Below are 56622 nucleotides of genomic sequence, written 5' to 3' on the forward strand. Positions count from 1 at the left end.
CAGCTCTGGACCCGAGGATTCGTTATGCCAAATAAGAACCCGAACGCGCAGACCCACTACGTGGCCGCGCTCGAAGAAACCCCGGTCGAAGTCGTCGACCGCCTCGATGAATCGCAGAAGGCCCGCAGCACCTGGGCGGATGCCTGGGACGCCATGCGCGTGCGGCCCACCTTCTGGATCTCTTCGGCCCTGATCCTCCTGATCGTTATCGTCGCCCTGTTCCCGAGCCTGTTCGCCCAGGTGTCGCCCACCGAGTGCGACCTCGGCGACAGCCACGCTGGTCCGGGAGACGGACATCCGCTCGGCTACACCCGTCAGGGCTGCGACATCTACGCGCGAATCATCTTCGGCACGCAGGCCTCGGTCACCGTCGGCCTGCTCGCCACGATCCTGGTGACCTTCACGGGAATCATCGTCGGCGCGCTCGCCGGTTACTACGGCGGCGTGCTCGACTCAATCGTCTCCCGCATCGGCGACATCTTCTTCGCCGTCCCCACCGTGCTGGGCGCGATCGTGCTCATGTCGGTCCTGCCGGAGCGAACCCCCGTCACCATCGCACTCGTGCTGTCGCTTTTCGCCTGGCCGCAGATCGCGAGAATCATGCGCGGCGCGGTACTCTCCGCCCGCAACTCGGACTACGTCACGGCGTCCGTCGCCCTGGGCGTCAGCAAATTCCGGATTCTGCTGCGCCACGTCGTGCCGAACTCGATCGCCCCCGTGATCGTGATCGCCACCGTCTCGCTGGGCACGTTCATCGTGGCCGAGGCCACCCTGTCGTTCCTCGGCATCGGCCTCCCGCCGGGCATCATGTCCTGGGGTAACGACATCGACGCGGCGAAGAGTTCGCTCCGCACCAACCCGCAGGTGCTGCTCTACCCTGCGGCGGCACTGTCCGTGACCGTTCTCGCGTTCCTCATGCTGGGCGACGTCGTGCGCGACGCCCTCGACCCCGAAGCGAGGGCCCGCCGATGAGCCAGACCGTCATCGAATCCATCGGCGAGAGCGCCGTCGTTTCCACCGAGCCTCTGCTCCAGATCCGCGACCTCGAGGTCGGTTTTCAGACCCAGCACGGCCTCGTCCCCGCCGTGCGGGGGGTCAGCCTCACCCTGTATGCCGGTCAGACGCTGGCGATCGTGGGGGAGTCCGGCTCGGGCAAGACCACGACCGCACAGGCCATCATCAAGCTCCTCGCCGGTACCGGCAAGATTACGGCCGGACAGATCCTGTTCGAGGGCCGCGACCTCGCCGGGCTGTCGGACAAACAGATGCAGGATGTGCGCGGTCGCCTGATCGGCTACGTGCCGCAGGACCCGATGAGCAACCTGAACCCCGTCTGGAACATCGGCTTCCAGGTTGAGGAGGCCATCAGGGCAAACAACGTGGCTCAGGGCAAGGCGGCGCGTCAGCGCACCATCCAGGTGCTGCAGGAGGCGGGCCTCAGCGACGCGGAGGACCGCCTCAAGCAGTTCCCGCACCAGTTCTCCGGCGGCATGCGCCAGCGTGTTCTGATCGGCATCGGCCTGTCCGCCCGGCCGAAGCTCCTGATCGCCGACGAGCCCACCTCGGCGCTCGACGTCACGGTGCAGCGTCAGATCCTGGACCACCTCGGCACCCTCACCCGCGACTACGGCACCTCGGTGCTGTTCATCACCCACGACCTCGGCCTCGCGGCCGAGCGGGCCGAGCAGCTCGTCGTGATGTACAAGGGCAAGGTCGTCGAATCCGGGCCGTCGCTGGAGATCCTCGCCAACCCGCAGCATCCCTATACCCAGCGCCTTGTGGCCGCGGCTCCGAGCCTCGCGTCGCGCCGCATCCAGTCGGCCAAGAGCCAGGATGCGGACGACGTGGAGATCTTCTCCGGTGGATCGCTCGACACGACCCTCGTGGCCCGTGCGGCCGAGCGGGAGCAGGCGGCGGCGACGCAGGACCTGATCAAGGTGCAGAACATCTCCAAGATGTACCGCATCCGCACCAAGGGTCTGAGGTACAACGAGCTGCTGGCCGTCAACGACGTCTCCTTCGCCATCAAGAAGGGCACCACCACGGCGCTCGTCGGCGAATCCGGGTCGGGCAAGTCGACGGTGGCCAAGCTCATCCTGCAGTTGGAGAGCATCACCAGCGGGCAGATCGAATTCGACGGCCAGGATGTCGCCGGGCTCAAGGGTGCGGCGCTGCTCAAGTTCCGGCGTCGCGTTCAGCCGGTCTTCCAGGACCCGTACGGTTCCCTGGACCCGCAGTACAACGTGGGCAACACGATCGCGGAGCCCCTGCTGGCCCACAAGATCGGCAACGCCGAGGAGCGGCAGGCCCGCGTGCGCGAGTTGCTTGACCAGGTCTCCCTTCCCTGGGCCACCCGGTACCGGTACCCGAGCGAACTGTCCGGTGGGCAGCGCCAGCGCATCGCCGTGGCGCGCGCCCTGGCGCTCAAGCCGGACGTGCTCGTGCTCGACGAGGCGGTCTCCGCCCTCGACGTGCTCGTGCAGGGACAGATCCTCAACCTGCTCACCGAGCTGCAGACTGAACTGGGCCTGACCTACCTGTTCATCACGCATGACCTCGCGGTCGTGCGGCTCGTCGCCGACAACGTCTGCGTCATGCAGAAGGGCAAGATCGTCGAGACCGCGTCCACGGACGAGGTCTTCGACAGTCCTCGCGAGGCCTACACCCAGGAGCTGCTCGCGGCCATCCCCGGTGGCAACTTCCAGTTTGGCCGCTGACCGGGTTCCGGGTGCTTCGGCACCAGGTCGTCGTGGTGACCCGATCGGGCGAACGCCTCGTGTGCTGGGGTGCACCGTCCGCTGTCCGGTCGTCGGTGGCGACTTCGCCGGAGACCTCTCGGGCGGCCGGGCAGGTGCGGGAGGCCAGCGGGCGGATCACCGGGTCGTCCGCGCACCGGGCCATCCGCGGCTTCTGGGACCGGCACGAGGCTCCGCAGCGCGCCGGGGAGCGAGTGGTGCGCCGCTGGCATCGACGGTCGTTCCTGGTCGGCGCCGTGCTCGTCCTCGGGCCGGCCGTTCAGCTGGCGTGGTCGTCGCTGGCCTGAATTTTCTGGTTGCGCCTGAGCTTTGCTCCAGGACAGATCGTGTTCTTGCGCATTGTGCCCTCAAAGTTTCAAAACTGTTACATTTTCCGTCTTAGAGTGCCCCAGACTGGCATCTGGGGCAGAGTCGCTTCACGCAGGCATAGGCTCTCCCCTCAAGCACACGAGAGCAGTTCCTTCCCCCGGTATCCCGGCGGGGGGAACGATGGAGGAGTCTTCATGGTTTCGCATCGTTGTACGCAGATCGTCGCCGTTCCCGGCACACTGGTCTGATCCGAGCTCAACCCGGCCGCGGTCTGGGAAGAGCGCACTCCGATCACGTACAAGGACTACGTGGCCACCTGACGGCCATGAACGGCACCAACGAGAAGTATTCCCCAGCCTCCACGGCCATCTTCGACCAGATCAGCGCGATCGAATCCACCGGAACCGAATTCGATTTCACGGTCACGTTCGACTCGATCAACGCCGACTGGGCGTCGATCTTCACGAGCGTGCTGCCGGCCAGCGGCGCATCGGCAGCCACGTCGTTCGGCAACTCCGAAACCGACCTGCTCCACATCTCGTCGAACGCCGATGCCGACCAGAGGGCTGAGAAGCGCGCGGATGCCGAGATCCAGGCATCCGGTGGCCTCACCTGGACCCACGTCACCATGAACGGCTCGAAGGGCCCGCTCGCGGACGTCGAACTGCGGCGCGCCATCGGCCACGCCGTCAACCGCGGTCTCATCTCCGAGTCGGTCAACACGCCGGTAGGCGTCGACGCCACCACCCAGGGCAGCTTCATCTTTATGCCGGGTCAAAAGGGATATGAAGACAACGTGGGCGACGCAATCGGCTACGACGTGGCCAACACGGAGCTCGACACCGACAAGCGCATCGTCATCGCCAACGAGATCAACACGGTCCTCGCCGCGTACGTGCCCATCATCCCGATCGCGCCGCTGCCGAACGTGTACGCCGTGAAGTCCGGCCTCGTCAACCACAGGGCCACCCAGTGGCGGACACACCCGCAACACAGCACGGAGGACGGGACGGGGACTTGAGCCCTCCGCCCCGTTTTTCGTGCTCCGAGTCGGGATCCGAGGGACTCTCAGCCCCCGGACGGGGAGAGTGCGGTAGGATTGTCCGTTGGGTCGGACTTTGACCACACACATCCACTCTTCGTCGCATGCGGTACTTTGCGGCATCCATTCTTCGTAAGGATTTACTTCATGGCGATTGCCACGCGCAATAACCTCCGAAATGTCGCGATCGTAGCCCACGTTGACCACGGCAAGACCACGCTGGTCGACGCGATGCTCCAGCAGACCAACTCGTTCGCCGAGCACTCACACACCGAAGAGCGCGCCATGGACTCGAACGAACTCGAGCGCGAAAAAGGCATCACCATCCTCGCCAAGAACACGGCGATCTCCTACAAGGGCATCCACGCCAAGGATGGCCCCATCACCATCAACGTGATCGACACCCCCGGCCACGCCGACTTCGGCGGTGAGGTCGAGCGCGGCCTCTCCATGGTCGACGGTGTTGTGCTTCTCGTCGACGCCAGTGAGGGTCCGCTGCCGCAGACCCGCTTCGTGCTGCGCAAGGCGCTCGAGGCCCACCTGCCCGTCATTCTCCTGGTGAACAAGACTGACCGTCCCGATGCTCGCATCGACGAGGTCGTCGAGGAAAGCCAGGACCTGCTCCTCGGCCTCGCCAGCGACATGGCCGACGATGTGCCCGACCTCGACCTCGACCTGGTTCTCAACGTGCCCGTCGTCTACGCGTCCGGCCGTAACGGGTCCGCCAGCCTCAACCGTCCCGAGAACGGCCAGCTGCCCGACAACGAAGACCTCGAGCCGCTCTTCGCAGCGATCCTCGAGCACATTCCAGCGCCGGTCTACGACGACCAGCACCCGCTGCAGGCCTGGGTAACCAACCTCGACTCCTCGCCGTTCCTCGGCCGTCTCGCACTGTTGCGCATCTTCCAGGGCACCATCAAGAAGGGTCAGACGGTCGCCTGGATCAAGCACGACGGCACCATCGCAAATGTGCGTGTCACCGAGCTCATGATCACCAAGGCGCTCGACCGCTACCCAACCGAGAGCGCCGGCCCCGGCGACATCGTCGCTGTCGCCGGATTCGCCGACATCACCATCGGTGAGACCCTGGCCGACCCGGAGGACCCGCGCCCGCTGCCGACCATCACGGTCGACGACCCGGCCATCTCGATGACGATCGGCACCAACACCTCGCCGCTCATCGGCAAGGTCAAGGGCCACAAGCTCACCGCCCGCATGGTCAAGGACCGTCTCGACAAGGAGCTCGTCGGCAACGTCTCGCTCCGCGTTATCGACATCGGACGCCCGGATGCCTGGGAGGTCCAGGGCCGAGGCGAACTCGCCCTCGCCATCCTGGTGGAGCAGATGCGACGCGAAGGCTTCGAGCTCACCGTCGGCAAGCCGCAGGTCGTCGTCAAGCGCGTCGACGGCAAAATTCACGAGCCGTACGAGCACCTCACTATCGACTCGCCGGAAGAGTACCTCGGCGCGATCACCCAGCTGCTCGCCGCCCGCAAGGGACGCATGGAGAACATGGCGAACCACGGCACCGGCTGGGTCCGGATGGAATTCATCGTTCCGTCGCGTGGCCTGATCGGATTCCGCACCGAGTTCCTCACGGACACCCGCGGCACCGGTATCGCCAACGCCATCTTCCACGGCTACGAGGCCTGGGCCGGCACGATCACCACTCGTACCAACGGCTCGATCGTCGCCGACCGGTCCGGCGTGGTCACGCCGTTCGCGATCATCGCTCTGCAGGAGCGCATGTCGTTCTTTGTCAACCCGACCGAAGAGGTCTATGAGGGCATGGTCATCGGCGAGAACTCGCGCGCCGACGACATGGACGTGAACATCACCAAGGAGAAGAAACTGACCAATATGCGTCAGTCCACCTCCGACACGTTCGAGTCGATGACCCCGTCCAAGCAGCTCACGCTCGAGCAGTGCCTCGAGTTCGCCCGTGAAGACGAATGCGTCGAGGTCACCCCGGCCGTCGTGCGCATCCGCAAGGTCGAGTTGGCCGCCTCGGCACGTCAGCGCAACGTCTCGCGTCTGAAAAAGCAGGACGCGAACTAACCGTCGCCACCGTGCGGCTGAGCGGCCGCGACGAGCGAAACCGTAGGGGTGTGGTTATGGTTTTCCATAGTGCTGCCCCTGCGGTTTCGCGCTTTTAAGCACGTGAACGATCGAACCGAAGGATGGGATCCCTGATGCAGTTGAACCGAGTACGTGTGCTGGCCGTGACCTTGGCCGTCGCGGGCGTGGCCCTGCTGTCCGGATGCTCCGGCGAGGCCGTCGGCTCCGCGGTCGACGGCGCGGTGAACGGGGCAACCGGAGGCGATGTCAGCCTGGGCGGGCAGCTGCCCGAGGGCTGGCCGGAAGAGATCCCCGTGATCGACGGGGATCTCGGTTTCGGGGCAGCGAACACCGCGGACGCCGGCCGGGGCTGGGTCGTCACCGTCACCACCAGCGCCGCGGACCCGCTGGCCGACGCCACGGCGATGCTCGAGGCTGCCGGTTTCAGCGCCGACAACGCCGCCACCGCGAACGTCGGCAATGCCGGCGTCGCGGCCCTGACGAACGAGACCTGGTCGGTGGTCGTCGCCGGCACTCCCGAGGGTGTGCTCTACACGGTGTCCCCGGCCGCCTAGCTGAGAACCAATTCGACGGAGATTCTTTCGAAAAACGACTGTTTTGTCGTGTTTGGGAGTGGTTCGGGCAAAATCTCCGTCGAATTCGTTCGGGCCGGAGTTGCTGCACCGGGTCAGGCCGACCGAAAGGCAGGCTCACTCAGCCGCGGGGGATCAGGCGAAGAGGGGGGCACCCGCGTAGGAGCCGCGGGCGGCCCCAAGCGGCCCCGGGCGGGACGGCGCAGAGGGCTGACCCGACGTGGCGGATGTACTCGTTCGGAGCGTCGTGCCGGGCCAGGCGCACGTGCGCTGTCGCGCCGATCAGCGGCAGGTCTGCCCGGCCGGTGAGGGCGAAGTCCGGAGCGGTGAACTCCGTGCCGCCCGACAACGGGGCACCCTCGCCCTTCTTGCGGCCGAACACGGCCTCCTGCTCGCGCAGGATGGTGCGGTCCCAGGACTCGATGGTCATCCGGACGCGCCGGGCCACCAGATAGGAGCCGCCGGCCAGCCAGGCGGGCCCGTCTCCGCCGCCGACCCAGACATGGTCGGCGGCGGCATCCGGCTCCTCTGCCGTGATAGTGGATGTGCCGTCCTTGAAACCGAAGTGGTTGCGCGGCGTGGCCTGCGCCGTACTCGTCGAGGAAGTGGGTCCGAACCCCAATTGAGACCAGCGGAAGGCCGCGCGCCCGAAGGCGATGCGGGAGAGGTTGCGGCTGGCGTGCACGGCCACCTGCGGGTCGTCCACGCAGGCCTGGATGCCGAGGTCGCCGCCACTCCGTCCCGGCTCGAGCCTGTCCGCGGGGAAGTGCGGCATTCGACCAGCTCGACCGGGCTCCGACTCCCGATGCCGAAACGGTCGGCGCCGTCGATGCTCTCGAACAGGCTCGGGCCGAACCCGAACGTGATCGTCAGCCCGGAGGCCGGCAGGCCGAGCGCCTCGCCGGTGTCCTCCGGGGTGCGTCGTAAGGGCCGCTGACGGCCCGAAATCGCCGATGTCACACCCCATAGCCATGGCGGCGGCGGCATCGGTCCGGTCGCGGAGCAGTCGACCAACCCGGACCTGATGGTGCCCGCGGAAACGTCGAACGCCGAGGCCGAGCAGCCCGCGACGTGACAGGCCGCGCGACTGCTGTTGCCCGGTCACCTAGAGCACCAGGGTTGCGGTCCGCTGGTTGAGCGGTTCGCCGAGGGCGTCCACCTGGTCGGCGAGGGCCTCGATCTCGGCCTCGCTCAGCTCGGTGTACGGGGTGAAGCTGTCGCCGACGCGCTGGGCGTCCAGCAGTGTCTGCAGCGCGGCGAACTCGGTGTCGAGGCTATCGGCGCGGGCGGCATCCTTGTCGCCCAGGATGTCCCGCACGCCGGCGTAGAGCACCGCGGCACCGTCGACGTTGGCCTGGAAGTCCCGGAGGTCGGTGTGCGACCAGAACTCCTCCTCGTCGGTGACCTTGCCGGTGGCGACCTTGCCGGTGGCGACCTCGTCGAAAAGGCCGATCGCGCCGTTGGTCTGCTGCGACAGCGTGAAGGAGAGGGTCTGCACTTCCTCGTTCAGGGTCGCGGTGTCCTGCATCAGGCGGTCGGCGAGGCGTAGGCGCTCCGCGGCCGGATAGGCGAGAAAACCGGCCTCGGCGTCGGCCGGCCAGGGGTCCTTCTCGATTGCGTGCCAGTCGGTGCCGGTGACCAGCTGGGCCACCTGATCGCGCACAGAGGAGGCGTCGTTGACGTTGGCGGTCTCGATCTGCGCCTCGAGGTCGTCGTCGACCGCGACGATCTGGTCGGAGGCGGTGACGATGAAGCCGGCCTTGCCGATCCCGTCACCGGTCATGCCGGGCTTGCAGGCGGTGACGTATTCGCCCGCGGCCAGCTGCATGACCAGGTCGCGGGTGAGTCCCTGACCGATGTTCTCGGCCTCGCCGTCGATGCGCAGGCCGTCATCGGCGAGCAGGTAGAACTCCGTGACCTGGTCGCCCGAGTTGGTGATGCTGAAGCTGAGGTTTCCGACGGGGGCTTCCTTGGCCGAGACGGTGCCGGCATCCGCGCTGCTGTCGACCGTGAGGGACGCCCCGGCGGAACCGGCCGGGGCGTTGGCGACGCAGCCGGTGAGGACGAGCAGGCCGAACGCGGAAACTGCGGTGAGGGGAACGAGGCGGGCGTTCATAGGAGTCCCTAGCACAAGGTTCGGGAAGGGGCTGGGTCAGCGGGGAGCGCCGCGGTCTCGGCGGCGTGCTCGTACGCGGGGCTGGTGCTGGGACCACGAGGCCGAGCCCCGAGCCCACAAGGGACCGGTCGATGCTGCACCGGAGTTGGCCGGACAGGTTGCGGGCTCGCGCCAGCATCCAGAACACCATCCAGATCACGAGGCCCGTCGCCACGATCGACAGCACGCCGCCGATGGCCTCCTGGGACGTGAACGACAGGCCGTAGGTGCCGTTGGTGAGCTGCGCGCCGATGCCGAGCGCCAGCAGCACGGCGAGGCTGCATCCGGTCCGGATACGCCGGAGCACGTCCCGGCGGCCGACCTTCACGACGTAGGCCACGAGGATGGTCACGATGAGGGCGACTTCGAGGCCTTCACGGAGGCCGATCAGGTAATTGCGCGAGCACAAGGCTTCCTGGGTTTGAGGGAGAAGTTTGGTGAGGCTAACCTTAGTATCTTGACTCCAGCTTCGGTTCTGCGATCGTGTCCAGCTATCATTCATGCGCGGGTGTCCGCCCGTCCCAACTCCGTGGAGCTCAGCAATGGTCATGTCCGGCAGCGCAGAACGAGTCGTGTTCGTGCACGACCGGCCCGGTCAGGAATCCCTTTTGACCGGCGGAACCATCGCCCGGCTGCGGTCAGACGACGCCGAGGTCGTCGTTCTGTTCGGCTCCACGGACTCCCACTCCGCGGACGACTCCGACGTGCGCGCAGCCATGGCGGCGCTCGACGTAAGCGACTGGCGGATGCTGCCCGCGGCATCCGGGGCGCAGTCACTGGCCGAGGCCGTCGCCGACGTGCTCGCGGACGTGCACGCCACCGCGGTCGTGATCGGCGCCGACGACGACACCCTCCGCCGGGCGGCCGCCGGGGCCGCCGACAGCCTGAATGTGCCGGTCTTCGAGCACCGCCAGGTGACGGATGCCGTCGGCCAGCGGCTGGTCGCGATCGATGTGAGCGGCCAGGTCGACCAGAAGCTGCGCGCCCTCGCCGCGTATGCGCGCCGCTGGAGCGTCACCGACCACACCGTCGTGCCGGTCGAGTCGGTGGCCGCGGCCGACCCGGCCGACCCGGCCGACCCGGCGGACCGCCCGGTCACGATCGGTGGCACCGAGACCTTCCTGCGGCTGCCCCTGGCGCACGCTCCCGACCCGGACGCGACCCCCGGGCTGCTCAGCCGCGGCCTGGCCGCGGTCGTCGCCCTCCTGACCGGGGCCGCCTTCGGCGTGCTCGGCACGATCGCGCACCAGGCCACCCTCCCAATCGGGCCCGTGACGATCCCGATCGGGCTGATCCTGGCCCTGGCCGGAATCATGACGCTCCTGGCAGGTCTCCGTCTGATGCTGGGGGACCGCCTGGTCGTCTTTTCCTGCGCGATCGGCCTCCTCGGCACGATCTTCATCCTGTCTCTGCGCAGCACCGGCGGCTCTGTCCTGGTCCCCGAGGGGATTCCGGGTTTGCTCTGGACCGTCGTGCCGACCCTGGTGGCCACGATCGTGCTGGCCTGGCCACGAATCCCGGCCCGTCCGCGTTCGGCATAGACTGGATATTCGCTTGTGAAGGGAGCCCTCCAACGTGACATACGTCATTGCTCTGCCGTGCGTCGACGTGAAGGACCGCGCCTGCGTCGACGAGTGCCCGGTCGACTGCATCTACGAGGGTGACCGCTCGCTCTACATCCACCCCGACGAGTGCGTCGACTGCGGTGCCTGCGAACCGGTCTGCCCGGTCGAGGCCATCTACTACGAGGACGATGTGCCCGAGCAGTGGGCCGAGTACTACAAAGCCAACGTCGAGTTCTTCGACGACATCGGCTCGCCCGGCGGGGCGGCCAAGGTCGGCGTGATCCATAAGGACCACCCCATCATCGCCGTGCTGCCTCCCCAGGTCTGATTCAGCCATGCTGAAGCCGCTCCCCGACTACCCGTGGGACCAGATGGTCCCCTTCGCCGCCCGGGCCCGGGCCCATGCGGGCGGCATCGTCGATCTGTCGATCGGTTCGCCGGTGGACCCGACGCCCGAGGTCATCCGCCGAGCGCTGGCCCAGGCCACCGACGCCCACTCTTACCCGCAGACCGCCGGCACGCCGGAGCTGCGGCGGGCGATCATCGACTGGTACGAGCGCCGGCGCGGCGTCACCGGCCTCACCGAGAAGAACGTGCTGCCGACCATCGGGTCGAAGGAGATAGTGGCCCTGCTGCCCTTCATGCTCGGGTTCGGCGAGGGTGACACCATTGTGCATCCGCTTGCCGCGTACCCGACGTACAGCATCGGCGCGGCCATGGCCGGAGCGGACGCCCTCGCCGCCGACGACCCCGCCGACTGGCCCGAGACGACGAAGCTGGTGTGGCTGAACAGCCCGGGCAACCCGGATGGCCGGGTTCTCTCGGTCGACGCGCTGCGCACGGCCGTCGCGCGCGCCCGGGAACTCGGCGCGGTGATCGTCTCCGACGAGTGCTACGCCGAGCTCGGCTGGACCGACGGGTGGGATGCCCGGCCGACCCCGAGCATCCTGGACCCCCGCGTCATCGGGCAGGACCGGCACGATGTGCTCGCGCTCTACTCCTTGAGCAAGCAGTCGAACATGGCCGGCTACCGCGGCGCGTTCGCGGCCGGCTGCGCGGACCTGCTCGCCCGGGTGCTGACCGTGCGCAAGCATGCCGGCCTCATGCTTCCCGCGCCGCTGCAAGCCGCCATGGTGGCCGCGCTCGGCGACGACGAACACGTCATCGTGCAGCGTCGGCGCTACCAGGCGCGACGCGAGGTGCTGCTGCCCGCACTGGTGGCGGCGGGCTTCCGCATCACCCGCAGTGAGGCCGGGCTTTACCTCTGGGCGACCGAGGGGCGCCCCGCCTGGGAATCGATCGGGCGGCTCGCCGAGCGGGGTATCCTCGCCGGACCCGGTCCGTTCTACGGCGACGGCTACCCGAGACACGTGCGCTTCTCCCTCACCGCCACGGACGAACGCATCGCGGCGGCTGCGACTCGGTTGCACGCTGGCTAATGCCCCACTGTCGGGAAATGTCAACTCTCTCCAATGAAGAGTGGACATTCTTGGTGGATGCAACAGTAGGCGGTTGCGGCCATTAGGCTGTATCCGCGTTGACGTCTCCAGACACACCGGTGTGCTGTGGCCCATCGCCACAGACGGTCAGCCACCAGCCGGTTAGGTAGTGATATCCAGTGACACTCAGTCAGACCCAGGGAGCCGCCGTGAGCGACATCGCCGAGCGAACGCCATCCATCGAACCCAAGCAGGCGACACTGTCGTTCCCCGGCGGATCCGCCGAGTTCCCGATCGTGCGCGGCACGGCCGGCGCCTCCGGCATCGATATCTCGACGCTGACCCGCAAATCGGGTCTGATCACCCTCGACTCCGGGTTTGTGAATACCGCGGCCACGCGGTCGGCGATCACGTTCATCGACGGCGAGAAGGGCATCCTGCGCTACCGGGGCTATCCGATCGAGCAGATCGCCCAGAACTCCAACTTCCTCGAGACCGCCTGGCTGTTGATTTACGGTTCCCTTCCTAGCGCGAGCGAACTCGAGGCCTTCGACACGCGCATCCGTCGGCACACCCTGCTGCACGAAGACCTGCGCCGCCTCTTCGACGTGCTGCCGTACAACGCGCACCCGATGGCTGTGCTCTCCGCCGGCACCTCGGCGCTGGCCGCGTACTACCAGGATGCGCTCGAGCCCAACGACCCGGAGCAGGTCGAGCTGGCCACCGTGCACCTGCTCGCCAAGCTGCCCGTGATGGCGGCGTACGCCTACAAGAAGAGCATCGGCCAGGCATTCCTGTATCCCGACAACTCGCTCGGCTACGTGGACAACTTCCTGCGGCTGATCTTCGGCACACTCGCCGAGCCCTACGAGGTGAACCCGGTCGTCAGTAAGGCCCTCGAGCGCCTGCTGATGCTGCACGAGGACCACGAGCAGAACGCGTCGACCTCGACCGTTCGCCTGGTCGGCTCCACTGAGGCGAACCTGTTCGCGTCGGTCTCCGCGGGCATCAACGCGCTTTCCGGGCCTCTGCACGGCGGCGCCAACGAGGCCGTGCTCAAGATGCTGGGCGAGATCAAAGCATCCGGCGAAGGCGTCGAGAAGTTCGTTGAACGAGTCAAGAACAAAGAACAGGGCGTTCGCCTGATGGGCTTCGGCCACCGGGTGTACAAGAACTACGACCCGCGGGCGACCCTGGTCAAGGAGAGCGCCGACGAGGTGCTGGCCGCACTGGGCGTCAAGGACGACCTGCTGGACATCGCCAAGGAACTCGAACACATCGCGCTCAACGACGACTACTTCCGGGAGCGCAAGCTCTACCCGAACGTGGACTTCTACACCGGCGTCATTTACAAGGCGATGGGCTTCCCGACCAGCATGTTCACGGTGCTCTTCGCGATCGGCCGGTTGCCCGGCTGGGTGGCGCACTGGCGCGAGATGAACGAGGACCCCACGACCAAGATCGGTCGCCCGCAACAGCTCTACATCGGGTCGCCGGCCCGCGATTTCCCGCGCCGCTAGCCGCCGCGAGGCACCGCGCGCCCGCTGCCGGGATCGGACCAATTCGACGGAGATTCTGCCGAAAATGCCGGTTTCCGGCCTGTTTAGGGCGATTTCGAGCAGAATCTCCGTCGAATTCGTCAGAGACCTGGGGCTGTAGTCAGGTGGCGCCCCGGCGATGATGGTCGGGTGCGTCGTTCCCACGCCACTCCCTTGCGACTGGCAGCGTACTCAGCGGAGGCGCCGCCGTGCGGGTTGTTTCGGTCGCGCTCGAGCGTCGGACCGGCCGCCCGGCGTCAGGCGTGCAGCTGGGCGTTCAGCACGATGCCGGTGCCGGTGCGCGCCAGCACCTCGACCGCGCCCGAGACCGAGTTGCGGCGGAAAAGCAGGTTCGCGACCCCGGAGAGTTCGACGGCCTTCACCGACGGCGTCGTGCCGTCGGCAGTGCGCGGCTGGCCCGGCAGCAGCACCTTGGTGCCGGCGGTCACATAGAGCCCCGCCTCGACGACGCTGTCGGCGCCGATCGAGATGCCCACCCCGGAATTGGCCCCGAGCAGGGCCCGTTCGCCGATGGACACCCGTTCGGTACCGCCGCCGGAGAGCGTGCCCATGATGGAGGCACCGCCGCCGATGTCGGCGCCGTCACCCACGACGACACCCTGAGAGATCCTGCCCTCGACCATCGAGGTGCCGAGGGTACCGGCGTTGAAGTTGACGAAACCTTCGTGCATCACCGTGGTGCCGGGGGAGAGGTACGCCCCGAGACGCACCCGGGACGCGTCCGCGATCCGCACCCGGTCGGGCGTGACGTAGTTCAGTAGCGGCGGGAACTTGTCGATTCCGGTCGTCTGGATGCCGTGGCGCTGCAGGGCCGGCCGCAGTCGGGTGAAGTCGGCGGGCAGCATCGGGCCGGCATTCGTCCAGACCACGGCGGGCAGGTGGCCGAAGATGCCGTCGAGGTTGAGGGTGTTCGGGCGCACCAGCAGGTGCGACAGCAGGTGCAGGCGCAGGTAGGCATCCGACGTTCCGGTAGGCGCAGCGGTGAGGTCGATCTCGATCGTCACGGCCTCGATTCGCACCATTCGCCTCGGGTCCACCCCGGCGAATTCCTCGAGTTCAGACGGCACGATCCAGCGGTCGCGGCCGGCCGGCAGGGTTCCGAGCCGAGGTTCGGGGAACCAGGTGTCCAGCACCGTGCCGTCGCCGGCGACGGTGGCGAGGCCGTAGCCCCACGCGTTCGAGGGGGAAACGGATGTCGGGGGCACGGCGGAGGTCATGGCTCTAGGTTAGTAGAGTGCCCCAAAACACCGTGAACCTGGACCTGTCCGCGACCTCGATCGAGCTCACCCGGGCGCTCTGCGACCTCGAGTCGGTGTCCGGTAACGAGGCCGCCATCGCAGACGCGGTGGAACGCGCGCTGGCCGGGTACCCGCACCTCGACATCATCCGCGACGGCGACACCGTCGTCGCCCGCACCGACCTGGGTCGGGCCCAGCGCGTGATCATTGCCGGCCATCTCGACACGGTCCCGCTGAACGACAACCTGCCGACCCGGTTCGAGACCATCGATGGCGTCGACTATCTCTGGGGCCGCGGCACCGTCGACATGAAGGCCGGCGTGGCCGTGCAGCTGAAGCTGGCCGCCGAACTGACCGCGTCCAGCGTCGACGTAACGTGGATGTGGTACGACCACGAGGAGGTTTCCGACGACCTCAACGGTCTCGGCCGCCTCGCCCTCAACCGGCCCGACCTCTTCGCGGGGGACTTCGCCATCCTCGGTGAGCCCACAAACAGCCAGATCGAGGGTGGCTGCAACGGAAACGTGCGCGTGGAGATCCGCACCTTCGGGCTGCGCGCCCACTCCGCCCGCAGCTGGGTCGGCGACAATGCCATCCACAAGATCGGGCCCGTCATCGACATCCTGGCGGCCTACGAGCCGCGGCAGGTCGAGGTCGAAGGCCTCGTCTACCGCGAAGGCCTCAACGCCGTCGGCATCGGCGGCGGCATCGCCGGCAACGTCATCCCCGATGAGTGCATGGTGCACATCAATTATCGGTTCGCCCCCAGCCGCACCTCGGCGGAGGCCATCGTGCACCTGGAGGAGCTCTTCGCGGGCTACGAGATCACCGTCGTCGACCGGGCCGAGGGTGCCCGGCCGGGCCTGGATGCCCCGCTGGCCCTGCAGTTCCTGACCGCGGTCGGCGGCGAGGCCAAGCCCAAGTACGGCTGGACGGATGTCGCCCGCTTCTCCGCCCTGGGCATTCCCGCCGTCAACTACGGCCCCGGCGACCCGCTGAAGGCCCACGCCGACGACGAACGCGTCGCCCTGGCGCAGATCACGGACTGCGAGGACGGCCTTCGCGCGTGGCTGACCACAAGCGTCGGGTAGCCGTGGCGTCGTCCGGCTGGAAGGCCGGCTACCGGCTCACGCCGTGGTGGGCCCTGGTCGCCCTGATCTGGGCCGCGTCCCGGCTCGTCACGACCACCCTGGTGCTACTGCTTGCGAATGTGCAGGGTGCCAACCCGTGGACGGGCGTGTCACCCGGCTACGCGGAGTTCGCGAACATGTGGGACGCCCGCTGGTACAACATCGTCGCCGTCGCGGGCTACCCGTCGACACTGCCGCTCACCGCCGGCGGGGAGATCGCGGAGAACGCCTGGGCCTTTATGCCCGGCTACCCGGTGGTCGTGCGCCTGCTGATGGTGCTCCTCGGGCAGCCGTGGGCACCCGTGGCCGTATTCGTGTCCCTGGCCGCCAGCCTCGGCGCCGCCCTGCTGTTCTACCGGCTGATGCGCACTGTACAGGCCTCCGGGACGGCGTTGTTCGCGGTGGTGCTGTTCTGTGTGGCCCCGCTGTCGCCCGTGCTGCAGTTCGGTTATGCCGAGTCGCTGTACCTCTTCCTGCTCACGTTGGCACTTCTCCTGCTGCTCGAGCGGCGGTATGTGCTGCTGTTCCCGGTGATCGCCGTGATGGCGCTGACCCGGCCCAGCGGCCTGGCCTTCGCGCTCGCCCTGGGGCTGCACGTCCTGCACCGCTGGCTTGCCCGGACACAAGACCCGTTTTCGGTGCGCGAACGGTTGCTGGCGTCATCCGTTGCCGTGTTCAGCGGCATTTCCGGCCTGGCCTGGCCGGCCATCGCCTGGATCGCCACGGGGTCGATCACCGCCTACACCGACACCGAGCTGGCCTGGCGGTCGGCCTACATCGGCTACCAGGAACTCGTTCCGTTCACCGCCTGGTTCCAGGGCGGTGTCTGGTGGCTCGGGATGCCGCTGGGCATCATCGTTGTCTCGGGGCTCATCCTGGCGTTCGGCCTGACCCTGTTGCTGCCGGCGGTGCGCCGACTGGGCACTGACCTGCGGTTCTGGCTCGCCAGCTACGGCCTCTACCTGCTAGCGGTGTTTTTCCCGCAGTCGAGCACCTTCCGCCTGCTGATGCCGATGTTTCCGTTGTTGGGTGCCGTGGCGCAGCCGCGGAGCGCCGTCTACCGGGTGGGCATCGTGCTGCTGTTCATCGCCGGACAGTGGGGCTGGCTCCTGCTGTGCTGGGGGGTCGACGGAGCGGACTGGACACCTCCCTAATTACAGTCTCAGCCCGTAATGGCAGATAATAGAAGTTCAGACGAATGAATGGAAGGGGAGTTCATGGCGGCCATGAAGCCAAGGACCGGAGACGGGCCAATGGAGGCTGTAAAAGAGGGGCGCCTTATCATCGTGCGTGTTCCGCTCGAAGGTGGAGGTCGACTTGTCGTCTCTGTGAACGACGCTGAAGCCAAAGAGCTTCACGATGCCCTCGCCGGTGTAGTCCAGCCGACCGTATAGTTCCAGGATCGGCCGCGCAGCTCAGGTTGTGCGGCCGATCTTTTTTGCCGACCTGGAGCGGATGGGTTTCCCGCGGACAGCCGTCGCACCGCCCGTAGGAGGTACCCGTCACCGGGCCCGCCACCCGCATCCGTCGGCACGTAAACGTTGAGAATCTTAGGAAACGCCGGTTTGGGCGCCATCAGTTCCGGCGTGTCGCGTATTTATCCGAGTTGACGTCACGACGGATGCCCCGGGCTGGCTGCGCTCGCCGCCGGTGGTTAAGCGTGCCAAAACCCGGCAGTCCAGCCTGCAAACCCGCGCCGCACCATCCGTGCCCCGCGCCGCCACCCCCTTCTGTCACCAAATCAATTAGAACAGGAAAACGAAACTCAACAGTTATATTCCCTCAGCTATTGACTCCACCTTAGAACGTGTATACGATATATGCATGGCTGGAGGCCCCACTCCGCACCACCCCACCGCCTCACCGCAGGCGGTGCCTTCCCTCGCGCAGGCACCCCGTGCACAGTCATCCCTCGTGCAGCAGTTGCAGCAGGCCCGTGATCTGGCCGTGGCCGTGCTCGACTCGGTGTCTTTCTCGCTCCTGGGCGAGGCGGACGCGATGATGGTGCTGGGCACGGTTGAAGACCTCGGCCGTCGGGTCGATGCGGCCAGGGTTGCCTCTGCCGCCGACATTTCGGTGCGGTCCCGCCGCATCCTGGGCCATGAGTCCCTGGCGTATAAGAACGGGGCTAGCAGCGGCATCGACCTGATCACTCGCCTGACCCGCGTCTCTTCCCGGGAGGCGAACCGGCGGGTGCGCCTGGGCGAGAACGTCACCCCGCGCCGGGCGGGCACCAGCATGTTGCCGCCCTACTACCCGGCCGTGGCCGATTCCCTCACCGCCGGGGACCTCGGCGTGGACGCGGCCGAGAACATCGTCACCGCCCTCGACCAGGTCGCGGCCCGGGTCGCGCCCGACGAGCTCGGCACCGCCGAACGTGCCCTGGTGGCCAGTGCGACCGGCGCCGTCACCGACGACACCCGCGGCCTGCCCGGGGAGGGGTTCGCGTTTCCTGCGGACCTGGTGCGGGGCATGGCGGGGCAGTGGCAGGCCCGCCTCGATCCCGACGGCACCGCCCCCAACGAGCCCGTCGCCGAGGCCCGCAGCACTGTCGGCTTCGGGCTCTTCCGCGACGGCCTCTACCCGCTCCGCGGCGGAGTCACGCCGGAGCTCCGCGGCATCATGAACGCCATCTTCGACACGTATCTCTCCGCCCACGCGGCGCCGGCATTCCCCACGGCCAAGGAACAGGCGCGCATGGCGGCCGGGCAGCTGATCCCGGGGGCGGAGGCCGCGGCCCTCAGCGACGACCGTAACGGTGGTCAGAAACGCGCCGACATCCTCCGTGGTGTGTTCGAAGCCGCCACCCGTGACGCGGGGACCCCGACCATGGGCGGCGCCGCCCCCACCGTCATGATCCACGTCAACCAGGCCGACCTTACCGCCGACCATGGGGTGGGTTGGATCGACGGCGTCGAAGCGCCGATCTCTCTGACAAGTGTGAAGCAGGCGCTCTGCGCCGGCGGATTTCAGGAGATCCGGTTCGGGCCGCACAACGAGGTCCTCAGCCTCAGCACCGAGAATCGTTTCTTCAACCGGGCCCAACGCCGCGCCATCAGCGCCCGCGACGGCGGCTGCATCATTCCGGGGTGCACCGTGCCCGCCGCCTGGTGCGAAGTACACCACGTGATCCCCTGGCACCGCGGCGGAAAAACCGAGATCACCAACGGGGTCCTGCTCTGCTGGTACCACCACCACAGCATCGACACCTCCGGCTGGAACATCCGCATGATCCGGGGCACACCCCAAGTCCGGGCACCCTACTGCTACGACCCCACCCGCACCTGGCGGGCCGCGGAAGGGAACCCGGCCAACCGGGCACGGGCACGGGCACGGTCTCGGCCTCGGCAGGCTCGACCAACGTCAGGGTGAGTCCCCGGGATCGGGTCACCGGTCTCGTCCGGCTCGACCGACGTCAGCTTAAATCCCCGGCCGCGAGCGACCTGAGCCCGGTGGTCGAGGTCGTCGAAACCAGGCGGGCCATCTTCCGAACCCGGCCCGGGGCATCCGTTAGCGCGGGTGGCGACAACGGATGCCGGTGTGGGGGCCTCCGAGGCCGGCGCACCGGGTCTCGACAGGCTCGACCACCGACAGGCTCGACCACCGATCGGCTCGACCACCGGAGGGTGTGCTCGACCGTCTAGGCGCGGAGCTTGGTGATCTGCAGCAGGCCGTCGCCCACAGGGGAGAGGGCACTGATGACTGCGGTAGACGAGGCGATGACGGTCAACAGGGTGCGGAAGCCGGTCGCCACATCGTCGCGCTGGGCCGGGTCGGCCACTCGGCCGCGCCAGAGCGCGTGGGCCACGAGCACGGTTCCGCCCGGACGGGCCAGGCGCAGAGCATGCTCGACATACTCGATCACACACTGCGGATCGGCGTCGACGAACACAATGTCGTAGGAGTTCTCGTTCATGCGCGGCAGTACATCCGCTGCCCGGCCCGTGATCAGGCGTACCCGGTTCACGGGGATGCCGGCTTCGGCGAAGTTGGCTTTGGCGTGCTGCTGGTGGTCGACCTCGGTGTCGATCGAGGTGAGGGTGGCGCCGGGGGCGCCGGTGAGCAGCCAGATGCCGGAGACGCCGGCACCGGTGCCGACCTCGAGAATGCTCCGGGCCCCGGTGGCGGCCGCGATCACGGCCGATTGAGCGCCGACCGCCGGAGAAATCGCGTCGATTCCGAGTTCGAGGGACTGCTGTCTGGCCCGCGCCACAGCGTCGGACTCCACGACTGAGTCGTCGGAGAATTTCCAGTTCAGATCTTTGTCAGACACAGCGCAACTCCAGTAGATGAATGGGTCAAGCCTAAGGGGGGCCGGGCATGGTCCGGGGAGGCCTCGCCGGGGGTTATTCTGGGGGAATGTTCGGTTTGACCTTCGAGAAGATATTACTGATCGGGATTGTCGCCGTCTTCCTGCTCGGACCCGAACGGCTTCCCCACTATGCCGCCCAGCTCGCCCGCCTCGTGAAGCAGCTCCGGAACCTGGCCAACGGGGCCAAAGACCGGATGCGGGACGAGATGGGCCCGGATTTCGACGACGTCGACTGGAAGAAACTCGACCCGCGTCAGTATGACCCGCGCCGCATCATCCGTGAAGCTCTCACCGACGAAGACGAGCTGAAAGGCCAATCGGCGACCGTGTCGCGGGCGGTGCCGAACCCCGACGGCGCCTATCTGCAACGCAAGCGCGCCAGGGAGGCCGCCACACTGCCGGCGCCCTTCGACTCCGAAGCCACGTAGCCACGTAGCCACGCAGCCACGAAGCCACGCGGCCAAACGAACCAGGTGACGAGCACACCGGACGCGGCGTATTCGAGCTGGCGGACGTCGGGAACGGGTACGTTGGGCAGGTTGGTCAGGTTGGGCAGGCCGGGCACGTCGGGCACGTCGGGCACGTCGGGCACGTAGACCCGCGACACGGGCCGAGTGCACTCGGATCGTGTTCCCGACCGCTGCGATGACCTCGCCGGACAGCCCGAATGACGAGAAGTCCTCGTCGACCACGATCAGGCGCCCGGCCGGAAAGAGCGATGCGCGGAAGGTCCCCTGGTTGGCCGCACCCTCGCCGGTGTCCGCCACGGCCGCTCGGTCGTCGCCCAGCCGGGAAAGGGCGACGGCCTGTCCGACGGCGGGCGGTAGATCGTCGGCGATGATTCTCGAGCAGGAGAAATGCGTGCCGGGGTCGAACAGGTGTATGTGCCACTCGAGGCTGAGGCCGAGGGCCGGGCGGTGAGCGGCGCAGTGCGCACCAGAATATGCAGGCCGGGCCATACGGGCGATGCGTGCACGCTACGCTGAACCCACGTATCTGAGGAGTGTGACCGTGTCGAAGCCGTCGAACACCCACGCGAAGCCCAAGCGGGTGCCGCTGCCCGTCTACTCCGCCGAGTTGCGCAATCTGCAGACCGAGTTGGTCGCCATGCAGGAATGGGTCAAGGAGTCCGGGGCCCGCATCGTCGTGATCTTCGAGGGCCGGGACGCGGCCGGCAAGGGGTCCGCGATCAAGCGGGTCAGCGAGTTCCTCAATCCCCGCGTCGCCCGGATCGTCGCCCTGCCGGTGCCGACCGAGCGCGAGCGCGGCCAGTGGTACTTCCAGCGGTACATCGAACACCTGCCCTCCACGGGTGAGATCGTGCTGATGGACCGCTCCTGGTACAACCGCGCCGGCGTCGAACACGTGATGGGGTACTGCACCCCCGACGAGTACCGCCGGTTCCTGCACCAGGCGCCCCTCTTCGAACGGATGCTGGTCGAAGACGGCATTCTGCTCGTCAAGTACTGGTTCTCGGTGTCCGACACCGAGCAGGAGAGGCGGTTCCGGTCACGGCTGAACGACCCGATGCGCCGCTGGAAGCTGTCCGGGACCGACCTTTTCTCGATCACGAAGTGGGTCGATTATTCCCGCGCCAAAGACGAGATGTTCGTGCACACCGATCTGCCGGAGGCCCCATGGTGGGTCGTCGAGAGCGAGGACAAGCGGGCCGCGCGCCTCAACATGATCAGCCACCTGCTGTCGATCGTCCCCTACACGCATCGCGAGCCGCCCCAGGTGACCATTCCGACTCGCCCCGCCGGCTCGGAGTACGAGCGCCCGCCGCGCGAGCTGAACCGGCCAGTGCCGGACATCACGACCACGCTGGGAAAGCCCACGGCGAAGCCGAAGGGCAAGGCCAAGATCAAGAAGAACGCGAAGAAGGCGACCAAGGCGGAGGCGGCGAAGCTGGCGCCGGAGAAGGCGGCCCAGCAGGCGGCCCAGCAGGCGGCGGCGTCGGCCAAACTGTTCGTCTGAGCCGGGTTCGCGGAGCCGGGTCACGGCTCTGCTGCCCGGGGTCAGCGGCGGCGGATGCCCTTCAGCACGGCCGCCAGCAGCAGCATCGGCCCGGCCAGCCGCTCGAAGTCGTGGCCGGTGCGCGGCAGCTGCACGAGACCCGTCGGACGCGCGATGGTGACGGCGTCCACGAACCTGAGCAGTCCCTCCGGGCCGTTGCGTCGGCCGAGACCGGACTGCTTCAGGCCGCCCATCGGGGCCGCCACCGAGGAGAACGACCCGCGATAGCCCTCGTTGATATTCACGCTGCCGGCCTCGAGGGCCCCGCCCACGCGCAGAGCCCGCCGCACGGAACCGGAGAACACCGACGCGTTCAGCCCGTAGTCGCTGTCGTTGGCGGCCAGGATGGCCTCCTGCTCCGAGTCGATCACGGTGACCGCGACCACAGGGCCGAACGTTTCGCCGGCGAAGCACTCCATCGCCGGGGTGACCCCGGTCAGCACGGTGGGTTCGTAGAAGAACGGTCCCAGGTCGGGGCGGGCACGGCCCCCGACCTCGACCGTGGCGCCGTGGGCGACCGCGTCGGCCACCTGCGCGCTCACCCGGTCCAGCTGGGCCTGCGAGGTGAGGGAACCGACGTCCGTCGTGTAGTCGTAGTCGGCGCCGAGCCGGAGCGACCGGGTGACGGCCACGAATTCGTGCAGGAACGCGTCGGCCACACCTCGCTGCACGAAGATGCGCTCAATCGACACGCAGAGCTGGCCCATCGCCGTGAAGCAGGCCGGGGCCGCGTCGGCGGCCGCGCGGGCCGGGTCGGCGTCGTCAAGCACGATCAGCGGGTTCTTGCCGCCCAGCTCGAGCGAGACGCCGGTGAGGTTGCCGGCCGCCTGCGCCGCCACCCGCTTGCCCGTCGCGGTCGACCCGGTGAAGCAGACGTAGTCGGCCTCCGCGGTGACCGCCCCGCCGATCTCCGCGCCGTCGCCGACGACCACGGCCCAGAGCTGCTCGGGCACGCCGGCGTCGATGAATGCCTGACGCAACGAGAGGATGCTCAGCGCACCCTGGTCGTCGGCCTTCTGCACCACGCCGCAGCCGGCGGCGAGGGCCGGCACGACATCCATGGCGGCGAGGCTGAGCGGGTAGTTCCACGGGGTGATCACGCCCGCGATGCCTTTGGGCCGGTAGCGCACAGTGGCCGTGATGACGAGCGGGATCGCGGAGTGGCGGCGCCCGCCGCGCAGCACGCGCGGCGCGGCGAGGGCATTGAAGCGGGTGACGCCGGCGGCCTGGAAGACCTCCTCGAAGGCCTGGCCGCGGGTTTTTCCGGTCTCCGCCTGCACGGTGTCCTGCAGCAGCCCGCGTCGCTCGAGGATCAGGTCGTGCGCGCGCAACAGGATCGCTCGGCGCCGTGCGAACCCGGCCCGCACCCAGGCCAGCTGGGCCAGGCGTGCCTGCGCGTAGGCCGCCTGCACGTCGGGCAGCCCGCTGACGGGCAGCTCGTGCAGCACCTCCCCGGTGAAGGGCGCGATCACGGTGACCGTGGCTCCCGTCGTGGAACGTATGGAGCGGGTGAGAGTCGTGATCCCGGCAGGGTCGAGGGGGGAGGCAGGCATGCCGAAAGTCTAGGTGGGGGCGGCGCGTGCGCTCCGCCGCGGCGCCGGTGCGGCGACGCTACTTTGGCGTGATGCCGAGGCTCAATCCGGAGAGGCCGCGCGCCCGGGTGGCGAGGCGGTCGGCAACCAAACGGATGGCCACGGCCGCGGGGTCGGTCGGGTCGCCGTGCACCACGGGCACCCCGGTGTCCCCGCCACTGCGGAGCGGCACGCTGAGGGGAACCTGGGCGAGCAACGGTACGGGGAACTCGTGCCCGGCGCCGAGCCGGCGCGCGACCTCGGCGCCACCCCCGGAACCGAACAGCTCCAGCACCGTGCCGTCGGGCTGCACGATCCCGGCCATGTTCTCGATCACGCCGTAGATGGTCTGGCCGGTCTGCCGGGCCACGACACCGCTGCGTTCGGCGATGTCGGCGGCGGCCGGTTGCGGGGTGGTGACGACGATGACCTCGGCCTGGGGCAAAAGCTGCCCGACCGAGATGGCCACGTCGCCGGTGCCCGGCGGCAGGTCCAGCAGCAGGATGTCCAGGTCGCCGAAGTAAACGTCGGTGAGGAACTGGGTGATCGTGCGGTGCAGCATCGGCCCGCGCCAGGCGACCGCGACGGAACCGTCCTCCACGAACATGCCGATCGAGATGACCTTCACGTCGAAGGCGATCGGCGGCAGGATCATCTCGCCGACCTGGGTCGGCTTGACCGCGGCTGACTTGCCCGTCTCGGGGGAAGGCGAGGTGACCAGGCCGAGGAGTCCGGGGATGGAGAACCCGTAGACATCCGCGTCGACGATGCCGACCCGCAGGCCGCGCTCGGCCAGGGCCACGGCCAGGTTCGCGGTGATTGTGGACTTGCCGACCCCGCCCTTGCCGCTGGTGATGGCGTAGACCCGGGTGAGCGAGTCCGGGCCGAATTGGTTGCTGCGGGCTTCCTTGCCGCCGCGCAGCTTCTCCGTCATCGCTCGGCGCTGCTCGCGCGTCATCACGCTCACATCCACGGTCACGTTGCCGGGGCCGGCCACGGACTCCACGGCGCGCAACACATCGCGCTCGATCTGCCGGGCCGCCGGGCAGCCGGCGATGGTGAGACGGATCCCCACGAGGGCGCGGCCGTCGACGATCCGCACCCCGGCGACCATGTCGAGGTCGGTGATCGGCTTGCGGATCTCCGGGTCGATCACCCGGGCCAGGGCGGTGAGCACCTGGTCGGCGGAAAAGAGGGGCTCAGGCACTGGGCGATCGCTCCTCGCGGTCGCGGTCTCGCTCGCGGTCGCCCTTGCGGAGGCGTTTACGGGTCTGCTTGTCCGGGTCTTCGCGCTCTTCCAGGTTGTCGAGAAGGGCGCGCAGCTCGGAGCGGAGGAAATCGCGGGAGGCGAGGTCCTTCATGCCGAGGCGTAGCGCCACCACCTCCCGGGCGAGGTATTCGGTGTCGGCCAGGTTGCGTTCGGCGCGCTGCCGGTCCTGTTCGAACTGCACCCGGTCTCGGTCGTCCTGGCGGTTCTGCGCCAGCAGGATCATCGGGGCCGCGTAGGAGGCCTGCATCGACAAGACCAGGGTCAGTGCGATGAAGCCGAGCGACACGGAGTCGAAGCGCCACTGCACCGGTGCGAGCGTGTTCCAGGCGATCCAGCTGACGGCGAAGAACGTCAGCCCGAGCAGGAACCACGGCGTGCCCATGCCGCGGGCGATGGCCTCGGTGAACCGGCCGAAGCGGTCGCGGCTGGGGCGGTCGCGGCTACGCCGGCGCTTGCGACCGAGGGCGGGCGTGCGCACGCCCTTGGGGGAGTCGAGGCGGAGATCCGCTCGGTTAGCTCGGGCCATTGCCGGTCCTCCGTCCGTGGTGCAGCGGGATGCTTCCCGTGGTCAGTTCGGTGCGGGCCTCGGCCCGGCGGCGCACGTCGTCGTTGCCATCGTGGCTGCGCCAGTCGTCGGGCAGCAGATAGTCGAGGACGTCGTCAATCGTCACCACCCCGACGAGTCGGTGGTTCTCGTCGACCACGGGCACGGAGACGAGGTCATAGCTGGCGAGGATGCGGGTGACCTCCGCGGCCGAGGTGTCGGCGGTGACAGGATCAAGACCCTGGTCGAGCAGTGTGCCGAGGCGTTCGTGGGGCGGGTAGCGCAGCATCCGTTGGAAATGCACCATGCCGAGGAAGCGGCCGGTGGGCGGCTCGTAGGGCGGGAGGGTGACGCAGATGGCCGCACCGAGGGCCGGCGCCAGGTCGTGGCGACGGATGAGCGCGAGCCCCTCCGCGACCGTGGCATCGGCCGAGACGATGATCGGTTCGGTCGTCATCAGGCCGCCGGCGGTGTCGGGGGCGTAGGTGAGCAGGAAGCGTACGTCGTCCGCTTCCTCCGGCTCCATCAGGTCGAGCAGCTGTTCGCCGAGTTCTTCCGGCAGCTGCGCGATCAGGTCGGCGGCGTCGTCGGGCTGCATGTGGTCGAGCACGTCGGCGGCGCGGGCGTCGCCGAGCCGGGTCAGGATGCTGACCTGCTCACTTTCCGGCATCTCCTCGAGGGCGTCGGCGAGACGGCCGTCCGGTAGCTCGCCGGCAACCTCGTGCATGCGCTCCGGCGGGAGGTCGAGCAGGGTATTCGCGAGGTCGGCGGGCTTGAGGTCGGAGTAGGTGGCGATGAGCTGCTCGGCCGACTGGGCCTGGCCCTCGGTGGTCTGCTCGCGCACCTCGGCCCAGTCCGTGAAGGTCGTGGCGCCCTTCGCGAAGAGGGACAGGCTGGTCTTGGGGCGGCGCACGAAGAGCTGGCTGATCGCCCAACCGCCCTGGGGGAGCTCCTCGATCGAGACGTCTTCGATGGTCGCCTCACCGGAACCGTCGTTGAAGACCACCGTGCGCCCAAGCATCTCGGCAATGACGCGCACCTCTCCGCCGCGCTGCTCGAAGCGGCGCACGTTGATTAGGCCGGTGGTGATGATCTGACCCGAACCGATGCTGGTGACGCGCCCGATGGACACGAAAACGCGGCGTTTGCCCGGGATCTCCACGATCAGGCCGACGACGAGGGGCGGGTCGTTTTTTCGGTAGACCACCAGCACGTCCCTGACCTTGCCCACACGGTCTCCCGCGGGGTCGAAAACGGTACACCCGGCCAAACGGGCAACGAAGACTCTGGTGGCAGACACAGATCAAATCTAGGCCACCTTCAGGGCAGATCGGTCCTGTGAAAGAATGGACTCATGAGCAATCAGAACCCCTTCGGCGGGCGCAGGGCCGCATTGTTCCCCGTTTTACCCAAGGGGGAGGTGCTCGCGACATACGCCACCTATGGCGAGGCTCAGGAAGCTGTGGACACTCTGGCGAAGTCCGACTTCCCGGTGAAGCAGGTCTCCATCCTCGGCAACGACCTCAAAACCGTCGAGCGGGTCACCGGCAAACTCACCTGGGGGCGCGTCGCTCTCGCCGGTGCGGCCTCCGGCGCCTGGCTGGGCGTGTTCTTCGGGCTGCTGTTCTTCATCTTCTCGCCGGATGGCGCGGGCCTGCCGTTCGTATTCGCCGCGGTGATGATCGGCGCCGGGTTCGGCATGCTGTTCGGGGTCGTCAGCGCCGCGCTCAATCGACGTCGCCGCGACTTCACATCGACCATGCAGGTGATTGCCAGTACCTATCAGGTGATCGTCGACGGCACCCTGGTCAATCGGGCCCGGAACCTGCTCGCCGGGCTCGCTGAGGCCGAGCAGACGGTGCCGGCCCCGCCGCATCCGTCGGAGCCCCCTCGCGTCGAAGAGCCGCCCGCGGCTCCGCAGCATCCGCTGCCCTGACAGTCCGCGGTCAGGTTTAGGTGGTGAGGGCGGCGATCCAGGCCTCGACCTCCTCGACGGTGCGGGGGATGCCGGCCGACAGGTTCTCCGGGCCGTCCGCGGTGACCAGGATGTCGTCTTCGATCCGCACGCCGATGCCGCGGTACTCCGCTGGCACCGTCAGGTCGTCGGGCTGAAAGTAGAGGCCGGGTTCGATCGTGAACACCATTCCGGGCTCGATCACGCCGTCCATGTACATCTCGCGGCGCGCCTGCGCGCAGTCGTGCACGTCGAGGCCGAGGTGGTGGCTGGTGCCGTGCACCATATAGCGGCGGTGGTGGCCGTTGTCGGGCAGCAGGGCTTCCTCGGCGGTGACGGGCAGCATGCCCCATTCGGCCGTGCGGCGCGCGATGACCGCCATCGCCGCGGCGTGCACGTCGCGGAACACGGCGCCGGGACGCGCCATGGCGAACGCGGCATCCGCTGCCTCGCGCACGGCGTCGTAGACACGGCGCTGCACGTCGGTGAAGGTGCCGTTCACCGGGAGGGTGCGGGTGATGTCGGCGGTGTAGTAGCTGTCGACCTCGACGCCGGCGTCGATCAGGATCAGGTCGCCGGGCACGACGGCGCCATCGTTGCGGGTCCAGTGCAGGATGCAGGCGTGAGGGCCGGACGCGGCGATCGTGTCGTAGCCGACCGCGTTGCCGTCGGACCGGGCCCGGGTGTTGAACACGCCCTCAACGAGCCGTTCGCCGCGGTGGTGGGTGCTCGAGCGGGGCAGGTCCCGGATAATGTCCTCGAAGCCGCGGGCCGTGGCGGCGACGGCGAGGCGCATCTGGGCGATCTCGTAGGAGTCCTTGACCAGGCGCAGCTCCGACAGGCCGCGGGCGAACTGCTCGTCGGCGGCATGGTCGCCGTTGTTCTCGAGGCTGAACGGCGAGTCGGAGGCGTCGGTCGTGAGCACCTTCTCCGCCGCGAATCGGAGGCGGCCCTCGTCGACCTCGGTGGTGAAGAGCGGGTCGGCCTCCCGCAGCACGAGGCTCTCGGTGTCGATCGTGTTCATGACCAGGGCCAGATCGGCGATGCCGCGCACCGGCACGCCGAGGTCGGCGGCAACCTGGGCGACCCCGGGGCGTGGGCCGATCCAGAATTCGCCGATATCGGGGTTTGCGTAGAACTCGTCCGAGTCGCGGCCGGCCCGCTCTCGGAAGTAGAGGGTGGCGTCGTGGCCGGTCGCTGTGGGTTCGAGCACCAACACGGCGCCCGGCTCGGCGTCGCTGCCCCAGCCGGTGAGGTGCGCAAAGGCCGAGTGCGCGCGGAACGCGTAGTCGGTGTCGTTGGAGCGTTGCTTGAGACGACCGGCGGGGATGATCAAACGCTGTCCGGGGTGCATTGCGGAAAGGAGTTCGCGGCGGGCGGCCGCGAAGTGCGCCTGCTCGCGGGCGAGCGGTAGCTCTTCGGTGCGCTCGGCCCAGTCGCTGGAGATGTACTTCTTGAACCCGGCCGAGCCGGGGGTGGTGGAGCGGTTCTCGTTCGATCGGGGAGCAGGGATCGCGGTTTCGCTGGAAGTGGCCATGGCCCATTGTCCCATTGAGCCAGGAGGTCGGGGCGAGGGTGGCCACGAGCGGGCGGTGATCGCTGCCTGCGCCGTCTTCCGCCTTGATCTCGCGTAGGCCCTGCACCTGCCAGTTCGCGGTGGCCAACACGTGGTCGATCGGCGAGCCGAGCAGGGCCGGCGCGAAAGTCGGCCAGGTGCCGACGGCGCCCGCACCGGTCGCCGGTCCGGCGTCGTCGCTGACCGTGTAGTCGCCCAGGTCGGAGCTGATCATTAGGGTCGTGGAGCGGGCCTTGGAGATCTGGTCGAAGGCGATGGTGTGTACCCACATCGGACGTCCGCCCTCGCGCATGGCTTCGGCGACGGCCTCACCGGTGGCCTCGGTGGTTTCCGGCAGGGTGACGATGTCGGCGTTCTGCCCGAGGGCGAGTCGGCGATGGCGGCGGCTGGGAACCCCGCGGGACGGTCCGGGTCCGTCGCACAACTAGCATGGGGGAATGCTTGGTGCTCGACGATTCCGCGGTCCGATCGACCTGCACACGCATTCGAGCGTGTCGGATGGCACGGAGACCCCGTCGCAGCTCGTGCGGGCCGCCGCCGCGGCCGGCCTGGGCACGGTCGCACTGACCGACCACGATTCGACCGCCGGCTGGGCCGAGGCCGGTGTTGCCGCCCGCACCGCCGGACTCACACTCATCCCCGGCATGGAATTCAGCACCCGGGTGGGCTTCTCCAGCGTGCACCTGCTCGCGTACCTGTTCGACCCCTCCAACGCCGGCATCGTGGCCGAAACCGCTCGGGTGCGGCAGGCCCGGCTGGTGCGCGCCGAGCAGATGGTGGAGCGCATCGGCGTCGACTACGCCTTGACCTGGGAAGACGTGCTCGCACAGACCACGCCGGATGCGACGGTCGGCCGCCCGCATATCGCCGACGCACTGGTGGCCCGCGGGTTCGCGCTCACGCGGAGCGAGGCCTTCGCGGGAATACTGCACTGGGAGGCCGGCTACTACCAGCCCCACTACGCGCCGGACCCGCTGCGGGCCATCACCCTCGTGCGCGCGGCCGGTGGGGTGCCGGTCATCGCACACCCGGCGACGCGCGGGGCGGTCGACGTCATCCCTGAAGCGAAACTGGCCCGGTTGGCCGAGGCCGGCCTTTTCGGGCTCGAACTCGAGCACCGTGAGAACAGGCCCGAGGCGAAGGCCCACCTCTACGCGCTCGCCGAGAAGTACGGACTCTTCGTCACCGGGTCCAGCGACTACCACGGCGAGGGCAAGCCGAACCGCCTGGGCGAGAACACGACGACGCCCGAGGTGCTCGAGCGCATCATCGGACAGGGAACGGGCTCGCCGCCCGTCTTCGGCTGACGCTGCCCACCCTTGGGGACCGGGCGCGCGGTCTACCATGCGCCGCGAGCCCTATCGTGAGCCACCGCGGAGTCAAACGAAAAGCGCCCCCGCCGAAGCGGAGGCGCTTACGGCCGAAACTGCCGTGCAGGGGGTGCCTAGCTGGGGGTGCCGGCCTGCGGGGCGTGGCGACGCGTGCGGCTTCGACGCCGCGGGGCGCTGTTGCCGTCGTGGTGCTCGGCGCCGCCGCCGTCGTGAGTGCCGGCGGTCGGGGTGATGACCGGGGCATCCGGGTTGGTGGTCGCGCTGACCCGGGTGCGCGAGCGCGGCGGGCGGCTGCCGGCCAGTTCGCCGGAGTGGCTCGCGCCCGAGCGTGCGGCGTCGGTGTGACCGGCGCCGGAGCGACCGGCGCCCGAGCGCGAGGAGTCGCCACCGGTGCGGCCCCCGCCGGAACGGCCGAAGTCAGAGCGGCCCGAGTCGGAGCGGCCGGCGCCGCCGGTACGGCCTGCGCCACCCGTGCGTGCAGCCGAGGCGGCGGTCTCCCGGATGGGCGAGGCGCGGAGGCGACCCTTCGACCCGGCCGGGATGTTCAGGTCGGCATAGAGGTGCGGCGACGACGAGTAGGTCTCCATCGGAACCGGCGTGCCGAAGTCGAGCGCGTTGTTGATCAGCGTCCACTTGTGCATGTCGTCCCAGTCGACGAACGTGACCGCAATGCCGGTCTTGCCCGCACGGCCGGTGCGTCCTACGCGGTGCAGGTAGGCCTTCTCGTCCTCGGGGATGGTGTGGTTGATCACGTGAGTGACGTCGTCCACGTCGATGCCGCGCGCGGCGACATCCGTGGCGATCAGAATGTCCTTCTTGCCGGCCTTGAAGGAGGCCATGGCGCGTTCACGCTGTTCCTGGTTGAGGTCACCGTGCACGGCCGTGGCGTTGAAGCCGCGATCGCCGAGCTCCTCGACCAGCTTGGCGGCGGCGCGCTTGGTGCGGGTGAAGATCACGGTCTTGCCGCGGCCCTCGGCCATCAGGATGCGGCCGATCACCTCGTCCTTGTCCATGTTGTGTGCGCGGTAGACAAGGTGCTCGATGTTGGCCTGCATCAGGCCCTCGTCGGGGTCGGACGCACGGATGTGGATCGGGCGGTTCATGAACCGGCGCGCCAGGGCGACGATCGGGCCCGGCATCGTGGCCGAGAACAGCATCGTGTGGCGGGTGGGCGGCGTCTGCGAGAACAGCTTCTCGATGTCGGCGAGGAAGCCGAGGTCGAGCATCTTGTCGGCCTCGTCGAGCACCATCTCGCTTACGTTGGCGAGGCTGAGCAGGCGCTGGCTGGCGAGGTCGAGGAGCCGGCCGGGGGTGCCGACGACGATCTGCGCGCCGGCCTTGAGCGCCTCGATCTGACCTTCGTACGCCTTGCCGCCGTAGATGGAGACAACCTTGGTGTTGCGGTTGCTGGAAGCCATCTCGAGGTCTTCGGAGACCTGCACGCACAGCTCGCGGGTCGGGACGACGACGAGTACCTGCACGCCGGGTGCGGGGTCGAGCCCGAGTCGCTGAATGATCGGAAGGCCGAAGCCGAGGGTCTTGCCGGTGCCGGTCTTGGCCTGACCGATGATGTCCTGGCCGCTCAGGGCGAGGGGGATGGTCTGCACCTGGATGGGGAAGGGCTCGATGATGCCTTTATCAGCGAGAGCCTGAACCATGTCCTGGTCGATGTTGAGTTCGGAGAAAGTCACGAATTATTGCCTGTCATTAGCTGGAAGCGGGATGCGCCCGTCTTTTGCTTCGGGCACCTGGCCATCGATCCATGCCGATGGCGTGGCCCCAGCCTATCGGGCGGCCCTGTGAAGTCTCTTATACCGGACCCGGACGCGCCGATGCGCCCAGCGTGGGCCGGAACCCGCGGTGGCGGCACGACACTGTTCTAAGCTGGGCCTGTGATCATGTGGATCGATGGGCGCAAGAAGCGCGTGGAGGCACCCCGGCAACCGGCGCGGCGGGCACGTCAGTCGACCACGAAAATGGACATCGCCGGTTTCACGCCGGAGTTGCTGCCCTACTTCGGCCAGGCGGCGTACTTCCAACTCGGCATGTTCGAGAACCTCGCCCTGGCCATCGCGATCGCTCCGGACCTCACCGCGAAGGAGGCGCTGAGCGTCGCCGCCGGCCGGGCCCTCGCCAAGCACCAGGGGCTCGTGGCCGAGATCCGCCGCCGCGGCGGTGAGCCGTCCGAGGTGATGGCCCCGTTCGCGCCCCACCTCGACGCGTTCCGCGAGCAGACGGCCGGCGCCGACTGGAACGAACTGCTGCTCAGCTGCTATCTCGCCGGGGGACTGCTCGACGACTTCTTCATCCGGCTGTCCGACGGGCTGCCCGGCGATGTGGGCCCGCGGGTGGCGCACCTGCTCGGCCAGGACGCCGGCACGGAGGTTCTCGTCACCCACCTGAAGGCCGCTATCGGCGCCGCCCCGGCGCTCGGGTCGCACCTGGCCCTGTGGGGACGACGCCTGGTCGGGGACACCCTGCTGGTCGCCCGCTCGGCTCTGCCGATGGAGGGCATCACCGCAGCGGAGTCCCGGATCGAACCCGTGTTCACCGAGCTCATCGCCGCGCACACGCGGCGCATGGACGGACTCGGCCTGACCGCCTGACCGCCGGCCGCACGGGGAGCCTTCGTCACGCGCGGGCCGGGTGCCCGTCGCGCATCAGGGTGTGCAGCATCCGCTCGTCGCCGGCGGTGCGCGTGCGCACCAGGGCCAGGTCGGCTGCGACGGATGCCAGTGCGGTCACCCCGAGGGTGACCCACCAGATCCAGCCACCGTCCAAGGGCGCGCCTAGCCAGCTCAGCGCCACCCAGACGACGGACGCGACCATGGTGCCGATCGCCGGGACGAGGACTGCACCGTGTGCGCGGCGCCCCGGAATGGCATACCGTGCGGCAATCCCCAGAACCGCACCGCCGAGGGCGATGAAGAGCAGTTCCACGGTTGGTCAGGCGACGAAGCCGACGCGGCGGGACTCCTCGGAGCCTAGCTCCACGTACGCGAGCCCGACGGTCGGAACGATGTAGACCTTGCCCTTGCTGTCGGAGAGCTTCAGGTACCCGGTCTGCCCGGCGAGGGCGGCAGCGACCGTTTCCTCGACCTCGTTCGCGGGCTGTGAGGTCTCGAAGCCAATCTCACGGGGAGAATTGAAGATGCCAATGCGGATATCCACCAGATGCGCCTTTCGTTGCCTAAGCGCCCAGATTACGACAGAACCGCGCACCGGGCCGACATCGTTCACTGTCGGCGCAACCCGTTACGTTTGAAAACGTGACAACCCTGGGACTCCCGCTCCGTACCGAGCAAGAAACGGTCGTTCTCGACGACTCGCAACGCGCCGTTCTTGCGCTGGTAGCGCAGCCTGCCCTGCCCGGTGGTCGACGCCACACCTCGGGAGTCAGCGCCTCCGTGATCGGCGCACCCGGCACCGGCAAGACCACCACGCTGGTCGAACTCGTCGCCGAGTGCGTGCGGGGCCACGGGTATTCGCCCAGCGAGGTGCTTGTGCTGGTGCCCACTCGCACGGGAGCGACGGCCCTGCGTGACCGGCTTGCGCTGCGCCTCGGCGTGCCCACCAACGGCCCGCTGGCCCGCACCGCGAACTCGGTCGCGTTCCAGATCGTGCGGGATGCCCTGGCCCGGGCGGGAGGCGCGGCTCCCACCCTGCTCACCGGCGGCGAACAAGACCAGATCATCGCGGAGCTGCTCGAGGGGCACCGGCAGGACCACGCCGAAGCGCAGCAGGCCGAAGCGCAGGGCGGGTCGCAGCACATCGAGTCACACCCTGAGTCGCGGCACGCCGCACCGGACTGGCCCGACAGCCTCGGCGCCGACGTGCGCAGCCTGCGCGGGTTCCGCACGCAGCTGCGCGACCTGATGATGCGCGCCGTCGAATACGGCGTCACCCCGGAGGCGCTCGCGGCTCTCGGCCGCAGCGAGCAGCGCCCGGAGTGGGTGGCCGCGGCCGAGTTCATCCGCGGCTACGACGACGTGAAAGACCAGTCCCGCCCCGGCCAGTACGACTCCACCGAACTGGCCCAGTTCGCCGCGGCCATCGTGGCCCGGGCCCCGGCCGGTTCCGCGGCGCTCGGCTCGCTCGGCAGCCTGCGCCTGATCCTGCTCGACGATGCGCAAGAACTTACCCAGGCCAACCTGACCCTCCTCGCCCAGTTCGCGGCGCGCGGCGTGGGCGTCATTGCGTTCGGCGACCCCGATATCAGCACCGGTTCCTTCCACGGCGCCCACCCGGATGCCCTCGGCCGGCTGGGCGCGTACCTGTCCGGCGCCGTGCTGCCGACCCTGGTTCTCAGCACGGTGTACCGGCACGACGCGGCCATCCGCGGGGTGGTGCGGGGTCTCACGCACCGCATCGGCGCGGCCTCGGCCGGCACGCAACGGTTCGCCGTCGGCGTGGCTGACCCGGCCGCGCAGGCAGTCCAGCCCGGAGGGAAGGCGGACCAGGCCGAGCCTGCCGGGGAGCCGAAACCCGTGCAGACCATGCTCGCGGACAGCCCCGCCGACCAGCTCGCCGTGATCGCCCGCCGGCTGCGGGAGCGGCACGTGCTCGGCGGCATTCCGTGGGGTCAGATGGCGGTCGTCGTGCGCAGCGGCTCGCTCGTGCCCGCCCTGTCCAAGGGGCTCGCCGCGCTCGAGGTGCCCACCCAGGTGTCGTCGGCGCAGACCGCGCTCCGCGACGATTACGCCGTGCGGGCCTTCATCCTCGCGCTCGAGGTGACCCTGGGCCGCACACCCCTGGGGCCCGAGGAGGCGACCCTGCTGCTCCGCGGCCCGCTCGGCGGCCTCGACCCGATCACCCTGCGGCGCCTGCGTGCCGCGCTGCGCCAACAGGAACTCAGCAGTGACCGGAACCGCTCCGCCGACGAGCTCCTGGTGGAGGCCCTCGGCGACCCCGGCCTGTTCGCCGCCATCGACAACCGCACGGCCCGCCGGGCCGCCAGCTGCGGGGAGAGCCTTCGGGCGGCCGCCGTGGAATACGCTGCCGGCGCCACAATCGAGGAACTGCTCTGGGGTCTCTGGCAACGAAGCGGCCTCGCCCGGGAGTGGAAGGACCAGTCCACCGGCACGGGCATCGTCGCCGACGAGGCCAACCACAACCTCGACGCCGTGGTGGAGCTCTTCTCCGCCGCGCAGCGCTACGTGGAGCGCACCCCGACCGCCCCGCCGGTTTTGTTCCTCGAACACCTTGTCGACACCGACGTGCCCGAAGACACCCTCGCCCCGCGCGCGCTGGGCGACGCGGTCATCGTGTCCACCCCGAGCGGCCTGATCGGCCGCGAATTCGACGTCGTCGTCATCGCCGGGGTGCAGGAGAACGTCTGGCCCGACCTGCGCATCCGTGGTTCGCTGCTCGGAGCCGACGACCTGGCCGCGCTCGCCGCCGGCCGGCGCCCGGAGGAGGCCGGCGCCCGCACCACCGTGCTGCACGACGAGCTGCGCATGTTCGCCCAGGCGACCAGCCGCGCCCGCAGCGAACTGCTGGTGACTGCCATCGACAACGAGGAGAACCAGCCGTCGGTCTTTTTACGGCTGCTGCCGAAGCCCGCACCGCGCACGGCTCCGGAGCCCGGCGACATCAGCCGCTACCCGCTCTCCCTGCGCGGCCTGGTGGGCCGGCTCCGCCGGGATTTGACCCGGGGCACCGCGGCCCACGGCGACGAGGCCGCGAGCCGGGCCACGGATGCCGCAGCGACCCTGGCCCGGCTGGCCCGGGAGAACGTGGTCGGTGCCGCCCCCGACCAGTGGTACGGCCTGAACGAGCCCAGCACCGTGCGCCCGCTCAACGACCCGGAGGCCGGCGACGCCCCGGTGCGCGTCTCGCCGTCGCGGATGGCGGCCTTCGAGACCTGCCCGCTGCACTGGGTGATCGGGCAGGTCGGCGGCGGCACGTCCAACACCGCCGCGAACCTCGGCACGATCATCCACAAGGTGATGGAGGACTCCACCACTCATAGCCCCGACGCGCTCTGGAAGGGCGTCGAGGCGCGCTGGGGTGAGCTTCAGTTCGACGCCGACTGGCAGTCCCGGGTGCAGAAAGTCGAGGCGCGCGCGCTGACCGACCGGCTCGCCTCCTACCTGCTCGACTTCGAACACGGCGGTGGCAGCCTGCTCAGCGCGGAGTGCACCTTCCAGATCGACGTCGACGGCGCCGTGCTGTCCGGCACGGTCGACCGGGTCGAGCGGCTCGGCGATGGGCGGGCGGTCATCGTCGACCTGAAGACGGGCCGCGGCGACCCGATCAGCGACGCCGGGGTGGCCCTGCATCCGCAGCTCGGCGCCTACCAGCTCGCGTTCAGCGAGGGTGCCATCGAGGGCATCCCCGCCGGAATGCCGCTCGCCGGCGCTCGCCTCCTGATCGTGTCCAGCGGCACGGTCAAGCAGAATTACCGCAATCCCACCCAGTCCACCTTCACCCCTGAGGAGCTTGCGGCCTTCCGCAGCCGGGTCGGTTGGGACGCCGCCGGCATGGGCGGCGCCACCTTCCTCGCCGAAATCAGTTCCCACTGCCTCGACCCGCGCTCGCACGGGTCCTGCCGAATCCACGTCATTAAGCAGGTCAGCTCATGAACCAGTCCGTCACCCCGCCGCCCATCTCGGCCCGCCAGATCGCTGCGACGCTGGGCATGTTCCCCCCCACGGATGAACAGCAGGCCGTGATCGAGGCGCCGTTGACGCCCACCCTCGTGGTGGCTGGGGCCGGCAGCGGCAAGACCGAGACCATGGCCAACCGGGTGCTCTGGCTGCTCGCCAACGGGCACGCCCGGCCCGACCAGATCCTCGGCCTCACCTTCACCCGCAAGGCCGCCGGCGAACTGTCCGAGCGCATCCGCGACCGCATCGACCAGCTCGACGCGCAGGGGCTGCTGCCGAAGCCGCCGGCGCCCGCGGCGGGGGTGGTCACGATAGATTCCTCCGACCTGTTCAACATGCCCACGGTGTCGACGTACAACTCGTTCGCCAGCCGCCTGTTCACCGACAACGCCCTGCTCCTCGGGCGCGAACCCGAGTCGGTGCTTCTCAGCGAGACCAGCGCCTGGCTGCTGGCCCGCCGAGTGGTGATCGAGCACGGCGACAGCCGGCTCGTACCCTTCGGCAAGAAGCTCGACGCGGTGACGGATGCCGTGCTCGCCTTCAGCCGTTCCCTCGCCGAGAACCCCCCGCCTGTTGTTCCGGGCGTTCCGGCCGCGCCGCACGACCTGACCGGCCTCTCCGCCGGCTTCGGCTATCTGCGAGACCTGCCCTACGGCAACCCGCGCAAAAAGATCCCGTATGCCTCGGTCGCCGAGTCACTCGCGGCGGTGGAGCCGCTGCCGGTTCTGTTCGAGCTCGCCGAACGCTTCGCAGTGGAGAAGCGCCGGCTCGGGCTGATCGAGTTCTCCGACCAGGTGGCTCTCGCCCTGCAGGTCTGCCAGAAGACCCTGCAGGTCGTCGCTCGCTACCGCGACCAGTACCGGGTGGTGCTGCTCGATGAATACCAGGACACCTCGGTGCTGCAGACCGAGCTGCTGCACACCCTCTTCAGCCGGCATCCGGTGATGGCCGTCGGTGACCCGCACCAGTCCATTTACGGCTGGCGCGGGGCCAGCTCGGCGAACCTGCTGGGTTTCTCGCAGAGCTTCGCCGGACTCTCCAACCGCCAGTCGCCGTCGATGAGCCTCTCCGTCACCTGGCGCAACCCGGTCACGGTGCTCGACACCGCGAACGCGCTGGTGGCGCCGCTGAGCGAGGCGCTCCGGGCCCGGCCCGACGGCATCCAGGTCGACACCCTCGCGGTGCCGGCCGGTAAGGCGAACGGGCGGGTCGAGGCGTCGATGCTTGAGACCATCGCCGACGAGGCCCGGGTCGTGGCGGACTGGTTCGCCACGCGCCTCACCAGCGGCACCGACAAGTCCGGCGCGATGCTCTTCCGGGCCCGGCGCGAGATGGAGTTCTTCGCCGAGGTGCTGCGGGAGCAAGGCGTCCGCGCCCACGTGCTCGGCCTCGGCGGCCTGCTCTCCACCCCGGAGGTCACCGACGTCATCTGCGTGCTGCGGGTCGTTCACGATCCCTCCGCCGGCAGCGAACTGGTGCGACTGCTCGCCAGCGGTCGCTACCGGGTCGGCCCCCGCGACCTGCAGCACCTCGCGGCCGTGGCGCGCTGGCTGGCGGCACACGACTGGGCCCAGCAGGCGGTGACACAGGAACTCAAAGACAAGATGCGGGCATCCGTCGCCGTCGACGAGGGCGCGTCGCTCGTCGATGCCCTCGACTTCGTGGCTGCCGCCCCCGAGACCCACGGGCAGCTCGCGGGCTTCAGCGACACCGGCCGGGCCCGGGTGCGGGCCGCCGGCCGCCAGCTGGCCTGGCTGCGCGCGCGGGCCGGCCTGCCGCTGCTGGACTTCGTGCGGCTGATCGAGCAGGAGCTCCTGCTCGACGTGGAACTCGTCGCCAACGAGGCCAACGGCCTGGGCCTCGCGAACCTCTACGCTTTCCACGACACGGTCTCCGCCTTCCTTGCCAGCGACGAGGTCGGCAGCCTCGCCGGTTTCCTGCGCTGGCTGGGCAGGGCCGCCGCCTACGACGACCTGGGCCCGCGGATCGAGCCGGGCGAGAGCGGCACCGTGCAACTGCTCACCATCCACGGGGCCAAGGGGCTCGAGTGGGACTATGTGGCCATCCCCAACCTGACCGAGAAGAGCCTGCCGGCTCAGACCCGGGACGGGGCCGGCTGGCTGAAGTTCGGCGAGCTGCCCTACCCGTTCCGCGGCGACCGGGCCGAGCTGCCCGAGCTCGCCTGGCAGGAGCATGAGACCCAGCTGTCGTTCGACACAGAATTTCAAGCCTACAAAGAGCAGCTCGCCGCCCGCCACGACGACGAGGAGCGGCGCCTGATCTATGTGGCCACGACCCGCGCCCAGGAGGAGCTGCTGCTCACCGGATCGTACTGGGGCGGCGGCAGCACCGTGCGCGCCCCCAGTCGGTACCTCGAAGAGCTCGCCGAGGCCGGGCTGATCGCCGCGCTGCCGGAGGGCAGCGAGCACGACGAGAAACCCGACACCGGGGAGGGCGTCGACGAGCACTGGCCCTTCGACCCGCTCGGCACGCGGCGGCCCCTCGTCGAGGCCGCGGCCGCCCGGGTGCGCGCCGAAGCGCAGAGCGAACGCGACACCCGGTGGTCCCACGCGGTCACCCTGCTGCTCGAGGAACGGATGCTGCGCCTCGCCGGCGCGGGCGCCGTCCCGCTGCCCACGCGCATTCCGGCTTCCCGGTTCAAGGACTACATCGACGACCCGGTGGGGGTGGCCGCCGCCCTGCGCCGCCCCATGCCCGAGCGACCGTATCGGGCCACCCGGCTGGGCACCCTGTTCCACTCCTGGGTGGAACAGCGCGCCGGCGGGGCGTCGGGCGGCGACCTGATCGACGCGGACGAGAGCGAACTGGACCTCGGTGACCAGGGCCCCGACGACCTCGACCTCGACCTCGACCAGAACCAGCCGCTGGAGCAGGCCCAGCTCGAACGGCTGCAGCGCACCTTCGAGCACTCGCCGTGGGCGTCGGTGCAGCCCGAAGAGGTCGAGATCGAGATCCACCACGTGCTGGCCGGGCAGGTCTTCGTGTGCAAGCTCGACGCGGTCTACCGCACCGAGACGGGCTACCAGGTCGTCGACTGGAAGACCGGCCGGGCGCCTTCGAGCGCCGCGGACCTCGAGCTCAAGCAGACCCAGCTGGCCCTGTACCGGCTCGCCTATGCGCGCTGGAAGGGCATCGACCCGGAGATCGTCGACGCGGTGTTCTACTTCGTCGCGGACGACACGATCGTCGCCCCCGACCGGCTCTACTCCGAGGAGGACCTGGTGCGGGCCTGGTCGTCCGTTCGACTGAAGGCGGTATCGCCCACGGTGTCGAGCGCGCCGGTGGTGGCATCGTCGGCCGATGACGATGACGACGAGCCTGGACCCGAACCGGAGCCGGTCTCGTCGTCGTCCTCGAACTCGCCGCCGAACTCCGACAGGTTGTAGGCGTCGGTGTGCATGGAACCACCCAGGTCGCGGCGGGGGATGCCGCGCGGTGTGGACTTGAGCATGCTCTCCACCCCGGCAACATCGAGGATCGGGCCGGTGGCCGGTGACAACGGATGCGACGTAGCCTGGTGCACGTTGTCCACCAGACCGTCGAGCATGGCCACGGCGTCGTCGACGATCCCCTGGCTGCGCGTGTCCGTGCCGTGCAGCAGCCAGCGGGCCAGCTCCAGCTCGGCGTAGAGCATCGCGCGCTGCGTGATCCTCGGGTCGTTGCCCTGGCGGGCCGACGCGTACGACGCGACGGCGGTCTCGCCGGCCGCCCCGCGGGAGGAAAGCAGCCAGTGCAGGTCGCGGGCCGGGTCGCCCACGCTCAGGGCGGACCAGCCGAGAACCCCGGAGACGGAGTCGTCGGTGATCAGGAACGAGTCAGCCGACAACGACCCGTGCACCACGCAGGGCGCGAACTGCCAGAGCCCGTCGTCGTCGGTGGCCTGTTCCCAGCGGCGCAGGATCGCGGCGGGCAGGTAGCCGGTGGTGGCCGCCCGGTCGATCAAGGTGATGGTTCCGGTACGGCATTCCTGAGCGCTCTGCTGAGGCAACCCGGCGGTGCCGACGAAGGCCGTCGGCAGTGAGTGCACCGCGGCGATGGCGCGGCCGATCGAACCGGACACGCCCGCGTGGCCGGTGAGGGCATCCGCGTCGAAGGAATCGCCCTCCAAAAACTCGTAGACGACGGCCCGGGTGCCGCTGAGCGGCGCCTGGCCCACGAACTGCGGCACGTCGAAGGGGAGCCGGCTGCGGTTGCCGACGGTGAGCGCGCGCAGGGCTACCAGATCGGCGGACTGCTCGGTTTCGGCGGCCTGCGAGGCGGGGACCCGGATGATGAGGGCACGGTCGTCGCGGTCGATCAGCAGTGCGGATTCGAACGCGCCGCTGGCTCCTCGAGAACGCGCGACGGTGCCGTGCAGACGCACCTGGACGACGTCGAGACCGGGGACGGCGGCAGTGGCCAGCGCGGCTAGAGTGAGAGGGGATCTGACCATACTTCTAGGTTAGGTCGACTTCCCCTCGGCGCGGTTGTTCGCCACGCCTCGACACAACTTCGGCAGTCTGTCCGAGACCGAGGAGCACCATGTCGTTTGCGTTCACCTCCCGTCTGCCGCTTTCCCGTCACGCGGTCGACCGTGACGGCGAGGCGCGGGCCACCCCCGGGTTGCTCAACACGCTGCAGACGGATGCCAGCACGCGCCTGCTCGTGCTGTGGCGAGGCTCCGCGCTGATGGAGGCCGCCGCCCCCGCCCGACTGCGCCTGCTGGCTCCCGACCGAGTTCCCGCCGGCGAGTTCCGGCTCTACCTCGGCCGTTCCCTGGCCGAAGATGCGCCGGAGCCCGTGGGCACCCCGCTGGTCGCGGCCGTGCTGACCGACGAGGAGGCCCTGGCGCTCGAACCCGACGAGTCCCTCTGGGTGTCCCTGCGCCCTGTGGCGACCACCCTGTCCGACCGCGACGCGGGACTGTTCACCGAGACGCTCGGCGTCGTGAACTGGCACGACTCCCACGCCCACTGCCCGCGCTGCGGCACGGCCACCCTGATCGAGAACGCCGGTTGGACGAGGCGCTGCCCCGACTGCGGCGGCCAGGTGTTCCCGCGCACCGACCCGGCCGTGATCGTGCTGATCACCGACGCCGACGACCGCATCCTGCTCGGCTCGAACGCCCTCTGGGAGGGCAACCGCTACTCGCTCCTGGCCGGTTTCGTCGAACCGGGCGAGTCGCTCGAGGCGGCCGTCATCCGGGAGATGTTCGAGGAATCCGGCCTGCGCGTGGCCGACCCGGTCTACCTCGGCTCCCAGCCGTGGCCGTTCCCGGCCTCGATCATGTTCGGCTTCACGGCCCGGCTCGCCGACGGCCAGGCTCCGGCGGCCCTGCTCCCCGACGGGGAGGAGATCCTCGACCTGCGCTGGTTCAGCCGCGACGAGCTACGGGCCTCCGGCGACGTCATCATCCTGCCCGGCCGTTCCTCGATCGCCCGGGCGATCATCGAGCACTGGCTCGGCGAACCTCTCGACTTCGGCCCCGACAAGGTGCACGGATGGCGCTGACCGCCGGTTCCCTGCTGGCCGGCCTCGACGACCAGCAGCGGGTGGCGGCCGAGGCGCTCGTGGGTCCGGTGTGCATGCTCGCCGGCGCCGGCACCGGCAAGACCCGGGCCATCACCCACCGCATCGCCTACGGCGTGATGACCGGCGCGTACTCGCCGAACCGGGTGATGGCCCTCACCTTCACGGCGCGCGCCGCCGCGGAGCTGCGCGGCCGGCTGCGCCAACTCGGCGCCGGGGGCGTCGCCGCCCGCACGTTCCACTCGGCGGCCCTGTCGCAGCTGAACTATTTCTGGCCGCACGTCGTCGGCGGCCAGGCGCCCCGCATCCTCGACGGCAAGGGCCGTCTGCTCGGGCACGCCGCCGAAACCCTGAAGCTCAAGCTGGACACGGCCACCCTGCGCGACCTGGCCGCGGAGATCGAGTGGCGAAAGACCTCCGGAATCGGCATTGAGGCGTATGGGGCCGGCATCGCCAAGCGCAGCCTGCCCGGCCGGCTCGACGTGGACCAGGTGCTGGCCATGATGGAGTCCTACGAGCGCCTCAAGGACGACCGCAAGCAGATCGACTTCGAGGATGTGCTCCTGGCGATGGCCGGGATGATCGAGGCCGAGCCATCCGTCGCCCTACAGGTGCGCGAGCAGTACCGTTTCTTCGTCGTCGACGAATACCAGGACGTCTCCCCGCTTCAGCACGACCTGCTCTCGCTCTGGCTGGGCCAGCGCCGCGACCTCTGCGTCGTCGGGGACGCCAGCCAGACCATCTACTCCTTCGCGGGCGCCCGCAGCGACTACCTGCTCGACTTTCCCAAGCGGTGGGAGGACGCCACCGTCGTGCGCCTCGAGCAGAACTACCGGTCGACGGGGTCGATCGTCGCCACGGCCAACCAGCTCATGCGCGGGCGGACCGGCGCCCTCACCCTGCGCGCCCACGCCAGCGAAATCGGCACCGAGCCGGGTGTGCGCGAATACCCGAACGACATGGCCGAGGCCCGCGGCGTCGCCCAGAACATCGTCGAGCTGATCGAGGGCGGCACCCGCCCGGAGGACATCGCCGTGCTGTTCCGGGTGAACGTGCAGGCCGCCTTCCTCGAAACTGCCCTCGGCGACGTCGGGGTGAGCTACCAGATCCGCGGGTCGAAGCGCTTCTTCGACCTGGCCGAGGTCAAGCAGGCGGTGATGCAGCTGCGCGCGGCATCCGTCTCGATCATCGGCGAACCGCTGTTCAAATCCGTCAGTGACGTGCTGCGCTCCCTCGGCTGGAGCCAGAGTGCGCCGGAGGCCCAGGGCGCGGTGCGCGACCGGTGGGAGTCGCTTAACGCGATCATGGGCCTCGTCGACCAGGCAGCCCCGGAGACCACATTCCGCCAGTTCACCGACGAGCTGATGGAGCGCCAGGCCGGCCAGCACGAACCCACGGTGTCCGCGGTGACCCTGGCGACGCTGCACTCGGCGAAGGGCCTCGAATGGGACGCCGTCTTCCTGATCGGTCTGTCCGAGGGACTCGTGCCGATCAGCTACGCAGGCACCTTCGAGCAGATCGACGAGGAACGCCGGCTGCTCTACGTGGGCATCACCCGGGCACGCAAACGGCTGTCCCTGAGCTGGTCTGCTGCGGGCCACCAGCAGCGCAGCCCCAGAGAGCGTTCCCGGTTCCTGTCCGAGATCGGCGCCCGCGGCGTGCGTGCGCCCGCCGCCCGCGGCTCCTGAGACCGGCGCGGGGTAGCCTCGGGGCGTGCCCACTTTTCCGTTCACCCGCCTGGCTGCGGTGCCCTACGCGCCGTTACTGGTGACGCAGGCACGCCGGCTGCGCCGCGACACGCCCCGGTTGCCCGACGCCGCCCTCCCGTGGACCGGTTCCCGGCCCGGCCCCGACCCGCTGCGCATCCTCGTGCTCGGCGACTCGACCGCCGCCGGCGTGGGCGCCGAGACCCAAAGCGAGGCCCTGCCTGGCTGGATCGCCCACGAGGTGGCCGAGCGCTGGGGCCGCGGCAGCACCTGGCGGGCGATCGGTGAGAACGGCGCCACGGCCCGGGACGTGCGCGAGCACTTCCTGACGGACGCCGCCGCCGTGCCCTTCGACCTGGCCCTGCTGACCATCGGCGCGAACGATGCGCTGGGGCTGCGCTCCCGAAACGCCTTCACGAACGATGTGCGTCGAATCGTGCTCGCCCTGCGGGCCGCGGCGCCGCAGGCGGCCGTGCTCGTGTCGCTGATGCCGCGCTTCGACCGCTTCGCGCTGCTGCCCGAACCCCTGCGCGCCACCCTCGCGCGGCACGCCGCGAGCCTCGACACCGGCGCCCGCCTGGCCGTCGAGGGTCTCGACGGGGTCGTCGCGATCCCGACCCCGCCGCCCTACGTCGAGGGCTTCTTCGCCAGCGACGAGTTCCACCCGAGCGCGCTCGGCTACCGCCTCTGGGCCCGGTTCGTCTTCGACTCCGCGCCCGGCCTCCGACTCGACCGCCCGGTCGGCTGAGAGCACCTGATGGCCCTGCTCCGTAGCCTGGACGAGGTTGTCGCGGTCGTCCGGGCGGTCGAACTCGAACGCACCCGGCAGGCGACGGATGCCGGCTCGCGCACCCTCGTCGGCCTGGCCGGCGCCCCGGGATCGGGAAAGTCGACCGTGGGGGAGGCGCTGGTCGCCCGGCTGAACGCCGGCGCCTCGTGGTGGTGGAGGGCAACTACCTGCTGCACGGCGAGGGCGGCTGGGCCAAAGCCCGGCCGCTGCTCGACCTGACCCTGGTCGTGGGGCTGGAGCGGGGCATCCGGCTCGCCCGAGCCTGATCTGGGACCCGGTCTGCGACCGGGTCTGACCTGGACCTGTCCGGTCAGTCGCGGACGGGGCGCCCGGCCCCGGGCAGCGCGGTCACGTTCCCGGGAACGGTGCGGCAGCCGCACGACTCATGCGGCCGGTAGCCACGACGTTTGAGGGTGCCGGACGCCACGTCGAAGATGAGCGCGCTCTCCGTGAGGGTGGACCGCCCGAGGACCAGCCGGTCGTGGCCGATCCCGGCGACGAGGGCGGCCACATCGATGCCGGCCCGCGGGGTCTCCGTGGGTGCCCGGCGGCTGAGCAGCTGGCAGGCCAGAGCGGCCCACGACGGGTCGGAATCCATGTGCGCCAGCTCTAGGCAGTACAGGCAGGGGCCGACCCCCGGCTCGACCAGGGGTCCGATCCGCACCTCGCTGTCGCTGAAGACCACGGGCAGGTGCGGGATGTCCCGGCGCAGCCAGCGCCCGTGCCGCTCCGGTTCCAGGGCGTAGTGACCCAGGACCACGGCCAGCCCGGTGCCGGGGTCGTCGGTCTTGGCCAGAGTCAGACCCAGGGTGCCGATCAGGGTGCGGATCAGGTCCGCCGTGAGCCCGCACCCGTCGACGCAGATTCTGGGCGGCGGTGCCACGGCGACCGGTTCGGGCATCCGGGCCGGGCCCGGAACATTCTCGGCGGTGACCAGAAGAGCCGGCCGCAGGGCGCGGAGCAGCGCCAGGATGGCCTCGTCGGAGGCCCCGCCCTCCCGCCCGATCATCAGTGCTCCGGAGCGGGGCACCCCCACGAACAGGGCCGCGAGCACCCGCTCGAGTCCCGGGCTCAGGGCGGTGATCACGACCAACGGGCGGTCGACGCCGACCTGGATGATGTCGGGCGAGCGCCAGACGACCGGATACCGGGGATCGAGTCGGAGTGTCATTCGGCGATGATGCCGCACTCTGCGCGCGCCCGCGCGAGTCATCCACAGCCCTGGCCCACAGCCGCAGCTCGGCACGGCGCGGCCGTTTGCCCGATCCTCGGCGTCAGTCCAGCATCCGCCCCTAGGCTTTCGCTATGACGACGCAACGACGTGTACTTGTGACCGGCGCTACCGGGTATATCGGCGGCCGGCTCGTTCCCCTGCTGCTGGAAGCCGGCTACGTCGTGCGCGTGCTCGTGCGCACACCCCAGAAGCTGAAGGATGTCCCGTGGGTCGAACAGGTGGAGGTCGCCGAGGGTGACCTCGGGGACCTGGCCAGTGTGCGATCCGCCGTCACCGGGGTCGATATGCTCTACTACCTGGTGCACTCGATGGGCACCCGCGGCGACTTCGAGAGCACGGAACGCCTCGCGGCCACGAATGTGGCTACGGCCGCCGCCGCGGCCGGCGTCTCCCGCATCGTCTACCTGGGCGGGCTGCACCCGGACACCGAGGAGCTGTCCCAGCACCTGCGCTCCCGGGCAGAGGTCGGCCGCATTCTGGTGGCGTCCGGTGTGCCGACAGCAGCCCTCCAGGCCGGGGTGGTCATCGGGTCCGGCTCCACGTCGTTCGAGATGATCCGGCACCTGACCGACGTTTTGCCGTACATGCCGGCGCCGCAGTGGGTGCGCAACAAGATCCAGCCGATCGCCGTGCGTGACGTGCTCTACTACCTCGTCGCGTCGGCGGAGCTTCCCGCCGACGTCAACCGCACCTTCGACATCGGCGGCCCCGACGTGCTGCGTTACGGCCAGATGATGAACGGGTACGCCCTCGAGGCCGGCCTGCGCCAGCGCCCCATCGCGTCCCTGCCCGTGTTCACGCCCTGGCTCGCATCGCAGTGGGTCAATTTGGTCACGCCCATCCCGCGCAGCCTGGCCGTGCCGATCATCGCAAGTCTGCAGAACGACTGTGTGGTTCACGAGCGCGACATCGACCAGTACATTCCCCAGCCGAAAGAGGGTCTCACCGGGTATCGCACCGCCGTGCGCCTGGCCCTCGGCCGCATGCGCGACGGCGACGTCGAGACCAGCTGGCGGAACGCGTCGATCGCGGGCGCGTCGAGCAACCCGCTGCCCAGCGACCCCGAATGGGCCGGGCACCTCGTCTACACCGACCTCAAGGAAAAGCACACCGCAGCGAAGCCGGAAGCCCTGTGGCGCGTGATCGAGAGCATCGGCGGTGACAACGGCTGGTACTCATTCCCGCTGGCCTGGGCCATCCGCGGCTGGATGGACAAGCTCGTCGGCGGGGTCGGCCTGCGCCGCGGCCGTCGTAACCCCGACCACCTGCATACGGGCGACGTGCTGGACTTCTGGCGGGTCGAACGCATCGACACCGGCCGGTTCCTGCGTCTCCGTGCCGAGATGCGCGTTCCCGGCCGGGCGTGGCTGGAGATGACGGCGGATCCGGCGCCGGGCGGCGGCTCCGTGTACCGTCAGCGCGCCGTCTTCTTCCCACGGGGACTGGGCGGTCGGCTGTACTGGTTCGCGATCCTGCCCTTCCACGGCGTCATCTTCACCGGCATGGCCAACCGGATCACGGCGGCCGCCGTAGGGGAGGCTGCCGTGGAGGTGGCCGTGACGAACGCGAACGCCACGACTGCCCCGGATGCCCCCGGATCGGGCCGGCCGGTCGCCGAGCGCGCCGCCTGAGCGGTGAGTTCACCGAGGTTGACCTGACCGGGCTCTGACCTGACCGGGCTCTGACCCGACCGGGCCCTGACCTGACCGGGCCCTGACCTGACCGGGCCCTGACCTGACCGGGCCCTGACCTGACCGGGCCCTGACCTGACCGGGCCCTCGACGCGGTATGAAACCGCGTTCCAACCGCCCGGTTTTCCGAGTCCGAGGCCCTGGGGCCACTCAGCCCGAACGGAGTCGACGGCGATTCTGGCGCCCCGAACGCTTTCGTCGGTCAGGCCCGGCTGAGCCCGCGCGTGTGGCCAACTCAGGACATCCGCCGCCTGGGTCCGCCAGCCGCCGCAGACTAGTGCGGAACCAGCGCGGATGCCCGGCATGCCCCGAGCGGATCTCCTGAGTTGGCCACACCATCTGCCGGATACCAAACGGTGATCGCTGGAGGCGCCGCATGACTCGTGCGGCTCGGGCCTTGACCAGGGCACTCGCCGCCTCGCCGGTGATGACCCGCGTGCACGCGGTGCCGTCGGACCCGATCGTGGGCGCGCGACGCCGCGAAGCGATGAGGACTCACTCAGGGGCCGGTGCGGTCACGGCGAGGCACCATGGAAAAGTTGCGAGCAACGCGATGCCGATCCAGCAGATCTGATGTGGGGCGAGTCTAAGCAGTGGCTCGGGCGCAGTGGCTAGTGCGTGGGAAGGTGCGCAGAGATCTGCTCGTCGGGCTCGAGTTCCAGCTGGCGCTCACGGAAGAGATTGAGCTGGCGCTGGCGGTATTCGCCGACCAGATTCGTGATGTCGTGGTGTTCGGTGTGGCCGGGAAGGTTAGGCAGGGATGCAGATTCTGAAGTCAATGGGAAAACCAATTCGTCTCGGGGGAACGACCGATGCCCGGATTTGGAGCATTCAGAGACGCTAATTGATTCCACCGGTGATGTCAACGCGGCGGGTGCTGCCGGCTTCAGCCTCGGTTGTTGTTGAGTTCGAAGACCTTGAGCAGCTCCGCGATGGCGGTCCCCCGAGCCTCGCCCCCGGCCTCGAACATCTCGGTCACGTGGGTTTGCAGGTGATTGTCCACCAGGAGCTTGTTGAGCGAGCCGAGCGACTTCTGGATTGACAGGGACTGCGTGAGGATGTCGATGCAGTAATCCTCGTTCTCGATCATCTTCTCCAAACCACGCATCTGACCCTCGAGGATGCGGGCACGGTGCAGGGCACGCCGTTTGATGTCGTCAATCATGGGTCTACAGTATCGCGATTTCACATACCCCGAAGGGGTATTCTGTCGTCTGCCAGCGACGTCACCATCGTGTGCGACCACCTGGCACCATGCCCAACGTCATCCGGCTGTCCCGACGCACCCTGCGCGTGATCAGGGGTACCCTAATCTGCACCTTCTGCACCTTCTGCACCTTCTGCACCTTCTGCTACGGCGGGGCGGCGCTGCCGCTGGCCGTGTTCGACCTGATCAACCCGTTGATCTCCGCCGCAGCGATGGCGTTCTCCAGCCTGTTCGTGGTGCGCAACAGCCCGCGCCGGTGACGATCGCCACCGATGTCTTCGTGCATGGCGCGCAGATCTATGTCATCACCTACGAACAGGTCGACGTCACGCTCGACGTCACCGCCGGGGCACTCGGCCCGGCCGAGGGGCGCACTCCGGCCGTCGGGTTCGAGCCCGGCACCTTCGTGCCCCGCGACCAGTCGTTCACGGCGAACCCGTTCCCGGGTATCGGCCTCGCAGCGGCCCTGATCGGCCTGCTCGGCGCCGGTCTCGCCGTCGCCTCCCGGGCCACCCGCTGGCGGAACGCACCGGGTCGGCCGACCGTCGTCGCCGAGTACCTGCGGCCGCAGGGCATCAACCTGTGGCCGCAGGGCGTCAACCTGCTCATGGCGGGAAACGTGATGCGCACGAGCACCAAGGCCATGACCGCCCAGTTGCTCAGCTTCGCTGTGCGTGGCAATGTGCGGGTCCTGGAGGGGGAGGGCACAAAGCACTACCTGCTCGAGCTGCTGCACACCAGAGACCTCGACCCGGCCGAGCAGGCGGTGTTCCGGCTGCTGTTCCCGGGGCTGCACGCGGGCACGAGCCGCGACCTCAAGACGAAGGACACCAAGCTGGGCGCCGGGCTGGCCAAGCAGCTCCAGGCGGTCACCGAGCAGGTGCTGGCCGACGGGCTGCGGGAGAGGAAGGGTGGCCGGCTGCCCCGTTGGCTGCTCGTCGGCCCTGTGCTCACCGGCATTCTGACTCTGGTCGGCGTGAAGCTGTACATCGATATAGCCCAGGCCGAACGGCTGCGAGTGCTGCAGAGCCCCGAGGGAGCGCTGAGGTCGCCCTACCGGCCGGACCCGGCATCCGTTCTCGGCCTGCCCGATCCGGGGCAGCCGGGGCAGGTGCTGAAGCTCTATGAGCACCTGCTGCCGTTCGCGGTGCTGTTCGGTCAGGAGAAGGAGTGGGCCCAGGTTCTCGGTGACCACTACGCCCGGAGTGACGCGCAGCCGGACTGGTACGCTGGGTTCGCTCCGTTCAACCCAGTCTGGTTCGCCGCCGGGTTGAGCTCGTTCACGAGCTCCACCTCGGCCTCCTGGTCGGGAAGCGCGTCGAGTTCCTCCATTTCCGGTTCGGGTGGAGGTGGCTCGGTCGGCGGTGGAGGCGGCGGCGGAGGAGGAGGCGTCTGATGGGCACCCCGGTCGAACCCACAGTCACACGTTCCGCTCTGGCCCCCGGTCTGCTCGGGGCGGTCATCCTGCTCGGCGGGCTCGCGCTGCTGGACTCCGAAAGTTTCATCATCATCCGTTACGCGGTCAGCATCCTCGCGATGATCCTCTGCGTCTTCGCTATCCAGGCGAAGGCCTGGCTGTGGTTGATCGGTCTCGTGCCGATCGCGGTGCTCTGGAACCCGATCGTGGTCATCGACCTGTCCGGCCGGGGCTGGGTGTCCGCCCAGTTCATCGCCGCGCTGGTCTTCATCCTCGTCGGGGTCGTCACCAAGGTGCCGGTGCATCGGGATTGACCAGCGGGCGTAGACTATATTTGCGTCGAAAAAGCCCGATTACCGTCTTGACCGCGCCGCTGCATCCCAAATGCCGGTGGCGCAAATAGGGTTGGCACGTTGCTCGATTCAGGCTTCGACGTATCGATCGCACCGGTGTCCACGGATGCCGCACCACGTCGAGCACGGCCTTTGTCTGCTGTGCTGCTGTGAAGTTGGAGAAGAATGGCTTACACCCGCCACCAGGCCGCCGGTTCGAACAACCGTGTTGCCGCCGAAGGTCGCGCTCGGCAGCGACCTCGTTCCCGCGACGATGACGCCCCCATCATTCCCATCCTCGCCCGCAAGGTGCGCGAGGTGGAGGCGAAGGCGCAGGTCGGCGCCAAGCTGGGCCCGACCAACCGCACCAAGTACCAGGTCATCGCGCTGCTCATGCGCGAGGAACGTGCCCGGGTCAAGGGCGACAAGGACCTCACCGACGCGAACCGCGCGGAACTGCTGAAACGCCTTGACGGCATCGCCCAGATCCTGGCGAAGACCGCGGCCCGCGACACCAGCCTGATCACCCTGCTGGAACCGGATGCCGGCGTGTCCACGGTCGCGCAGCGGTTCCGCCGCGACTGGCTGCTTGAGTCCGGCGCCGAACTCACCCCCGACGAACTGATCATCACCCGCGAGGCCGAGGCCAAGCCGGAAATTCCGGTCAACCAGGTCATCCCTCAGTCGGTCAAGGCTCGCCAGCTCGCCAACCCGTTCCTCGCGCCCGATTTCAGCGCCGCGACGGCCCAGCCGGTCGTCTCCGGCCGTCGCCTGGCCAACTGGGAACTCATCGGCCCGCTGTTCAAATCCTTCGAGTATGGTTCCGGCGGTCAGGCCGCCAGCATGGACCTGCCCGAGGCACCCCGCGTCGACCGGCTCTCGCCTCGCGGCATGGAGCTGATGCGCCACCAGGCCCGGTTCGTCGAAAGCGCGCGCCTGGGCCACCGCAGCTACCTGCTTGCCGACGAGCCGGGGCTCGGGAAGACGGCGCAGAGCCTGCTCGCGGCATCCGTCAGCGGGGCCTACCCGCTGTTGGCCATCGTTCCCAACGTCGTCAAGATGAACTGGGTGCGCGAGGTCGCACTGTGGACGCCGAACCGCCGGGCCACCGTCATCCACGGCGACGGCGACACGCTCGACGCCTTCGCCGATGTGGTCATCGTCAACTACGACGTGCTCGACCGGCACCGCACCTGGCTGGGCACCCTGGGCTTCAAGGGCATGGTCGTCGACGAGGCGCACTTCATCAAGAACCTGCAGTCGCAGCGCTCCAAGCACGTGCTGGCCCTGGCTGAGCAGATCCGGCGCCGCACGCCCGGCGGCAACCCGCTGCTGATGGCTCTGACCGGAACCCCGCTGATCAACGACGTCGACGACTTCCGGGCGATCTGGCAGTTCCTCGGTTGGCTCGACGGCGACAAGCCGGCCCCCAGACTCATGCAGAAGCTCGAAGCGATCGGGCTGACCCCGGCCGACTCCGGGTTCTACAGCGCCGCGCGTGCCGCGGTGATCGACCTCGGCATCGTGCGCCGCCGCAAGGTCGACGTCGCCGCCGACCTGCCGGCCAAGCGCATCGCGGACATCCCGGTCGAGCTGGACGACGACCTCGGCCGCTCCATCCGCCAGGCCGAGCGGGAGCTCGCCGCCCGCCTGGTCACCCGGTACCACTCCCTCGTCGCCGCCCGCCATCCGGGCCAGACGCCGCCCGTCCTCGAGGGAGAGCAGCGAGCCGCGTTCATCCGCGCGGTTGCCCACGCCGAACTCGAGGAGTCGAAGGGGCAGACGACCGGTGAGAACGTCTTCACCATGGTGCGCAAGATCGGCCAGGCCAAGGCCGCCCTCGCGGCAGACTACGCCGTGCAGCTGGCGCACTCGGTGGGCAAGGTCGTCTTCTTCGCCAAGCACATCGACGTGATGGATGCCGCCGAGGACATCTTCGCCAAGCGCGGCCTGCGCACGGTCTCCCTGCGCGGCGACCAAAGCGCACTGGCCCGCCAGGCCGCCATCGACTCCTTCAACGATGACCAGGGGGTGGCCGTGGTGGTCTGTTCCCTCTCTGCCGCCGGAGTCGGCGTCAACCTCCAGGCCGCCTCCAACGTCGTGCTCGCCGAGCTCAGCTGGACTGCCGCCGAGCAGACACAGGCCATCGACCGGGTGCACCGCATCGGCCAGGACGAGCCGGTCACCGCGTGGCGGATCATCGCCGCCCACACCATTGACGCGCGCATCGCCGAACTCATCGGCAGCAAGCAGGGCCTCGCGGCCCGCGCCCTGGACGGCGCCGTCGACGAGATCTCGTCCGCCGATTCCGTGCAGGCCAGCGCCCTGATCTACCTGCTGACCCTGGCACTCGACGGGGAGTTGTAGAACGCGCCCCTCACCGGCGTGGATTTGAACCGGGCCTCGTTTGGGGTCCATCATTGAGTGGCGGCGGTGTGGGCGCCAATCTGATCACTTGTGCAACAAGGAGCAACGACAAATGAAAATTGGTATCCTCACCAGCGGCGGAGACTGCCCCGGCCTGAACGCGGTTATTCGCGGTTCCGTCCTTAAAGGCATCCGCGTCCTCGATGCCGAATTCGTCGGCATTCGCAACGGATGGAAAGGCCTGGTCGAGGGCGACTTTATGACTCTGGACCGGCACAGCGTGCGCGGTCTCTCCCGTCAGGGTGGCACCATCCTCGGCAGCTCCCGCACGAACCCGTTCGAGGGTGAAAACGGCGGCCCCATTAACATTCAGAAGACGATGGACGCGGAAGGAATCGACGCGATTATCGCCATCGGCGGCGAGGGCACCCTCACCGCGGCACGCCGACTGACGGATGCCGGACTCCAGATCGTCGGCGTTCCCAAGACCATCGACAACGACCTCGAAGCCACCGATTACTCATTCGGCTTCAACACCGCCGTCGAGATCGCCACCGAGGCCATCGACCGACTGCGCACCACGGCCGAATCCCACGGCCGCTGCATGATCGTCGAGGTCATGGGCCGCCACGTGGGTTGGATCGCCCTGCACTCCGGCATGGCCGGCGGCGCCCACGCCATCCTGATCCCGGAGCAGCCCCAGACCATCGAGCAGATCTGCGACTGGGTCATGCACGTGCGCGACCGCGGCCGCGCACCCGTGCTCGTCGTCTCCGAGGGCTTCAAGCTCGCCGGCATGGAGGAGGCGCTCTCGACCAAGGGCCTCGACGCGTTCAACCGCCCCCGCCTCGGCGGCATCAGCGAGATGATCGCCCCGATGATCGAGGAGCGCACGGGCATCGAATCCCGCGCCACCGTCCTCGGCCACACCCAGCGCGGCGGCGCTCCGTCGGCCTATGACCGGGTGCTCGCCACCCGCCTCGGCATGGCGGCCGTCGACGCCGTCTACGCCGGCCAGTGGGGCTCCATGGTTTCCCTGCGAGGCACCGACATGGAAATCGTCAGCATCGCGGAAGCGACCATCGGTCTAAAGACCGTGCCGCAGGCGCGCTACGACGAGGCCGCGGTGCTGTTCGGCTAAACCCGCACCAAGCGCTGAGGGGATCCGGATCGATTTCCGCCGATTGGCGGAGGTTCAACCGGGACCCCTTCGTGCGTTCCGGGACCGACTCAGGCGAGTTTGGCCTGAACCTGCGCCAGCGACGGGTTCGTCGCGCTGGAGCCGTCCGGAAAGAGGACTGTCGGAACCGTGCGGTTGCCGTTGTTCAGGCTCATCACCAGCTCGGACGTGCCGTCGACCTCCTCCACGTTGATCTCGGTGTAGGCGATGCCGGCCTTGACCAACTGGGTCTTCAGGCGGGTGCAATAGCCGCACCAGGTCGTCGTGAACATGGTTATGGTTCCGGATTCCGGCACAAAGTTCATACTTGGATCCTAACAAACCGGCCTGAACGGGAGCAGGACCGTACCTCGTTACCATTGGTTCATGTCTCTTCCTCAGGTCTGCGTGGGCTACCTCACCCGGCGTTCTCCATCGGGGGACCTGCAGGTGCTGCTCGGCCGCAAGAAGAAAGGACTGGGCCGGGGCAACATCGTCGGCCTCGGCGGCAAGCTCGAGCCGGGGGAGTCGGCCGTGGAGGCGATGATGCGGGAGATCAAGGAGGAGTCCGGCCTGGTCGTGGCGGCATCCGCCCTGACCCCGTTGGGTCTGCTGACCTACCTGTTTCCGCACCGGGAGGCCTGGAGCCAGGAATCGAGCGTGTTCGTCTGCACGCAGTGGAGCGGCACCCCGCGCGAGTCCGACGAGCTGAACCCGGTCTGGTTCGACGTGGCCGCGCTACCGGTGGACGAAATGTGGGACGACGCCCGGCACTGGCTGCCGGGGGTGCTCGCCGGCATTCCGGTGCGGGCCACCTACACCTTCGGTCCCGACTTGGCCACGGTGGTCGACCCGGTTTGAATTGACCTGCTTCCCCGGGAGTGTCAGGCTTATCACAGCGGTGCAGCTTGAGATAACCCCGGCTGTCGTACACTCAGAGGAAGACGCCGGTGGATTTCACCCTGATCGTTGCGCTTGTGATTGCGCTCGCACTGATTTTCGACTTCACCAACGGCTTCCACGACACCGCGAACGCGATGGCAACCCCCATCGCGACCGGCGCCATGCGCCCGAAGGTCGCGGTGGGACTCGCCGCCATTCTGAACCTGGTCGGGGCTTTCCTCTCCACCGAGGTCGCCAGGACCATTTCCGGCGGCATCATCAACAAGGATGACGCCGGAGTTCAGATCACTCCCGAGATCATCTTCGCGGGCCTGATCGGCGCCATCGTTTGGAACCTCATCACCTGGCTGCGTGGCCTGCCGTCCAGCTCGAGCCACGCCCTGTTCGGCGGACTCATCGGCGCGACGATCATCGGCGTCGGCTCGCAGGCGGTCGCCTACGACGTCGTGCTGGCCAAGGTCATCCTGCCGGCACTGATCGCCCCGCTCACGGTGGGCATCGTCGCCTACCTCGCCACCAGGCTCGCCTACTTCATCACCCGGCGGGATTCCGGCAAGGCGGATGGCCGGGGCGGCTTCCGCTACGCGCAGATCATCTCCTCGTCGCTCGTTGCCCTCGCACACGGCACCAATGACGCCCAGAAGACCATGGGCGTCATCACCCTCACCCTGATCGCCGGCGGGATGCAGGACGTGGGCACCGGCCCGCAGCTGTGGGTCATCACCACCTGCGCGATCGCGATCGCGATCGGCACGTACACCGGCGGCTGGCGAATCATCCGGACCATGGGTCGCGGCCTCACCGACATCAAGCCGGCCCAGGGCTTCGCTGCGGAGACCAGCACCGCGGCCACCATCCTCGCGTCCAGCCAACTCGGCTTCGCGCTCTCCACCACGCAGGTCGCGTCCGGGTCGGTGATCGGCTCGGGCCTGGGCCGCCGCGGCTCGACCGTGCGCTGGGGGATGGCCGGCCAGATCGCGCTCGGCTGGGTGCTCACCCTGCCGGCGGCGGCCATCATGGGTGCCTTCGCGGCCGGACTCGCCCTGATCGGACCGATGGGCATCGTGCTCGACCTGGTGATCGGTTCCCTCGTCATCGCCGTGCTGTTTCGCCGGTCCCGCCAGAGCCGGGTCACGCACGACAACCTGCACGACATCGACGACGCCGGGCGGGTCGTGAAGATCCGGAAGACCCCCCGCAAGGCCTCCCGCACGGCCTCTCGCAAGGATCAGAAGAAGGTCGCGCTGTGATCGATTGGTCT

At 68.8% G+C, this 56622-nt stretch carries 51 protein-coding genes and 3 pseudogenes (2 of these 54 cut by a window edge); 35 read left to right on the top strand and 19 right to left on the bottom strand.

Translation table 11 applies throughout. The annotated features are described in order from the left end of the window. The 7 genes from E3N94_RS12060 to E3N94_RS12090 all read left to right on the top strand — a co-directional run. A protein-coding gene (locus tag E3N94_RS12060) for an ABC transporter permease (protein ID WP_104100879.1) crosses the window boundary here: on the top strand, positions 1 to 35 show its final stretch. Its footprint begins 895 nt before the window's first position; only the last 35 of its 930 coding nucleotides appear in the window; its start codon lies off the left edge, out of view; it ends in the stop codon at positions 33 to 35. Then, on the top strand, positions 25 to 972 hold the full coding sequence (locus E3N94_RS12065; protein WP_104100880.1) for an ABC transporter permease: 948 nt from the start codon (positions 25 to 27) through the stop codon (positions 970 to 972). Before E3N94_RS12060 ends, E3N94_RS12065 begins: the two co-directional genes overlap by 11 nt. Further along, on the top strand, positions 969 to 2717 hold the full coding sequence (locus E3N94_RS12070; RefSeq protein ID WP_134570303.1) for an ABC transporter ATP-binding protein: 1749 nt from the start codon (positions 969 to 971) through the stop codon (positions 2715 to 2717). Before E3N94_RS12065 ends, E3N94_RS12070 begins: the two co-directional genes overlap by 4 nt. A gap of 95 nt (positions 2718 to 2812) precedes the next feature. Next, the gene (locus E3N94_RS12075; RefSeq protein ID WP_134342332.1) at positions 2813 to 3043 is read left to right on the top strand and encodes a hypothetical protein; all 231 of its coding nucleotides are present in this window, start codon (positions 2813 to 2815) and stop codon (positions 3041 to 3043) included. A gap of 347 nt (positions 3044 to 3390) precedes the next feature. Continuing rightward, entirely contained in the window at positions 3391 to 4086 is a 696-nt protein-coding gene (locus tag E3N94_RS12080; RefSeq protein ID WP_134342333.1) for an ABC transporter substrate-binding protein, read from the top strand. A 168-nt stretch (positions 4087 to 4254) separates the two neighbouring features. Then, positions 4255 to 6165: a translational GTPase TypA gene (gene typA, locus E3N94_RS12085; RefSeq protein WP_134342334.1), complete on the top strand. Its 1911-nt coding sequence runs from the start codon at positions 4255 to 4257 to the stop codon at positions 6163 to 6165. A 134-nt stretch (positions 6166 to 6299) separates the two neighbouring features. After that, positions 6300 to 6740 carry a hypothetical protein gene (locus E3N94_RS12090; RefSeq protein WP_134342335.1) on the top strand — a complete coding sequence of 147 codons (441 nt, stop codon included), beginning with the start codon at positions 6300 to 6302 and terminating at the stop codon, positions 6738 to 6740. A 139-nt stretch (positions 6741 to 6879) separates the two neighbouring features. On the opposite strand, the gene E3N94_RS12095 is transcribed toward E3N94_RS12090, so the two are convergent. The 4 genes and pseudogenes from E3N94_RS12095 to E3N94_RS12105 all read right to left on the bottom strand — a co-directional run. Continuing rightward, the gene (locus E3N94_RS12095) at positions 6880 to 7533 is read right to left on the bottom strand and encodes a Dyp-type peroxidase (protein ID WP_347232703.1); all 654 of its coding nucleotides are present in this window, start codon (positions 7531 to 7533) and stop codon (positions 6880 to 6882) included. Positions 7534 to 7589: 56 nt separating this feature from the next. Beyond that, positions 7590 to 7745 (bottom strand): annotated as a pseudogene (locus E3N94_RS17615) (Dyp-type peroxidase domain-containing protein); the annotation flags it as partial. 118 nt (positions 7746 to 7863) lie between these two features. Next, positions 7864 to 8874: an EfeM/EfeO family lipoprotein gene (locus E3N94_RS12100; RefSeq protein ID WP_104099172.1), complete on the bottom strand. Its 1011-nt coding sequence runs from the start codon at positions 8872 to 8874 to the stop codon at positions 7864 to 7866. A gap of 175 nt (positions 8875 to 9049) precedes the next feature. Beyond that, positions 9050 to 9463: pseudogene (locus tag E3N94_RS12105) on the bottom strand (FTR1 family protein); the annotation flags it as partial. Between E3N94_RS12105 and E3N94_RS12110 the strand changes: the two are divergent. From E3N94_RS12110 to E3N94_RS12125, 4 genes are all read left to right on the top strand, one after another. After that, complete coding sequence (locus E3N94_RS12110; protein ID WP_104099173.1) at positions 9462 to 10454, top strand: hypothetical protein; 993 nt, start codon at positions 9462 to 9464, stop codon at positions 10452 to 10454. The pseudogene E3N94_RS12105 and the gene E3N94_RS12110 overlap by 2 nt on opposite strands. Positions 10455 to 10488: 34 nt before the next feature. Next, on the top strand, positions 10489 to 10806 hold the full coding sequence (fdxA, locus tag E3N94_RS12115; RefSeq protein ID WP_104099174.1) for a ferredoxin: 318 nt from the start codon (positions 10489 to 10491) through the stop codon (positions 10804 to 10806). A 7-nt stretch (positions 10807 to 10813) separates the two neighbouring features. Continuing rightward, positions 10814 to 11917 (top strand): succinyldiaminopimelate transaminase, encoded by a 1104-nt coding sequence (dapC, locus tag E3N94_RS12120; RefSeq protein WP_104099175.1) that lies wholly within the window; start codon positions 10814 to 10816, stop codon positions 11915 to 11917. A gap of 218 nt (positions 11918 to 12135) precedes the next feature. Next, positions 12136 to 13437, top strand: a complete 1302-nt coding sequence (locus tag E3N94_RS12125; protein ID WP_104099178.1) for a citrate synthase — start codon at positions 12136 to 12138, stop codon at positions 13435 to 13437. Between the two features lie 275 nt (positions 13438 to 13712). Here the strand turns inward: E3N94_RS12125 and dapD are convergent, their stop codons facing one another. Next, positions 13713 to 14693: a 2,3,4,5-tetrahydropyridine-2,6-dicarboxylate N-succinyltransferase gene (dapD, locus tag E3N94_RS12130; RefSeq protein ID WP_104099176.1), complete on the bottom strand. Its 981-nt coding sequence runs from the start codon at positions 14691 to 14693 to the stop codon at positions 13713 to 13715. 17 nt (positions 14694 to 14710) lie between these two features. Here dapD and dapE point away from each other — a divergent pair, with 17 nt between their 5' ends. From dapE to E3N94_RS12150, 4 genes are all read left to right on the top strand, one after another. Beyond that, complete coding sequence (gene dapE / locus E3N94_RS12135; RefSeq protein WP_134400794.1) at positions 14711 to 15805, top strand: succinyl-diaminopimelate desuccinylase; 1095 nt, start codon at positions 14711 to 14713, stop codon at positions 15803 to 15805. Next, on the top strand, positions 15781 to 16998 hold the full coding sequence (locus E3N94_RS12140) for a hypothetical protein (RefSeq protein WP_233191089.1): 1218 nt from the start codon (positions 15781 to 15783) through the stop codon (positions 16996 to 16998). Before dapE ends, E3N94_RS12140 begins: the two co-directional genes overlap by 25 nt. Before the next feature lie 63 nt (positions 16999 to 17061). After that, complete coding sequence (locus E3N94_RS12145; RefSeq protein ID WP_104099180.1) at positions 17062 to 17238, top strand: DUF3117 domain-containing protein; 177 nt, start codon at positions 17062 to 17064, stop codon at positions 17236 to 17238. 430 nt (positions 17239 to 17668) lie between these two features. After that, positions 17669 to 19216: an HNH endonuclease signature motif containing protein gene (locus E3N94_RS12150; protein ID WP_134570304.1), complete on the top strand. Its 1548-nt coding sequence runs from the start codon at positions 17669 to 17671 to the stop codon at positions 19214 to 19216. Between the two features lie 268 nt (positions 19217 to 19484). On the opposite strand, the gene E3N94_RS12155 is transcribed toward E3N94_RS12150, so the two are convergent. Continuing rightward, positions 19485 to 20117, bottom strand: a complete 633-nt coding sequence (locus tag E3N94_RS12155; protein WP_134342188.1) for an O-methyltransferase — start codon at positions 20115 to 20117, stop codon at positions 19485 to 19487. A gap of 86 nt (positions 20118 to 20203) precedes the next feature. Here E3N94_RS12155 and E3N94_RS12160 point away from each other — a divergent pair, with 86 nt between their 5' ends. Together E3N94_RS12160 and ppk2 are read left to right on the top strand one after the other, a co-directional pair. Beyond that, entirely contained in the window at positions 20204 to 20584 is a 381-nt protein-coding gene (locus tag E3N94_RS12160; protein ID WP_104101037.1) for a Sec-independent protein translocase TatB, read from the top strand. 583 nt (positions 20585 to 21167) lie between these two features. Then, complete coding sequence (gene ppk2 / locus E3N94_RS12170) at positions 21168 to 22133, top strand: polyphosphate kinase 2 (protein ID WP_233191407.1); 966 nt, start codon at positions 21168 to 21170, stop codon at positions 22131 to 22133. 41 nt (positions 22134 to 22174) lie between these two features. Here the strand turns inward: ppk2 and E3N94_RS12175 are convergent, their stop codons facing one another. The 4 genes from E3N94_RS12175 to E3N94_RS12190 are packed head-to-tail and all read right to left on the bottom strand — an operon-like array spanning position 22175 to position 26857. After that, positions 22175 to 23725, bottom strand: a complete 1551-nt coding sequence (locus E3N94_RS12175; RefSeq protein WP_104101039.1) for a succinic semialdehyde dehydrogenase — start codon at positions 23723 to 23725, stop codon at positions 22175 to 22177. Between the two features lie 58 nt (positions 23726 to 23783). Beyond that, complete coding sequence (locus tag E3N94_RS12180) at positions 23784 to 24950, bottom strand: Mrp/NBP35 family ATP-binding protein (protein WP_134570305.1); 1167 nt, start codon at positions 24948 to 24950, stop codon at positions 23784 to 23786. After that, positions 24943 to 25539, bottom strand: coding sequence for a DUF1003 domain-containing protein (locus tag E3N94_RS12185; RefSeq protein WP_104101041.1), 597 nt, complete (start codon positions 25537 to 25539; stop codon positions 24943 to 24945). Before E3N94_RS12185 ends, E3N94_RS12180 begins: the two co-directional genes overlap by 8 nt. Further along, positions 25526 to 26857 carry a CBS domain-containing protein gene (locus E3N94_RS12190; RefSeq protein WP_104101042.1) on the bottom strand — a complete coding sequence of 444 codons (1332 nt, stop codon included), beginning with the start codon at positions 26855 to 26857 and terminating at the stop codon, positions 25526 to 25528. Before E3N94_RS12190 ends, E3N94_RS12185 begins: the two co-directional genes overlap by 14 nt. A gap of 54 nt (positions 26858 to 26911) precedes the next feature. Here E3N94_RS12190 and E3N94_RS12195 point away from each other — a divergent pair, with 54 nt between their 5' ends. After that, positions 26912 to 27493 (top strand): general stress protein, encoded by a 582-nt coding sequence (locus E3N94_RS12195; protein ID WP_104101043.1) that lies wholly within the window; start codon positions 26912 to 26914, stop codon positions 27491 to 27493. Positions 27494 to 27509: 16 nt separating this feature from the next. Here the strand turns inward: E3N94_RS12195 and E3N94_RS12200 are convergent, their stop codons facing one another. Then, positions 27510 to 29048, bottom strand: a complete 1539-nt coding sequence (locus E3N94_RS12200; RefSeq protein WP_241987120.1) for an aminopeptidase P family protein — start codon at positions 29046 to 29048, stop codon at positions 27510 to 27512. Positions 29049 to 29524: 476 nt separating this feature from the next. Here E3N94_RS12200 and E3N94_RS12205 point away from each other — a divergent pair, with 476 nt between their 5' ends. Beyond that, positions 29525 to 30394 (top strand): PHP domain-containing protein, encoded by an 870-nt coding sequence (locus tag E3N94_RS12205; RefSeq protein ID WP_134421125.1) that lies wholly within the window; start codon positions 29525 to 29527, stop codon positions 30392 to 30394. Between the two features lie 137 nt (positions 30395 to 30531). Here the strand turns inward: E3N94_RS12205 and E3N94_RS12210 are convergent, their stop codons facing one another. Further along, entirely contained in the window at positions 30532 to 32109 is a 1578-nt protein-coding gene (locus E3N94_RS12210) for a DEAD/DEAH box helicase (RefSeq protein ID WP_134570307.1), read from the bottom strand. A 207-nt stretch (positions 32110 to 32316) separates the two neighbouring features. Between E3N94_RS12210 and E3N94_RS12215 the strand changes: the two genes are divergently transcribed. Then, a complete protein-coding gene (locus tag E3N94_RS12215; protein WP_233191421.1) occupies positions 32317 to 33024 on the top strand; it encodes a ferritin-like fold-containing protein in 708 nt (235 codons plus the stop codon). A gap of 25 nt (positions 33025 to 33049) precedes the next feature. On the opposite strand, the gene E3N94_RS12220 is transcribed toward E3N94_RS12215, so the two are convergent. After that, positions 33050 to 33358, bottom strand: coding sequence for a hypothetical protein (locus E3N94_RS12220; RefSeq protein WP_104101049.1), 309 nt, complete (start codon positions 33356 to 33358; stop codon positions 33050 to 33052). Positions 33359 to 33364: 6 nt separating this feature from the next. After that, positions 33365 to 33589, bottom strand: a complete 225-nt coding sequence (locus tag E3N94_RS12225) for a DUF3107 domain-containing protein (protein ID WP_104101050.1) — start codon at positions 33587 to 33589, stop codon at positions 33365 to 33367. A 98-nt stretch (positions 33590 to 33687) separates the two neighbouring features. On the opposite strand from E3N94_RS12225, the gene E3N94_RS12230 reads away from it, so the two are divergent. Together E3N94_RS12230 and E3N94_RS12235 are read left to right on the top strand one after the other, a co-directional pair. Further along, a complete protein-coding gene (locus E3N94_RS12230) occupies positions 33688 to 37002 on the top strand; it encodes an ATP-dependent DNA helicase (RefSeq protein ID WP_134400801.1) in 3315 nt (1104 codons plus the stop codon). Beyond that, a complete protein-coding gene (locus E3N94_RS12235) occupies positions 36999 to 40433 on the top strand; it encodes an ATP-dependent DNA helicase (protein WP_134570308.1) in 3435 nt (1144 codons plus the stop codon). The genes E3N94_RS12230 and E3N94_RS12235 overlap by 4 nt, the downstream gene beginning before the upstream one ends. 284 nt (positions 40434 to 40717) lie before the next feature. Here the strand turns inward: E3N94_RS12235 and E3N94_RS17270 are convergent. Beyond that, positions 40718 to 41479, bottom strand: a pseudogene (locus E3N94_RS17270) (phosphotransferase); the annotation flags it as partial. Positions 41480 to 41568: 89 nt separating this feature from the next. Here E3N94_RS17270 and nudC point away from each other — a divergent pair. From nudC to E3N94_RS16760, 4 genes are read left to right on the top strand one after another with little or no spacing between them, the layout of a single operon-like run. Further along, a complete protein-coding gene (gene nudC, locus E3N94_RS12245; RefSeq protein WP_134570309.1) occupies positions 41569 to 42537 on the top strand; it encodes an NAD(+) diphosphatase in 969 nt (322 codons plus the stop codon). Beyond that, on the top strand, positions 42528 to 44243 hold the full coding sequence (locus E3N94_RS12250) for an ATP-dependent helicase (RefSeq protein ID WP_104101055.1): 1716 nt from the start codon (positions 42528 to 42530) through the stop codon (positions 44241 to 44243). The genes nudC and E3N94_RS12250 overlap by 10 nt, the downstream gene beginning before the upstream one ends. A gap of 25 nt (positions 44244 to 44268) precedes the next feature. Next, entirely contained in the window at positions 44269 to 45009 is a 741-nt protein-coding gene (locus tag E3N94_RS12255) for an SGNH/GDSL hydrolase family protein (RefSeq protein WP_134570310.1), read from the top strand. A 9-nt stretch (positions 45010 to 45018) separates the two neighbouring features. Then, positions 45019 to 45270: a hypothetical protein gene (locus tag E3N94_RS16760; RefSeq protein WP_174776133.1), complete on the top strand. Its 252-nt coding sequence runs from the start codon at positions 45019 to 45021 to the stop codon at positions 45268 to 45270. A 91-nt stretch (positions 45271 to 45361) separates the two neighbouring features. Here E3N94_RS16760 and E3N94_RS12265 read toward each other — a convergent pair whose 3' ends face one another. Further along, positions 45362 to 46222 (bottom strand): hypothetical protein, encoded by an 861-nt coding sequence (locus E3N94_RS12265; RefSeq protein WP_134570311.1) that lies wholly within the window; start codon positions 46220 to 46222, stop codon positions 45362 to 45364. Positions 46223 to 46356: 134 nt separating this feature from the next. On the opposite strand from E3N94_RS12265, the gene E3N94_RS12270 reads away from it, so the two are divergent. Then, positions 46357 to 47916 (top strand): SDR family oxidoreductase, encoded by a 1560-nt coding sequence (locus E3N94_RS12270; RefSeq protein WP_134570312.1) that lies wholly within the window; start codon positions 46357 to 46359, stop codon positions 47914 to 47916. A 671-nt stretch (positions 47917 to 48587) separates the two neighbouring features. Here the strand turns inward: E3N94_RS12270 and E3N94_RS16630 are convergent. Together E3N94_RS16630 and E3N94_RS12275 are read right to left on the bottom strand one after the other, a co-directional pair. Beyond that, a complete protein-coding gene (locus E3N94_RS16630) occupies positions 48588 to 48755 on the bottom strand; it encodes a hypothetical protein (protein ID WP_158252085.1) in 168 nt (55 codons plus the stop codon). Positions 48756 to 48862: 107 nt separating this feature from the next. Then, positions 48863 to 49141 carry a metal-sensitive transcriptional regulator gene (locus tag E3N94_RS12275; protein ID WP_104101060.1) on the bottom strand — a complete coding sequence of 93 codons (279 nt, stop codon included), beginning with the start codon at positions 49139 to 49141 and terminating at the stop codon, positions 48863 to 48865. Positions 49142 to 49230: 89 nt separating this feature from the next. Here E3N94_RS12275 and E3N94_RS16635 point away from each other — a divergent pair, with 89 nt between their 5' ends. The 5 genes from E3N94_RS16635 to E3N94_RS12295 all read left to right on the top strand — a co-directional run bounded on the left by E3N94_RS16635 (position 49231) and on the right by E3N94_RS12295 (position 54440). Further along, complete coding sequence (locus E3N94_RS16635; protein ID WP_166790108.1) at positions 49231 to 49443, top strand: hypothetical protein; 213 nt, start codon at positions 49231 to 49233, stop codon at positions 49441 to 49443. Then, the gene (locus tag E3N94_RS12280) at positions 49440 to 50579 is read left to right on the top strand and encodes a DUF2207 domain-containing protein (RefSeq protein WP_166790109.1); all 1140 of its coding nucleotides are present in this window, start codon (positions 49440 to 49442) and stop codon (positions 50577 to 50579) included. The genes E3N94_RS16635 and E3N94_RS12280 overlap by 4 nt, the downstream gene beginning before the upstream one ends. Then, positions 50579 to 50914, top strand: coding sequence for a DUF6804 family protein (locus tag E3N94_RS12285; RefSeq protein ID WP_104169961.1), 336 nt, complete (start codon positions 50579 to 50581; stop codon positions 50912 to 50914). The genes E3N94_RS12280 and E3N94_RS12285 overlap by 1 nt, the downstream gene beginning before the upstream one ends. Positions 50915 to 51118: 204 nt before the next feature. Beyond that, positions 51119 to 53299, top strand: a complete 2181-nt coding sequence (locus tag E3N94_RS12290) for a DEAD/DEAH box helicase (protein WP_134342072.1) — start codon at positions 51119 to 51121, stop codon at positions 53297 to 53299. 112 nt (positions 53300 to 53411) lie between these two features. After that, complete coding sequence (locus E3N94_RS12295) at positions 53412 to 54440, top strand: 6-phosphofructokinase (protein ID WP_104101064.1); 1029 nt, start codon at positions 53412 to 53414, stop codon at positions 54438 to 54440. An 89-nt stretch (positions 54441 to 54529) separates the two neighbouring features. Here E3N94_RS12295 and E3N94_RS12300 read toward each other — a convergent pair whose 3' ends face one another. Next, positions 54530 to 54784, bottom strand: a complete 255-nt coding sequence (locus E3N94_RS12300) for a mycoredoxin (RefSeq protein ID WP_104101065.1) — start codon at positions 54782 to 54784, stop codon at positions 54530 to 54532. Between the two features lie 61 nt (positions 54785 to 54845). On the opposite strand from E3N94_RS12300, the gene E3N94_RS12305 reads away from it, so the two are divergent. The 3 genes from E3N94_RS12305 to E3N94_RS12315 form a co-directional block, all read left to right on the top strand. Next, on the top strand, positions 54846 to 55319 hold the full coding sequence (locus tag E3N94_RS12305) for an 8-oxo-dGTP diphosphatase (protein ID WP_134570314.1): 474 nt from the start codon (positions 54846 to 54848) through the stop codon (positions 55317 to 55319). Between the two features lie 89 nt (positions 55320 to 55408). Further along, positions 55409 to 56611, top strand: coding sequence for an inorganic phosphate transporter (locus tag E3N94_RS12310; protein WP_134374668.1), 1203 nt, complete (start codon positions 55409 to 55411; stop codon positions 56609 to 56611). Continuing rightward, positions 56608 to 56622, top strand: partial view of a peptidase gene (locus E3N94_RS12315; protein ID WP_134374666.1) — the 5' end (the start) only. It continues 315 nt past the right edge of the window; the window shows 15 of its 330 coding nt (coding positions 1-15); the start codon lies at positions 56608 to 56610; the stop codon falls past the right edge of the window. Before E3N94_RS12310 ends, E3N94_RS12315 begins: the two co-directional genes overlap by 4 nt.

The organism is Cryobacterium sp. Sr3, from assembly GCF_004402835.1.
In the GTDB taxonomy this organism is placed as follows: Bacteria; Actinomycetota; Actinomycetes; order Actinomycetales; family Microbacteriaceae; genus Cryobacterium; species Cryobacterium sandaracinum.

What these genes read in the sequence shown, in the direction of transcription:
- E3N94_RS12065 (WP_104100880.1), top strand. Translation starts at nt 25, where the DNA reads ATGCCAAATAAGAACCCGAACGCGCAGACCCACTACGTGGCCGCGCTC.
- E3N94_RS12070 (WP_134570303.1), top strand. Translation starts at nt 969, where the DNA reads ATGAGCCAGACCGTCATCGAATCCATCGGCGAGAGCGCCGTCGTTTCC.
- E3N94_RS12080 (WP_134342333.1), top strand. Translation starts at nt 3,391, where the DNA reads ATGAACGGCACCAACGAGAAGTATTCCCCAGCCTCCACGGCCATCTTC.
- typA (WP_134342334.1), top strand. Translation starts at nt 4,255, where the DNA reads ATGGCGATTGCCACGCGCAATAACCTCCGAAATGTCGCGATCGTAGCC.
- E3N94_RS12090 (WP_134342335.1), top strand. Translation starts at nt 6,300, where the DNA reads ATGCAGTTGAACCGAGTACGTGTGCTGGCCGTGACCTTGGCCGTCGCG.
- E3N94_RS12095 (WP_347232703.1), bottom strand. Translation starts at nt 7,533, where the DNA reads ATGCCGCACTTCCCCGCGGACAGGCTCGAGCCGGGACGGAGTGGCGGC.
- E3N94_RS12100 (WP_104099172.1), bottom strand. Translation starts at nt 8,874, where the DNA reads ATGAACGCCCGCCTCGTTCCCCTCACCGCAGTTTCCGCGTTCGGCCTG.
- E3N94_RS12110 (WP_104099173.1), top strand. Translation starts at nt 9,462, where the DNA reads ATGTCCGGCAGCGCAGAACGAGTCGTGTTCGTGCACGACCGGCCCGGT.
- dapC (WP_104099175.1), top strand. Translation starts at nt 10,814, where the DNA reads ATGCTGAAGCCGCTCCCCGACTACCCGTGGGACCAGATGGTCCCCTTC.
- dapD (WP_104099176.1), bottom strand. Translation starts at nt 14,693, where the DNA reads ATGACCTCCGCCGTGCCCCCGACATCCGTTTCCCCCTCGAACGCGTGG.
- E3N94_RS12145 (WP_104099180.1), top strand. Translation starts at nt 17,062, where the DNA reads ATGGCGGCCATGAAGCCAAGGACCGGAGACGGGCCAATGGAGGCTGTA.
- E3N94_RS12150 (WP_134570304.1), top strand. Translation starts at nt 17,669, where the DNA reads ATGGCTGGAGGCCCCACTCCGCACCACCCCACCGCCTCACCGCAGGCG.
- E3N94_RS12160 (WP_104101037.1), top strand. Translation starts at nt 20,204, where the DNA reads ATGTTCGGTTTGACCTTCGAGAAGATATTACTGATCGGGATTGTCGCC.
- E3N94_RS12175 (WP_104101039.1), bottom strand. Translation starts at nt 23,725, where the DNA reads ATGCCTGCCTCCCCCCTCGACCCTGCCGGGATCACGACTCTCACCCGC.
- E3N94_RS12185 (WP_104101041.1), bottom strand. Translation starts at nt 25,539, where the DNA reads ATGGCCCGAGCTAACCGAGCGGATCTCCGCCTCGACTCCCCCAAGGGC.
- E3N94_RS12195 (WP_104101043.1), top strand. Translation starts at nt 26,912, where the DNA reads ATGAGCAATCAGAACCCCTTCGGCGGGCGCAGGGCCGCATTGTTCCCC.
- E3N94_RS12200 (WP_241987120.1), bottom strand. Translation starts at nt 29,048, where the DNA reads ATGGCCACTTCCAGCGAAACCGCGATCCCTGCTCCCCGATCGAACGAG.
- E3N94_RS12205 (WP_134421125.1), top strand. Translation starts at nt 29,525, where the DNA reads ATGCTTGGTGCTCGACGATTCCGCGGTCCGATCGACCTGCACACGCAT.
- E3N94_RS12215 (WP_233191421.1), top strand. Translation starts at nt 32,317, where the DNA reads ATGTGGATCGATGGGCGCAAGAAGCGCGTGGAGGCACCCCGGCAACCG.
- E3N94_RS12235 (WP_134570308.1), top strand. Translation starts at nt 36,999, where the DNA reads ATGAACCAGTCCGTCACCCCGCCGCCCATCTCGGCCCGCCAGATCGCT.
- nudC (WP_134570309.1), top strand. Translation starts at nt 41,569, where the DNA reads ATGTCGTTTGCGTTCACCTCCCGTCTGCCGCTTTCCCGTCACGCGGTC.
- E3N94_RS12250 (WP_104101055.1), top strand. Translation starts at nt 42,528, where the DNA reads ATGGCGCTGACCGCCGGTTCCCTGCTGGCCGGCCTCGACGACCAGCAG.
- E3N94_RS16760 (WP_174776133.1), top strand. Translation starts at nt 45,019, where the DNA reads ATGGCCCTGCTCCGTAGCCTGGACGAGGTTGTCGCGGTCGTCCGGGCG.
- E3N94_RS12265 (WP_134570311.1), bottom strand. Translation starts at nt 46,222, where the DNA reads ATGACACTCCGACTCGATCCCCGGTATCCGGTCGTCTGGCGCTCGCCC.
- E3N94_RS12270 (WP_134570312.1), top strand. Translation starts at nt 46,357, where the DNA reads ATGACGACGCAACGACGTGTACTTGTGACCGGCGCTACCGGGTATATC.
- E3N94_RS12275 (WP_104101060.1), bottom strand. Translation starts at nt 49,141, where the DNA reads ATGATTGACGACATCAAACGGCGTGCCCTGCACCGTGCCCGCATCCTC.
- E3N94_RS16635 (WP_166790108.1), top strand. Translation starts at nt 49,231, where the DNA reads ATGCCCAACGTCATCCGGCTGTCCCGACGCACCCTGCGCGTGATCAGG.
- E3N94_RS12285 (WP_104169961.1), top strand. Translation starts at nt 50,579, where the DNA reads ATGGGCACCCCGGTCGAACCCACAGTCACACGTTCCGCTCTGGCCCCC.
- E3N94_RS12290 (WP_134342072.1), top strand. Translation starts at nt 51,119, where the DNA reads ATGGCTTACACCCGCCACCAGGCCGCCGGTTCGAACAACCGTGTTGCC.
- E3N94_RS12295 (WP_104101064.1), top strand. Translation starts at nt 53,412, where the DNA reads ATGAAAATTGGTATCCTCACCAGCGGCGGAGACTGCCCCGGCCTGAAC.
- E3N94_RS12300 (WP_104101065.1), bottom strand. Translation starts at nt 54,784, where the DNA reads ATGAACTTTGTGCCGGAATCCGGAACCATAACCATGTTCACGACGACC.
- E3N94_RS12305 (WP_134570314.1), top strand. Translation starts at nt 54,846, where the DNA reads ATGTCTCTTCCTCAGGTCTGCGTGGGCTACCTCACCCGGCGTTCTCCA.